This is a genomic window from Aeromonas sp. s1(2024), from assembly GCF_040908005.1.
Classification (GTDB): Bacteria; Pseudomonadota; Gammaproteobacteria; order Enterobacterales; family Aeromonadaceae; genus Aeromonas; species Aeromonas caviae.
The window spans coordinates 114888-172558 of the sequence record NZ_JBFOCW010000083.1 but is presented as its reverse complement, the minus strand read 5'-3'; the positions used below and the strand labels follow the sequence as shown (position 1 = coordinate 172558).

At 63.6% G+C, this 57671-nt stretch carries 50 protein-coding genes (2 of these 50 cut by a window edge); 38 read left to right on the top strand and 12 right to left on the bottom strand.

Features of this window, described 5'->3' with window-relative positions; translation table 11 throughout:
- From ftsY to hutH, 10 genes are all read left to right on the top strand, one after another.
- Positions 1-1118, top strand: the 3' portion of a protein-coding gene (ftsY, locus tag AB5Y70_RS20200; RefSeq protein ID WP_368176118.1) for a signal recognition particle-docking protein FtsY. It extends 517 nt beyond the left edge of the window; 1118 of the gene's 1635 nt are visible here — the last part of the coding sequence; its start codon lies beyond the left edge, outside the window; its stop codon occupies positions 1116-1118.
- Positions 1119-1340: 222 nt separating this feature from the next.
- A complete protein-coding gene (gene ftsE / locus AB5Y70_RS20195; protein ID WP_010672603.1) occupies positions 1341-2009 on the top strand; it encodes a cell division ATP-binding protein FtsE in 669 nt (222 codons plus the stop codon).
- Complete coding sequence (gene ftsX, locus AB5Y70_RS20190) at positions 2009-2962, top strand: permease-like cell division protein FtsX (RefSeq protein WP_161469762.1); 954 nt, start codon at positions 2009-2011, stop codon at positions 2960-2962. Before ftsE ends, ftsX begins: the two co-directional genes overlap by 1 nt.
- Before the next feature lie 452 nt (positions 2963-3414).
- A complete protein-coding gene (rpoH, locus tag AB5Y70_RS20185) occupies positions 3415-4269 on the top strand; it encodes an RNA polymerase sigma factor RpoH (protein ID WP_029313526.1) in 855 nt (284 codons plus the stop codon).
- Between the two features lie 127 nt (positions 4270-4396).
- Complete coding sequence (gene can / locus AB5Y70_RS20180) at positions 4397-5056, top strand: carbonate dehydratase (RefSeq protein ID WP_010672606.1); 660 nt, start codon at positions 4397-4399, stop codon at positions 5054-5056.
- Positions 5057-5066: 10 nt separating this feature from the next.
- A complete protein-coding gene (gene hutC, locus AB5Y70_RS20175; RefSeq protein WP_041212197.1) occupies positions 5067-5771 on the top strand; it encodes a histidine utilization repressor in 705 nt (234 codons plus the stop codon).
- A gap of 156 nt (positions 5772-5927) precedes the next feature.
- A complete protein-coding gene (gene hutI, locus AB5Y70_RS20170; RefSeq protein WP_161469764.1) occupies positions 5928-7163 on the top strand; it encodes an imidazolonepropionase in 1236 nt (411 codons plus the stop codon).
- Positions 7156-8094 carry a formimidoylglutamase gene (hutG, locus tag AB5Y70_RS20165; protein ID WP_128296309.1) on the top strand — a complete coding sequence of 313 codons (939 nt, stop codon included), beginning with the start codon at positions 7156-7158 and terminating at the stop codon, positions 8092-8094. The genes hutI and hutG overlap by 8 nt, the downstream gene beginning before the upstream one ends.
- 45 nt (positions 8095-8139) lie before the next feature.
- Entirely contained in the window at positions 8140-9843 is a 1704-nt protein-coding gene (gene hutU / locus AB5Y70_RS20160; protein ID WP_104455120.1) for a urocanate hydratase, read from the top strand.
- A gap of 1 nt (position 9844) precedes the next feature.
- Positions 9845-11377 carry a histidine ammonia-lyase gene (hutH, locus tag AB5Y70_RS20155; protein ID WP_010672611.1) on the top strand — a complete coding sequence of 511 codons (1533 nt, stop codon included), beginning with the start codon at positions 9845-9847 and terminating at the stop codon, positions 11375-11377.
- 194 nt (positions 11378-11571) lie between these two features.
- On the opposite strand, the gene AB5Y70_RS20150 is transcribed toward hutH, so the two are convergent.
- A complete protein-coding gene (locus AB5Y70_RS20150) occupies positions 11572-12669 on the bottom strand; it encodes a calcium:proton antiporter (RefSeq protein WP_010672612.1) in 1098 nt (365 codons plus the stop codon).
- A 151-nt stretch (positions 12670-12820) separates the two neighbouring features.
- Positions 12821-14356, bottom strand: coding sequence for an EAL domain-containing protein (locus AB5Y70_RS20145; RefSeq protein WP_161469766.1), 1536 nt, complete (start codon positions 14354-14356; stop codon positions 12821-12823).
- Between the two features lie 513 nt (positions 14357-14869).
- Here AB5Y70_RS20145 and AB5Y70_RS20140 point away from each other — a divergent pair.
- Positions 14870-16789: an EAL domain-containing protein gene (locus AB5Y70_RS20140; RefSeq protein ID WP_043154407.1), complete on the top strand. Its 1920-nt coding sequence runs from the start codon at positions 14870-14872 to the stop codon at positions 16787-16789.
- Here the strand turns inward: AB5Y70_RS20140 and AB5Y70_RS20135 are convergent.
- Positions 16786-17700, bottom strand: coding sequence for a 1-aminocyclopropane-1-carboxylate deaminase/D-cysteine desulfhydrase (locus AB5Y70_RS20135; protein ID WP_050485207.1), 915 nt, complete (start codon positions 17698-17700; stop codon positions 16786-16788). The genes AB5Y70_RS20140 and AB5Y70_RS20135 overlap by 4 nt on opposite strands.
- A 120-nt stretch (positions 17701-17820) precedes the next feature.
- Between AB5Y70_RS20135 and AB5Y70_RS20130 the strand changes: the two genes are divergently transcribed.
- The 26 genes from AB5Y70_RS20130 to AB5Y70_RS20005 all read left to right on the top strand — a co-directional run bounded on the left by AB5Y70_RS20130 (position 17821) and on the right by AB5Y70_RS20005 (position 47384).
- Positions 17821-18684: a hypothetical protein gene (locus tag AB5Y70_RS20130; RefSeq protein WP_043154403.1), complete on the top strand. Its 864-nt coding sequence runs from the start codon at positions 17821-17823 to the stop codon at positions 18682-18684.
- Positions 18684-19277 carry a PilN domain-containing protein gene (locus tag AB5Y70_RS20125; protein ID WP_368176117.1) on the top strand — a complete coding sequence of 198 codons (594 nt, stop codon included), beginning with the start codon at positions 18684-18686 and terminating at the stop codon, positions 19275-19277. The genes AB5Y70_RS20130 and AB5Y70_RS20125 overlap by 1 nt, the downstream gene beginning before the upstream one ends.
- Positions 19277-19924: an MSHA biogenesis protein MshJ gene (locus tag AB5Y70_RS20120; RefSeq protein WP_043154397.1), complete on the top strand. Its 648-nt coding sequence runs from the start codon at positions 19277-19279 to the stop codon at positions 19922-19924. The genes AB5Y70_RS20125 and AB5Y70_RS20120 overlap by 1 nt, the downstream gene beginning before the upstream one ends.
- Before the next feature lie 28 nt (positions 19925-19952).
- A complete protein-coding gene (locus AB5Y70_RS20115; RefSeq protein ID WP_199767382.1) occupies positions 19953-20282 on the top strand; it encodes an MSHA biogenesis protein MshK in 330 nt (109 codons plus the stop codon).
- A 70-nt stretch (positions 20283-20352) separates the two neighbouring features.
- Entirely contained in the window at positions 20353-22029 is a 1677-nt protein-coding gene (mshL, locus tag AB5Y70_RS20110) for a pilus (MSHA type) biogenesis protein MshL (protein WP_043154394.1), read from the top strand.
- A gap of 151 nt (positions 22030-22180) precedes the next feature.
- Entirely contained in the window at positions 22181-23071 is an 891-nt protein-coding gene (locus AB5Y70_RS20105) for an ExeA family protein (protein ID WP_161646822.1), read from the top strand.
- Positions 23068-24204, top strand: a complete 1137-nt coding sequence (locus AB5Y70_RS20100) for a tetratricopeptide repeat protein (RefSeq protein ID WP_109421905.1) — start codon at positions 23068-23070, stop codon at positions 24202-24204. Before AB5Y70_RS20105 ends, AB5Y70_RS20100 begins: the two co-directional genes overlap by 4 nt.
- Before the next feature lie 74 nt (positions 24205-24278).
- Positions 24279-25991 carry an MSHA fimbrial ATPase MshE gene (gene mshE, locus AB5Y70_RS20095; RefSeq protein ID WP_109421906.1) on the top strand — a complete coding sequence of 571 codons (1713 nt, stop codon included), beginning with the start codon at positions 24279-24281 and terminating at the stop codon, positions 25989-25991.
- Positions 25992-26038: 47 nt separating this feature from the next.
- A complete protein-coding gene (locus AB5Y70_RS20090) occupies positions 26039-27259 on the top strand; it encodes a type II secretion system F family protein (protein ID WP_109421907.1) in 1221 nt (406 codons plus the stop codon).
- A gap of 128 nt (positions 27260-27387) precedes the next feature.
- The gene (locus tag AB5Y70_RS20085; RefSeq protein ID WP_109421908.1) at positions 27388-27846 is read left to right on the top strand and encodes a hypothetical protein; all 459 of its coding nucleotides are present in this window, start codon (positions 27388-27390) and stop codon (positions 27844-27846) included.
- A 76-nt stretch (positions 27847-27922) separates the two neighbouring features.
- A complete protein-coding gene (locus AB5Y70_RS20080) occupies positions 27923-28582 on the top strand; it encodes a type II secretion system protein (RefSeq protein WP_041214308.1) in 660 nt (219 codons plus the stop codon).
- Between the two features lie 19 nt (positions 28583-28601).
- Positions 28602-29069 (top strand): prepilin-type N-terminal cleavage/methylation domain-containing protein, encoded by a 468-nt coding sequence (locus AB5Y70_RS20075; protein ID WP_109421909.1) that lies wholly within the window; start codon positions 28602-28604, stop codon positions 29067-29069.
- 64 nt (positions 29070-29133) lie between these two features.
- Positions 29134-29622 carry a Tfp pilus assembly protein FimT/FimU gene (locus AB5Y70_RS20070; protein ID WP_102949028.1) on the top strand — a complete coding sequence of 163 codons (489 nt, stop codon included), beginning with the start codon at positions 29134-29136 and terminating at the stop codon, positions 29620-29622.
- Complete coding sequence (locus tag AB5Y70_RS20065; RefSeq protein ID WP_102949029.1) at positions 29609-30181, top strand: prepilin-type N-terminal cleavage/methylation domain-containing protein; 573 nt, start codon at positions 29609-29611, stop codon at positions 30179-30181. The genes AB5Y70_RS20070 and AB5Y70_RS20065 overlap by 14 nt, the downstream gene beginning before the upstream one ends.
- Positions 30181-31026, top strand: a complete 846-nt coding sequence (locus AB5Y70_RS20060) for a PilW family protein (RefSeq protein ID WP_081000882.1) — start codon at positions 30181-30183, stop codon at positions 31024-31026. The genes AB5Y70_RS20065 and AB5Y70_RS20060 overlap by 1 nt, the downstream gene beginning before the upstream one ends.
- The gene (locus AB5Y70_RS20055) at positions 31016-31480 is read left to right on the top strand and encodes a hypothetical protein (protein WP_053288078.1); all 465 of its coding nucleotides are present in this window, start codon (positions 31016-31018) and stop codon (positions 31478-31480) included. Before AB5Y70_RS20060 ends, AB5Y70_RS20055 begins: the two co-directional genes overlap by 11 nt.
- Positions 31481-31680: 200 nt before the next feature.
- Complete coding sequence (locus AB5Y70_RS20050; protein ID WP_274449917.1) at positions 31681-35280, top strand: DUF6701 domain-containing protein; 3600 nt, start codon at positions 31681-31683, stop codon at positions 35278-35280.
- Between the two features lie 216 nt (positions 35281-35496).
- Positions 35497-36537 (top strand): rod shape-determining protein, encoded by a 1041-nt coding sequence (locus tag AB5Y70_RS20045; protein ID WP_005308111.1) that lies wholly within the window; start codon positions 35497-35499, stop codon positions 36535-36537.
- 41 nt (positions 36538-36578) lie between these two features.
- Entirely contained in the window at positions 36579-37487 is a 909-nt protein-coding gene (gene mreC / locus AB5Y70_RS20040) for a rod shape-determining protein MreC (RefSeq protein ID WP_029313545.1), read from the top strand.
- Positions 37487-37972: a rod shape-determining protein MreD gene (mreD, locus tag AB5Y70_RS20035; protein WP_010672635.1), complete on the top strand. Its 486-nt coding sequence runs from the start codon at positions 37487-37489 to the stop codon at positions 37970-37972. The genes mreC and mreD overlap by 1 nt, the downstream gene beginning before the upstream one ends.
- 52 nt (positions 37973-38024) lie before the next feature.
- Positions 38025-38612 carry a nucleoside triphosphate pyrophosphatase gene (locus tag AB5Y70_RS20030; protein WP_010672636.1) on the top strand — a complete coding sequence of 196 codons (588 nt, stop codon included), beginning with the start codon at positions 38025-38027 and terminating at the stop codon, positions 38610-38612.
- A 79-nt stretch (positions 38613-38691) separates the two neighbouring features.
- Positions 38692-40161 (top strand): ribonuclease G, encoded by a 1470-nt coding sequence (gene rng, locus AB5Y70_RS20025; RefSeq protein ID WP_010672637.1) that lies wholly within the window; start codon positions 38692-38694, stop codon positions 40159-40161.
- Complete coding sequence (locus AB5Y70_RS20020) at positions 40162-44061, top strand: YhdP family protein (RefSeq protein WP_368176116.1); 3900 nt, start codon at positions 40162-40164, stop codon at positions 44059-44061.
- 117 nt (positions 44062-44178) lie between these two features.
- Positions 44179-44985, top strand: a complete 807-nt coding sequence (locus tag AB5Y70_RS20015) for a carbon-nitrogen hydrolase family protein (protein WP_043154366.1) — start codon at positions 44179-44181, stop codon at positions 44983-44985.
- A 57-nt stretch (positions 44986-45042) separates the two neighbouring features.
- Positions 45043-46491, top strand: coding sequence for a metalloprotease TldD (tldD, locus tag AB5Y70_RS20010; protein ID WP_041212218.1), 1449 nt, complete (start codon positions 45043-45045; stop codon positions 46489-46491).
- Positions 46492-46523: 32 nt separating this feature from the next.
- Entirely contained in the window at positions 46524-47384 is an 861-nt protein-coding gene (locus AB5Y70_RS20005; RefSeq protein WP_103244116.1) for an SIS domain-containing protein, read from the top strand.
- Positions 47385-47471: 87 nt separating this feature from the next.
- Here the strand turns inward: AB5Y70_RS20005 and AB5Y70_RS20000 are convergent, their stop codons facing one another.
- The 7 genes from AB5Y70_RS20000 to AB5Y70_RS19970 form a co-directional block, all read right to left on the bottom strand.
- On the bottom strand, positions 47472-48077 hold the full coding sequence (locus AB5Y70_RS20000) for a DUF2057 domain-containing protein (RefSeq protein ID WP_103244117.1): 606 nt from the start codon (positions 48075-48077) through the stop codon (positions 47472-47474).
- 49 nt (positions 48078-48126) lie between these two features.
- The gene (locus AB5Y70_RS19995; protein WP_103244118.1) at positions 48127-49200 is read right to left on the bottom strand and encodes a porin; all 1074 of its coding nucleotides are present in this window, start codon (positions 49198-49200) and stop codon (positions 48127-48129) included.
- Between the two features lie 102 nt (positions 49201-49302).
- Entirely contained in the window at positions 49303-50757 is a 1455-nt protein-coding gene (gene murP, locus AB5Y70_RS19990; protein WP_103244119.1) for a PTS N-acetylmuramic acid transporter subunit IIBC, read from the bottom strand.
- A gap of 98 nt (positions 50758-50855) precedes the next feature.
- Positions 50856-51752 carry an N-acetylmuramic acid 6-phosphate etherase gene (gene murQ / locus AB5Y70_RS19985; protein ID WP_103244120.1) on the bottom strand — a complete coding sequence of 299 codons (897 nt, stop codon included), beginning with the start codon at positions 51750-51752 and terminating at the stop codon, positions 50856-50858.
- A 266-nt stretch (positions 51753-52018) separates the two neighbouring features.
- Positions 52019-52222 (bottom strand): hypothetical protein, encoded by a 204-nt coding sequence (locus AB5Y70_RS19980; RefSeq protein WP_041212219.1) that lies wholly within the window; start codon positions 52220-52222, stop codon positions 52019-52021.
- A 159-nt stretch (positions 52223-52381) separates the two neighbouring features.
- Positions 52382-53104 (bottom strand): MarC family NAAT transporter, encoded by a 723-nt coding sequence (locus tag AB5Y70_RS19975; RefSeq protein WP_043154359.1) that lies wholly within the window; start codon positions 53102-53104, stop codon positions 52382-52384.
- Between the two features lie 120 nt (positions 53105-53224).
- Positions 53225-54541 carry an MFS transporter gene (locus tag AB5Y70_RS19970; protein ID WP_039040437.1) on the bottom strand — a complete coding sequence of 439 codons (1317 nt, stop codon included), beginning with the start codon at positions 54539-54541 and terminating at the stop codon, positions 53225-53227.
- A gap of 154 nt (positions 54542-54695) precedes the next feature.
- Between AB5Y70_RS19970 and AB5Y70_RS19965 the strand changes: the two genes are divergently transcribed.
- Positions 54696-55370, top strand: coding sequence for an ATP-binding protein (locus tag AB5Y70_RS19965; protein WP_103244121.1), 675 nt, complete (start codon positions 54696-54698; stop codon positions 55368-55370).
- Here AB5Y70_RS19965 and AB5Y70_RS19960 read toward each other — a convergent pair.
- Both AB5Y70_RS19960 and AB5Y70_RS19955 read right to left on the bottom strand, forming a co-directional pair.
- Positions 55367-56497 (bottom strand): HD-GYP domain-containing protein, encoded by a 1131-nt coding sequence (locus tag AB5Y70_RS19960; RefSeq protein ID WP_043154351.1) that lies wholly within the window; start codon positions 56495-56497, stop codon positions 55367-55369. The genes AB5Y70_RS19965 and AB5Y70_RS19960 overlap by 4 nt on opposite strands.
- A 9-nt stretch (positions 56498-56506) precedes the next feature.
- Positions 56507-57671 carry the 3' portion of a response regulator gene (locus AB5Y70_RS19955; RefSeq protein ID WP_103244122.1) on the bottom strand. It continues 1502 nt past the right edge of the window, so 1165 of the gene's 2667 nt are visible here — the last part of the coding sequence; its start codon lies off the right edge, out of view — the gene reads right to left on this strand; the stop codon is at positions 56507-56509.

Genomic DNA, 57671 nt, shown 5'->3' with positions numbered 1-57671 from the left:
CCGCCGAAGCTCGCGCTGCAGAAGAGGCCCGTGTTGCCGCCGAAGCTCAGGCTGCCGAGGAAGCTCGTGTCGCCAAAGAGGCCCAGCGTGCGGAAGATTTGCGTCTGGTCGCCGCGATGGAGGCTGAGGCCGCCGCTCTGGCCGCTCTGCCACTGGCCGCCAAGGTGGACGACGACACTCAGGAGAAGCCGCAGCGGGAGGGCTTCTTTGCCCGCCTCAAGCGCAGCCTGGTGCGTACCAGGGAGAATATCGGTTCCGGTTTCTTCGGCCTGTTCAGCGGCAAGAAGATCGATGACGATCTGTTCGAAGAGCTGGAGACTCAGCTGCTGACCGCCGATCTTGGCGTCGACACCACCACCCGCATCATCGAGGGGCTGGTACAGCACGCGGACCGCAAGCAGCTCAAGGATGCCGAGGCGCTCTACGGTCTGCTCAAACAGGACATGGGCGAGATGCTGGCCAAGGTCGAGCAGCCCCTGGTGATCGACACCAGCAAGAAGCCTTACGTCATCCTGATGGTCGGTGTGAACGGCGTCGGCAAGACCACCACCATCGGCAAGCTGGCCAAACAGTTCCAGGCCGAGGGCAAGAGCGTAATGCTGGCCGCTGGCGATACCTTCCGTGCCGCTGCGGTCGAGCAGCTGCAGGTGTGGGGTCAGCGCAACAACATTCCGGTGATTGCCCAGCACACCGGTGCCGACTCCGCCTCCGTCATCTATGACGCCATCGAGGCTGCCCGCTCCCGCGGGGCTGACGTGCTGATCGCCGATACCGCCGGCCGCCTGCAGAACAAGAGCAACCTGATGGAGGAGCTCAAGAAGGTGGTGCGGGTGATGAAGAAGCTGGACGATGCGGCGCCCCACGAGATCATGCTTACCCTGGACGCAGGCACCGGCCAGAACGCATTGAGCCAGGCCAAGCTGTTCAGCGAGGCGGTGGGCCTGACCGGCATCACCCTCACCAAGCTGGACGGCACTGCCAAGGGTGGTGTCATCTTCGCGGTGGCCGACAAGTTCCAGATCCCGATCCGCTACATCGGGGTGGGCGAGGGGATCGACGATCTGCGCCCGTTCGTCGCCAACGATTTTATCGAGGCGCTCTTCAGCCGCGAAGAATAAATCCGGCTGACATGAGTCGGCCCGGCCGTGACAAGCACGTGTTCCATACCCCGACTCCGGTCGGGGTATGTCACTATGAGGGCGCAGGCATGGCTCATCCGGGCAAGGATGACACGCGGCATGGTTGTGACCGGTGTTGTCATCCAGGTGTTGTGCCGGTACGGGCGAGTGAGCGCCCCATGCTTTATCCCGGTCGGGGTTTGTCAATCTCAGGGAACCGTTATGATTCGTTTTGACAAGGTCAGCAAGGTCTACAGTGGCGGTCATCAAGCGCTGCAAAAGGTCAGTTTTCACCTGCGCAAGGGGGAGATGGCCTTCCTGACCGGCCATTCGGGGGCGGGCAAGAGTACCCTCCTCAAGCTCATCAGCGTGATGGAACGACCGACCGACGGCCGCGTCTTCTTCCACGGTGATGACGTCAGCCACATCCAGCGCAGTCAGATCCCCTACGTGCGCCGCCAGATCGGCATGATCTTCCAGGATCACCGTCTGTTGATGGATCGTACCGTGTTCGACAACGTCGCCCTGCCCCTGGTGATCGATGGCTACAGCCATGGGGACATCAACAAGCGGGTGGCGGCGGCGCTGGATAAGGTCGGGCTGCTCGGCAAGGAGCGCTACCAGCCGCGCATGCTCTCCGGCGGTGAGCAGCAGCGGGTCGGCATCGCCCGCGCCATCGTCAACAAGCCGCCCCTGCTGCTGGCTGATGAGCCGACCGGCAATCTGGATCCCCAGCTTTCCATGGACATCATGCGCCTGTTCGAGGAGTTCAACCGCTTCGGCGTCTCCGTGCTGATTGCCACTCACGATCTGGGGCTGATCGCCCGGATGCGCTACCGCACCCTGACCCTCAAGGCGGGTCGCATGTATTCGTCCGGGGAGGATCGCTGATGGCTATTGTTCGTCATAAACAGCCGCCGTTGCGTCGTTTGATGATGTATGGGGTGGATCATGTGCGTCAGGCCTTTGCCAGCCTGGGTGAGCTGTGGCGCAACCCGCTCGCCTCCCTGATGACCCTGGCGGTGCTTGGCGTGAGTCTGGCGCTGCCTTCCTGTTTCCACGTATTGCTGAAGAATGCCGAAGTGGTAGAGGGGAGCTGGCAGACCAGCTCCCAGATCTCCCTCTATCTGCGCAAGGATCTGCCGGAGCAGAGCATCCTGGACATGAAGCAGCGGATTCTGCTCTATCCGGAGGTGGAGTCCGTCACTTATATGAACCGTGACGAGGCGCTCAGGGAATTTCGGGAGATCTCCGGTTTCGGTGATGCCCTGGATTATCTGGACAGCAACCCGCTGCCGCCGGTGCTGAGCGTGATCCCGGATCCTCGGTGGCAGAATCCGGAAGGGGCCGCCGAGCTGCTCGCCAAGCTGGAGAACGAGCCCGGTATCGAGCAGGGCAAGCTGGATCTGCAGTGGTTGACCCGGTTGCAGGGGATCATGAAGCTGCTGCGCCACACCATTACAGGTATCGCGGTGTTGCTGCTCTCCGCCGTGTTGCTGATCGTGGGCAACACCCTGCGCCTGAATATCCTGAACCAGCGTTCCGAGATTGAAGTACTCAAGCTGGTGGGCGCGACCGATGCCTTCATCCACCGTCCCTTCCTCTATACGGGCATCTGGTTCGGGGTCATCGGCGGCATGCTGGCCTGGTGGCTGACCGAGGTGATGGTGATCTGGAGCGAGGGGGTGGTGAAGGAGCTGGCGGGGCTCTACAACAGCAACTTTCGTCTGGTGGGGATGGGGGCGTTCGACGGCTTCAATCTCATACTGCTGGGCGCCCTGCTGGGGTTGATCGCCTCCTGGTTCTCGGTGCACAGGCACATTCGCGACATAGAACCGTCCTGATTGATTTATCAGCATTTTAAAGCGCTGGATTTTGCGAACTGGATCAAGTAAAAGAGTGGCCCGTTTCTGGCACGGGCCACTTTCTCAGAGTAATCTGAATGGTGTCTGCGCCGAGGATCATATGTGGATCCTCTGAACCTTTTGATTTATCAATGGTCTATTGACTGCAACAGAATGAATACGGGTATGGCCCCTATGCCTTGCTCGTCTGACTTGGCAAGCATGTGAAGGTTGCGAGCTCCGCAACAATGGACTTAGCATGCTACTTTTCAGGGGTCCTTTACTGTGACCCCTTTTTTTTGACTGTTCATTTATGATTCATGCCGTCAGCCTAAGATAGGCCGGGTTCATGCTGGGGTGATGTATGATGCAGCACGCAGAATGATACCTGGTCAGTAGACACGTCTTCTCAGGGTGTTAGACTGATTCGATTGAAAAGTAAGAGGTAGAACATGGGAACTTCATTGCAACGCACTATGGCTCTGATTCCGCAAGGTAGTCTGGAAGGCTATATCCAGGCCGTCAACTCGATTCCTGTGCTGAGCGCAGAGGAAGAGCGCGAACTGGCGATGCGTCTGCAGCAGGATGGCGATCTCGAAGCTGCACGCCAGCTCGTTATGTCGCACCTGCGTTTTGTCGTTCACGTGGCCAAGAGCTACTCCGGCTATGGCCTGCCTCAGGCCGATCTGGTGCAGGAAGGCAACATCGGCCTGATGAAAGCCGTCAAACGCTTCGACCCGAGCGTGGGCGTGCGTCTGGTCTCCTTCGCCGTGCACTGGATCAAGGCCGAAATCCACGAATATGTGTTGCGCAACTGGCGCATGGTCAAGGTGGCGACCACCAAGGCCCAGCGCAAGCTGTTCTTCAACCTGCGCAAGTCCAAGAAGCGTCTGGGCTGGCTGAACCACGAAGAAGTGCAGGCCGTGGCTGCCGACCTCGGGGTATCCGCTGCCGACGTCACCGAGATGGAAGCGCGCATGAGCAATTACGATCAGGCTTTCGATCTGGTCGGTGACGATGAAGACGAGGGTGGCTTCGCGCCGGTGCACTATCTGGAAGACAAATCTTCCGATCTCGCCGCGAACATCGAGAACGACAACTGGGACAGCCATGCCACCCGTCGTCTGAGTGCGGCCATGGCGACCCTGGACGAGCGCAGCCAGCACATCATTCGTGCCCGCTGGCTCGATGACGAGAGCAAGACCACCCTGCAGGAGCTGGCCGATACTTACGGCGTCTCGGCCGAGCGGGTGCGCCAGCTTGAGAAAAACGCGCTCAAGAAGCTGAAAGATGCCATGGATGCCTGACGGCCTCCTCCGGTAAGAAGCAGGGCCTGATGGCCCTGTTTTTGTTTTGCGGGGATCTGGTCGGCCTTGCCTTGGTTACCCTTGTGTATGGTATGTTGCCGCCACTGCCACAGTAGGGAGAGCAGAAGTGAAACTGTTGAACGACTTGTTTACCAACAACCGCGAGTGGGCGGAACGGATCAAGGCCGAGGATCCCAATTTCTTCGCTACCCTGTCCGCCCAGCAGGCACCCGAGTACCTCTGGATCGGCTGTTCCGACAGCCGGGTTCCAGCCAACCAGCTGATGGGGCTCTTGCCGGGGGACGTCTTTGTCCACCGCAACGTCGCCAACCTGGTGGTGCACACCGACTTCAACTGCCTCTCGGTGCTGCAATACGCGGTGGAGGTGCTCAAGGTGAAGCACATCATCGTCTGCGGCCACTATGGCTGCGGTGGCGTCAAGGCTGCGATGCAGAACCAGGAGCTGGGTCTCATCGACAACTGGCTGCGAAACATCAAGGACGTCTACTTCAAATACGGCGAACAGCTCGAAGCCATCGAGGATGAGCACGAGCGCTTCGACTACCTGTGCGAGCTGAACGTGGCCGAGCAGGTCGCCAACGTCTGCCACACCACCATCATCCAGAATGCCTGGCGCAAGGGGCAGGAGCTGGCGGTGCACGGCTGGATCTACGGCATCAAGGATGGCCTGCTGCATGATCTCGATCTCTGCATCAGCGGCCCTGACCAGATCCCGGACGTCTATCGCGCCTGGCCGGACATGCGTCCGCCCCACCGTCGCCGCTGAGGGCCATCCGGTGGCTCCTGCGCTCTACCTTCAGATAAAGCAGCACATCCTGGACGGGATCCGCGAACGCCACTATCAGGCGGGCGACCGGATCCCGACCGAGGCCGCCCTGTGCGAGCAGTTTGCCGTGAGCCGCATGACGGTGAACAAGGCGCTGCGTGAGCTGGTGGCCGAAGGCTGGCTGGTGCGCACCGCCGGATCCGGCAGTTTCGTGGCCGACAGGCGTACCGAGTCGCCGCTCCTGGCGATTCGCAATATTGCAGACGAGATCGCCGAGCGGGGCAGCGAGTACAGCGCGCGGGTGATCCGGCTGCAACGTCAGGCCGCCGACGAGAAAGTAGCGGTACGTCTGGGCCTGCGGGTCGGGGCGCCCACCTTTCACAGCCTCATCGTCCATCAGGCCGATGGGGAGCCGCTGCAACTGGAGGAGCGCTTCGTCGATGCCGAGCGACTGCCCGGTTATGGCGAGCAGGATTTCACCCAGCAGACGCCAAACAGCTATCTGATGGAGATCTGCCCCCTCTCCGAGATGGAGCACGTGGTAGAAGCCGTGTTGCCGAGTGCTGGTGAAGCCGGACTGCTGCAAGTGAGGGTCGACACCCCCTGCCTGCTGCTGCACCGGCGCACCTGGTCAGACGGCTGTCTGGTCTCCTATGCCAGATTGTTGTCGCCGGGTTCCCGCTACAAGCTGAGCTCCAAGACGCGTCTCGCATAATTGTATATACAAATTAAGCATTTAAAAGCCCACCTCTCGGTGGGCTTTTTTGTGCTTACACTCTAATAAAGCCGCTGTTATCAAGATGTGAACTTGATCCTTCCTTTCTTTTCAGAGATCGGCTATAAATTATTGTATATACATTTAGAGGTCGGTATGAACAAGGAACTGTTGAACTGCGAGCGGGTCTGGCTCAACGTGACACCCGCCACCCTGCGCCCCGATCTGGCGGACTACGGCCTGCTGGAGCCCCATGCCCTTGGCGTGCAGGATGGCAAGATCCACGCTCTGGTCCCCATGCAGGATCTCAAGGGCCCCTATGCCGCCTCCTGGCAGGACATGAAGGGGAAGCTGGTCACCCCCGGTCTTATCGATTGTCACACCCACCTCATCTTCGCTGGCAGCCGCGCCGAAGAGTTCGAACTTCGCCAGAAGGGAGTCCCCTATGCGGAGATTGCCCGCAAGGGGGGCGGTATCATCAGCACGGTGCGCGCCACCCGGGCAGCCAGCGAGGAGCGGCTCTATGAGCTGGCGTTGCCGCGGATCAAGTCCCTGATCCGGGAAGGGGTCACCACAGTCGAAATCAAGTCCGGCTACGGCCTCACCCTGGAAGACGAGCTCAAGATGTTGCGGGTGGCCCGTCGTCTGGGAGAGACGCAGCCCATCCGGGTCAAGACCACGCTGCTGGCGGCCCATGCGGTGCCGCCGGAGTATCGCGACGATCCCGACTCCTGGGTCGAGACCATCTGCCAGGAGATCATCCCGGCAGCGGCCGAGGCAGGTCTCGCGGATGCGGTGGATGTCTTCTGCGAGCACATCGGCTTCTCCCTTGCCCAGACCGAGCAGGTCTATCTGGCGGCGGATCAGTACAACCTCGCGGTGAAAGGGCACATGGATCAGCTCTCCAACCTGGGGGGCAGCACGCTTGCCGCCCACTTCGGCGCCCTCTCGGTGGATCATCTGGAATATCTGGATCAGGACGGGATCCAGGCGCTGGCCCACCGTGGCGTGGTCGCCACCCTGCTGCCCACCGCTTTCTATTTCCTCAAGGAGACCAAGCTGCCCCCGGTCGCCGCTTTGCGCAAGGCGGGGGTACCCATGGCTGTCTCCTCCGACATCAACCCGGGCACGGCCCCCATCGTCTCCCTGCGCATGGCCATGAACATGGCCTGCACCCTGTTCGGCCTGACCCCGGTGGAGGCCATGGCCGGGGTGACCCGCCACGCCGCCAGGGCGCTTGGCGAGCAGGAACGGCTGGGGCAGCTCAAGGTCGGCATGCTGGCGGATTTCCTTGTCTGGAACTGCGGCCATCCGGCCGAGCTCAGCTACTTCATCGGTGTCGATCAGCTGGTGAGCCGTGTGGTCAACGGGGAGGAAACCCTTCATGGATAAGTTCAACGGGATCGACATGTCGGTCTGGCAGGGGCGTCAGGATCCCGAAGACGGCGAGCTGGCCCTGCGCTGGCACGATAGGGTGCAACCCTGGCAGGGGAATCGCGAACCCGGCGTGGTGCTGCTCGGCTTTGCCTGTGACGAAGGGGTGCGCCGCAACAAGGGGCGGGTCGGTGCGGCCGGTGCACCGCTGGCGGTGCGCAAGCTGCTGGCCAACACGGCCTGGCATCTGGGCGCCCCCGTCTATGACGGCGGGGATCTGGCCTGTGAGGACGGCGATCTCGATGCCGCCCACGGGCGCTTGGCCGAACGGGTCGCGAGTGCGCTGGATCAGGGACACTTCCCTCTGGTGCTGGGAGGCGGCCATGAGGTGGCGTTCGGCAGCTGGAGCGGCCTGAACCGTCATCTTGGCGGCGAAGGGCGGGTCGGGATCATCAATTTCGACGCCCACTTCGATCTACGCATGAAACAGGAGCAGGCGAGCTCGGGCACCCCCTTCTTCCAGATTGCCGAGCAGTGCGCTGCCCAGGGCACCCCCTTTCACTATGCCTGTCTCGGGGTGGCTGAAACCGCCAATACCGCGGCGCTCTTTGCCCGCGCCGAGGCGCTGGGAGTCTGGCACGTGCTGGACGAAGCGATGACGCCGACCGAGCTGCCAGCCTTGCTCAGCGGGCTGGATGCCTTCATCGCCCGTTGCGACCACCTCTATCTCACCATCGATCTCGACGTGCTGCCGGCGGCGGTGATGCCGGGAGTGAGCGCTCCCGCCGCTCGCGGCGTGGAGCTGGCGGTCATCGAACCGCTTATCGCCCATATCCGGGCCAGCGGCAAGCTCAGGCTCGCCGATCTGGCCGAGTACAACCCGAACCTGGATCAGGACAACCGCAGTGCCCGCGTGGCTGCGCGCCTGGTTCACCAGTTGACCAAGTAGTGGCGCACCGCGCCGCCTGACTGCATCGCTAAACAAGGAGTGTCTATGTCTGTACAACACCAGGATCCCCGCCACGATCCGAGCCGCGTGATCCGTGCTCCCCACGGCACCCAGCTGACCGCCAAGAGCTGGCTCACCGAAGCGCCACTGCGGATGCTGATGAACAACCTGGATCCGGATGTTGCCGAGCATCCCCAGTCCCTGGTGGTGTACGGCGGCATCGGCCGCGCCGCCCGAAACTGGGCCTGCTATGACAAGATCGTCGAGGTACTGACCCGGCTCGAGGACGATCAGACCCTGCTGGTGCAATCCGGCAAGCCGGTCGGGGTGTTCCAGACCCACAAGGATGCGCCGCGGGTGCTCATCGCCAACTCCAACCTGGTGCCCCACTGGGCCAACTGGGAGCACTTCAACGAGCTCGATAAAAAGGGTTTGATGATGTACGGCCAGATGACCGCTGGCTCCTGGATCTACATCGGCACCCAGGGCATCGTGCAGGGCACCTACGAGACCTTCTTCGCGGTGGCGAACCAGCACTTCAACGGCGAGCCCAAAGGCCGCTGGATCCTGACCGGGGGCCTGGGTGGCATGGGCGGTGCCCAGCCCCTTGCCGCCACCATGGCCGGTTTCTCCATGATCGCCGTGGAGTGCGACGAGACCCGTATCGATTTTCGTCTGCGTACCCGCTACGTCGACAAGAAGGCCCACAGCCTGGATGAGGCGCTGGCCATGGTCGAGGAGGCCAAACGCAGCGGTACCGCCGTCTCCGTCGGCCTGCTCGGCAACGCCGCCGACGTCTTCGCCGAGCTGGTGGCTCGCGGCATCACGCCGGACGTGGTGACCGACCAGACCTCCGCCCATGACCCGGTACACGGCTACCTGCCCCAGGGCTGGAGCGTGGCCCAATGGCGCGATCTGCAAAAGAGCGCACCGGACGAGGTCAACGTGGCGGCTCGCCGCTCCATGGCCCGTCAGGTCGAAGCCATGCTGACCCTGCAATCCCGCGGCGCCGCCACGCTCGATTATGGCAACAACATCCGCCAGATGGCGCTGGAAGAGGGGGTCAAGAATGCCTTCGACTTCCCGGGCTTCGTGCCGGCCTACATCCGCCCGCTGTTCTGCGAGGGCATTGGCCCGTTCCGCTGGGTGGCCCTCTCCGGTGATCCGGAAGACATCTACAAGACCGACCAGAAGGTAAAAGAGCTGATCCCGGACGATCCCCACCTGCACAACTGGCTCGACATGGCCCGCGAGCGCATCGCCTTCCAGGGCCTGCCGGCGCGGATCTGCTGGGTTGGCGTCAAGGATCGGGTGCGCCTGGGCCTGGCCTTCAATGAGATGGTGAAGAATGGCGAGCTGAAGGCTCCGGTCGTCATCGGCCGTGACCACCTTGACTCCGGCTCGGTGGCGAGCCCGAACCGCGAGACCGAATCCATGATGGATGGTTCCGACGCCGTTTCTGACTGGCCGCTGCTCAACGCCCTGCTCAACACCGCCGGCGGCGCGACCTGGGTTTCCCTGCACCACGGTGGCGGTGTGGGCATGGGCTTCTCCCAGCACTCCGGCGTGGTGATCGTCTGTGACGGCACCGACGATGCCGCCAAGCGGGTCGGCCGCGTGCTGCGCAACGACCCGGCCACCGGGGTGATGCGTCACGCCGACGCCGGCTACGAGATTGCCATCAACTGTGCCCATGAGGCGAAACTGGATCTGCCGATGATCGACGCCACCGGCAAAGGGGTGAAATAAGATGTTCGAACTCAATCTGCAACCGGGCAAACTCTGCCTCGCCACCCTGCGCCGTGTCAGCCGTGAGCCGGTACACGTCAGCCTGGATCCGGCTGCCCTGGCGGGGATCCACGCCTCCGCCGCCGTGGTCACCAAGGTGATCGAGCAAAACCGGGTGGTCTATGGCATCAACACCGGCTTTGGCCTGCTGGCCAATACCCGGATCCCGGTGGAGCAGCTGGACGAGCTGCAGCGTTCCATCGTGCTCTCCCATGCGGCAGGGATTGGCGAGTACATGGATGATGCCACCGTGCGGTTGATGATGGTGCTCAAGGTCAACTCGCTCGCCCGTGGCTTCTCCGGCATCCGGCTGACGGTGCTCGAGGCCCTGATGACCCTCATCAACGCCGAGGTCTACCCCGTGGTGCCGAAGAAGGGCTCCGTCGGCGCTTCCGGCGATCTGGCGCCCCTGGCCCACATGAGCTGCCTGCTGATCGGTGAAGGCAAGGCCCGTCACAAGGGCGAGCTGATCGACGCCGCCACTGCCCTGAAGATTGCCGGGCTGGAGCCCATCGCCCTGGCGCCGAAAGAGGGGCTGGCCCTGCTCAACGGCACCCAGGCGAGCACCGCCTTCGCGCTGGAAGGGCTGTTCCATGCCGAGGATCTCTACGCCGGCGCCATCACTATAGGGGCCATGAGCGTTGAAGCGGCGCTGGGCAGCCGCCGGCCGTTCGATGCCCGCATCCACGAGGTGCGCGGTCAGCGCGGCCAGATCGATGCGGCCGCCTGCTACCGCCACTTGCTGGTGGACGGCAGCGAGATCGGCATGTCCCACCACAACTGCGAGAAGGTGCAGGATCCTTACTCCCTGCGCTGCCAGCCCCAGGTGATGGGTGCCTGCCTGACCCAGATCCGTCAGGCCGCCGAGGTGCTGGTGTGCGAGGCGAACGCGGTCTCCGACAACCCCCTGGTGTTTGCCGAGGATGAGGAGATCATCTCCGGCGGCAACTTCCACGCAGAACCCGTGGCCTTTGCCGCCGACAACCTGGCCCTGGCCATCGCCGAGATCGGGTCGCTGTCCGAGCGGCGCATGGCGCTGCTCATCGACTCGCGCATGTCCGGCCTGCCGGCCTTCCTGGTGAACAACGGCGGGGTGAACTCCGGTTTCATGATCGCCCAGGTCACTTCGGCGGCCCTGGCCTCCGAGAACAAGACCCTGGCCCACCCGGCCTCGGTGGACAGCCTGCCCACCTCGGCCAACCAGGAGGACCACGTCTCCATGGCCACCTTCGCCGGTCGCCGGCTGGCGGACATGGCCGAGAACACCCGTGGCATCCTGGCGGTGGAACTGCTGGCAGCGGCCCAGGGGCTCGACTTCCGCGCTCCCCTGCGCTCCACCGAGCTCATCGAGCTGGCCAAGGGCCGTCTGCGGGAAGAGGTCAGCTTCTATGACAAGGACAGGTACTTTGCACCGGACATCGAGGCGGCCGCCGCCCTGCTGGGCCGTGCCAGCTACAACGACCTGATCCCGGCCGGGACCCTGCCCAGCCTCTGAATTGGAGCCTGAGCAAACCATAAATAAGACCGCCCATGGGGCGGTCTTTTCATTTCCGTCTCCCGCGCCTCGCGTCGGGGCCATCGGAAGCGCGCTGCGCAGAGCGGCAGCAGGCAGGTGGTGGCGGCCTTATCCGTGTTCAAACATCCGGAACAGATAAACCACGAACAGCACTGGGGTGAGTGCTGGCAGCCTTATCCGTGTTCAAACATCAGGAACAGGTAAACGACAAACAGCACAAGATGGGTGGCGCCGTGCAGGGCGTGGGTGCGGCCGCTGCTGAAGGTCACTTTACAGACCATGAGGGTGGTGATGAGCAGCACCATGTCGGCAGGGGAGAGGCCCAGGCGCACTTCCTGCCCCATCAGGGAGCCGATGAAGAGCACGGAGGGTACCGTGAGGGCGATGGTGGCCAGTACGGAGCCGAAGTAGAGATTCATGGCCCGCTGCAACTGGTTGTTGAAGGCCGCCTTGATGGCGCCGACCGCTTCGGGGGCCAGTACGATACAGGCGACGATGAAGCCACCCAGTGCCATCGGGGCTTCCATCACGTGCACCCCGTAGTTGATGGGGATGGCCAGGGTCTTGGCCAGCAGGATCACCACCACCAGGTAGGCGAGCAGCAAGAGGGTGTGATAGACGTTGCTCTGCAGCGGGCCGTGGTGATCCTCGAGATCCTCGTGATCGCTGTCGACGAAGAAGTGGCTGTGGCTGCGGGTCTGGATCAGCAGGAAGACACCATAGAGCAGGATGGAGATGATGATCAGCATCCATGACATGGCCTTGGAGAGGCTGCCCAGAGTGCCGCCCTGGGTGAAGTTCGGCAGGACCAGACAGAGCAGAGCCAGGGGAATGATGGCCACCAGATAGGATTTGACCCCGTCCAGGTTGAAGTTCTGGGTGTGATAGCGCCAGCCGCCAAACAGCAAGGTGAAGCCCACCAGACCGTTGGTGACCAGCATCACCACCGCGAACATGGTGTCACGGGCCATGGTGGGATTGGGATCGCCGGTCAGCATGACGGAGGAGATCATCACCACTTCCAGGGAGATGACCGAGAGGGTCAGGATCAAGGTACCGAAGGGTTCCCCGAGCTTGATGGCGAGGGCGTCAGAGTGACGCACGACGGAGAAGATGGCCCAGGTCACGATGGCAAGCAGGGCCAGCGACACCGGCAGGTAGACCGCAAGGGGGGTTGTCTCTGCCAGCAGGTCGCTCCCCAGGGTTTTGAAGAAGAGCAGGGTCAGCAGACCGGCAGGCAGAGCAATCTCTTGTCGGATAAAAGACTTCATAGGCAGTGGTTCTCATCTCGGGGCGGCCTCGGCCGACGGGGTATGGAGCGACTTGGTGCACCCAAGGTGCACAGACCCATGATAAGGGGAGATGCTCCTCATGCGGAGCATCATTTTGTTGCAGAGGGTGAGAGGCGGGGCAGATACCGCCTCAGTGCGGGTCGGAGGGGCTGGTTGTCTCGCCCTCTTGCCATGCCATCAGCCAGATCTTCAGTTTGCTCAGGGGCATGGGCTTGGCATAGACGTAGCCCTGGATCAGGTGGACTCCGTGGCGATGCAGATAATCCACCTGCTCCTGGGTTTCGACCCCTTCGGCGATCATCTCCATGCCCGATTTGAGGCCGAAAGCGATGGTGGCATCCAGCACGCTGCGCTTGAGGTCGTCCGTGCCTATGGTATCCACGAACATCTTGTCGATCTTGATCTGGCGAATGCCGAGCCGTTGCAGGTAGGCAAAGCCGCCATAGCCGGTGCCGAAGTCATCCAGCTTGAAGTGATAGCCCCTCTCCTGCAGGGCTGCGATCTCCGCCATGGCCCCCTTGATGTGCTTGATGGGATCCCGCTCGGTGAGTTCGAAGGTGAGGCGGGCCGGCGAGGGCCAGCCATGGCGCTGCAACTGGGTGCGCAGACGAGGCTGCTCGATATGGCCCGCCACCAGATTGACGCTGACCCACTGGTGCGGGGCCAGGACGGGGAGATCCGCCAGGATGCGCTCCAGCAGTTGATCCGTCATCGGCAGGATCAGCCCCTGCTCCTCCGCATAGGCGATGAAGGTGCCTGGCGACACCAGATCCCGTCCTCGCTGCCAGCGCAGCAAGGCCTCGAATCCCACCACCCTTCGGTTTCTGCTGTCCACTATGGGCTGATAGAAGGGGATGAACTCCCGCCGAGCCAGCCCTCTTTGCAGCAATCCTTTGAGGGAGCGCCGGTAGTTTCTAAGGCCCCAGTAGAGGGCCGCCAGCAGCGCCCCCAGCGCCCCGGCCGACCAGAGGCCATCGCGGTGTATCTGTGAGCGTGCGTAGCGTTTCAGTGCCTCGCCAGCCCAGAGGGTCTGCTCCACCTGATGCTGGGGGTCGAAACTGAGCAGCCGTATCGGGTGTGCCTCTTCTCGAATGTGCTTGTTGCCACGGGGGAAAAAGAGCCCGGACTGGGTCGGGTGCTTGTGGTTGAACTCCAGATAGAAACAGTCGTTGCAGGGGGTGCGGAGCAGCTCATGGCTCCAGCTGCTGTCGAGCACCCAATAGGCCAGATTGCCGTTGCGTCTCGCATAGACCAGGGTTTCGCGTTCGGTATCGAACATGGGGGCCGTGCTGGATATATGAAAGTCGGGGGAGGCCGGTATGCCGGCGTCGGCAAGCTGGGGCAGGGCGGGGCCCAGGGTGGAGCAGCCGCTCCCGTTGGCAAGCTGCAGGCCGGCCAGGCGAATATGGCGGTTGTAATACTGGGGTGAGCGCAACAGCGCCATGTCTGTGGGGCCGCAATCGAAGGCAAAGTGGGCGAGTTGAGCGGGGACATCGTGATCCAGGAGCTGGTTGCGCTCCTGCAGGTAGTCGAGCAGAGCCCTTTCCTTTGTCTGCAGCAGGTGGTGAGCCAGCTTGTCGCTCAACAGGGGGGTGAGCAACAGCATCAGCAGCGGGGGCAAACAGAAGAGGCCCAGAGGAATCCATAACGGAGATCGTGCAGACATGGTGGGCCCCCTTCTTCCCTGAAATGAAACAACCCGATTGAGACTCAAGCATCATAGCATTAGCTGCATCGATTTGAGCCAAGTTGGTCACACTTGGAACAAAAACGATAATTAATTGATAAATAAAGGATATGGCTACACACCTGAACAAGATTCAATCGCTGACCTGTCATAAATGACAATTGTCCAGCTTATCTGAAGTGGCTAAAGTAGCGGTGCGGTTTGACTCACCGTGTGTTCAATACTCCTGTATCTATTTTTGTCAGTAGCACAGAGTGTTAGTTTTGATATGAGTGTTTCTTTTGGTCCCCGCTGTGGGACCATTTTTCTGTCCGCTCCTCAGCCTGTGTCCCCTCGTTCTCTCCCTTGATGCCTCTTTTGCGGCCCGCACAACGGCGCCGCATGACGCATCCGCCCGCTTATTTGCAGAAGCGGGATCTTCATCCATAGGCGGCGTTTGGTCTGGGCTGATACCATGATGCCCTATGGATGCTGTCGGCTACGGAAAGGCACATGAAACTGACCACTCAACTCGTCTCTTTTATTACGCTGTGCGTGATCTCGGCCATGGCCATGGTGATGCTCGGCGGGGTCTTCAGTTTTCGCCAGATGGGAATGGAGCTGCAGCAGAACCGTGTCGACTCCCTGGTGGAGATCATCGACAAGCAACTGGGGGTGACCGATGACCAGCAAGCCCTTGCCCGCTGGCTGCCCTCCCTGTTGCGGGCCTCCCATGTGGTGGAGCTGGAGATCCGTCAGGACAAGCAGCGGGTCTACTGGTTTCGCGATGTGCAGCAGCAGACGGACGAGAGCCTGCTGATCGCCTACAGCGAGGCGATCCCCAATCAGGCCGGGATGCGGGCCGACTTCAAGCTGGACAGGCCGTTCAAGGAGTTCGAGTACTCCATGAAGGCGATGTTCGGCATCTCTCTGGGTATCTTCATCGTGGTGTTCGGGCTCTGGTACTCCATCCGCTGGCTGCGTCTGCAGTTGCGCGGTGCCGAGCTGCTGGCGGAGCGTGCCCAGCTGATCCTGGATGGCAAGCTGACCAAGCTGGCCCATGACCCTGCCGAAGAGTGGCCTGTTTCGGCCAGTCAGGCCCTCACCCATCTGCTGACCGAGCTGGCCGACGCCCGCAAGGAGCGCAGCCGCTTTGACAACTTCATCCGCAGCAACGCCTTCGTTGACAAGACAACGGGCATCGGCAACCGCCTCTTCTTCGACAACCGGCTGGAGAGCGCCATCATGGAAGCAAGCGTGATCAGCGGCGGTGTGCTGCTGATCGAGCTGGCCGGTCTGGAGGAGCTGGATCCCGAGCTGAGCGGGCGCCCGAGCCAGGAACTCCTGATGGAGGCGAGCGCCACCATCGGCGCCTTCGTGCGCAAGCACAGCGGAGCCCTGCAGGCGCGCTATGCCGGTCAGGTCTTTGCCGTGCTGCTGCCGAACATGTCTGAGAGCGAGATGGTCGACGGCGCCAGCCAGTTGCTCAAGAGTCTGCAACGACTGCACTGGCCCGAAGCGGTCAATGCCGACACCGCCGTCTATCTCGGTGCGGTCTGCTATCAGGCACAGGATTCCCTGCTCAAGGTGCAGGAAGAGGCGGAGCTGGCGCTCAAGAGCGCGCGCCTGCAAGGACACAGCGGCTGGTTCCTGTTCGAGAAATCCCTCAACGAGGAGGCGAGCAGCAAGGGAACGGTGCGCTGGCGCACCCTGATCAGCCGTCGCATCGAGGAGCAGGGCATCGACTTCTACGTCCAGCCTGTGCAGCAGGAGCGGGATCAGGTGGTGTTGCAGCAGGAGCTGCTCATCCGCCTTCACGACGAGCAGGGCCGGGAGCTGCAGGCGGGGGTCTTCATGCCCATGGCGGAGAAGGCCGGTCTGCTGCTGCCGCTGGACAGGCTGGTGGTGGCCCGAGCCTTGCGACTGCTGCGCCAGCGACCGGCATCGAGCTGCCCCATCAGCCTCTCTCTGTGCGCCCAGAACCTGCTCACCCGCGAGTTCCAGCGCGAGCTCTTCTTCGAGCTGTTCCAGTTGCCGCGCAGTACCAACGAGGGGTTGATCCTGCAGTTGTCGGAGTCCCAGGTGACCCGCCACTACGAAGCCCTCAAGCGGCCGCTTCGGGCGATGCGCATGCTGGGGTGCAGGCTGGCCATCGATCATGCGGGCCAGGACGTGGTGAGCACCCAGTACATCAAGGAGTTCGAGATCCACTTCCTCAAGCTGCACCCCAGCCTGGTGCGGGAGATCCACCTGCGCCAGGTCAACCAGATGGCGGTACGCAGTCTGGTGGGGGGCTGTGCCAATACCCAGACCCGGGTCATCGCGGTGGGGGTGGAGAGTGGCGACGAGTGGAAGATGTTGCGACACCTGGGCGTGCATGCCGGTCAAGGTCCCTGGTTTGCCGACCCCGAGCCCCTCAACCTGCCTGACTAGCGCCCCGGCCGGGGTGACAGGCGGCCCTGCTCCTGCAGGCCCGCCAGCCCCTGCAAGCCACCGGTGTGGATGAAGATGATCTTGCTGCCGCGCGCAATGCGGCCTGCCGCCAGTTCGCGAAACAGCCCCCACATCGCCTTGCCACTGTAGATGGGTTCCAGCGGCAAGCCGGTTTCGGCACTGAATGCCTGCACCCATTGCCAGAGTGCCGGACTGAACCTGGCATAGCCGCCGTCGTGGTGATCCAGCGCGATGCGCCAGCCCGGGGTGGTGGCCGCCGCCGGATGCAACCGGCATACCTCGCCGGTGATGAAGTCGGCCCCCTTGAGCACCGCGATGGCCAGGATCTGCTCCTGCGCCCGCTTGCCCGCGATGAGTCCCGCCAGGGTACCGCCGCTGGCGCAGGGCAGCACCCAGAGATCCGGCGAGAAGGGCACCTCGTCGACCAGCTCGGCCACCCCGGGGATGGCCAGCGGGCTGCTGCCTCCTTCCGGTACCAGCAGGGTGTCGTCATCCTCGAACCGGGCAAGCCATTCGGGATCCTGGCGCCGGCGATAGTCCTGGCGGTCGACAAAAACGAGATCCATGCCCCAGCCTTTGGCCGCTTTCAGGGTGGGATTGCTGACGGTATCCCCTTCACCGCGTATGATGCCCGTGGTGCGCAGTCCCAGTCTGAGTCCTGCTGCGGCCAGGGCGTGGATGTTATTGGAGTAGGCGCCGCCAAAGGAGAGGATGTGGCCCTTGCCCAGCATCTGTGCCTGTTGCAGATGGTATTTGAGCTTTCGCCACTTGTTGCCGGAGAGGGTCGGGTGGATTAGATCGTCCCGCTTGCACCAGAGCGTGACGTCATGGGCTGCCAGCAGAGGATGCCGGATCCGGTGCAGGGGGGAGGGGAGCTGAAGGGGGGCCATGGGATCGTCTCCCGTGGGTGCCAGCGTGGTCGTCGATGCGTCGTTTGTCATAAAGTTGGAGGCTAATAGCCTGTTTATGTTAAGGTTTAGTCCGTTTTACGCGGCCAGGTGAAGATCCAGATGAAGTCACTGTTCAGGCGTTCTCCCTCCAGCCATCAGGTCGGGATCCTGCTGGCCAGCGATCGCATTCTGCTGGCCTGCGTGGACCCCGTTCCCGTGTTTGCCAGCCAGCCTGTCAACGGCCCCCACGACTGGTCCAAGGCCCTGGCCGAGCTGTTTTCCCGGCACGGTCTGGCCAAGTCTAAGGTGCGGGTGGCCCTCGCGGCCAGCCTTTATCAGCAGATCCAGATCGACAAGCCCGCCGTCCCCGATGCCGAGATGGCGGGGGCCCTGCCTTGGGCCATCAAGGATTTCGTCAACGAGCCGGTGTTGCAGCTCGCCATGGATTATGTGGACCTGCCGACGCCCCCTGCCGGGCGTCCGCGCATCAACGTTGTCTGCATGCCCAAGAGCCGGGTGCAGCAGGTGGCGGATGCGGTCAACGGCGCGGCGACCCTGGAGGCCATCGTCAGTGACGAGCTGGCCATGACGGCCCTCTACGAGGCGGACCAGATGGTGCGCATGCTGCTCTGGCAACCCCGGGGGCAGGAGCTGCAACTGCTGGTCTTCCATCGGGGCGGACTCTGTTTCTCCCGCCAGTTGCGCGGATTTGCGAGCCTCACCGGCAGCCATGAGCCAGATGCCGACCAGCTCGACGCGCTGGCGCTGGAGATCCAGCGATCCATCGATTATCTGGCTGGCCATCTCAAGCTGCCCGAGCCCGGCCAGTTGCAACTGGCCATCGCCTCCTCCGCCATGGGGGTACTGGTGCGTCATCTGGAACAGACGTTCGGTTTCCCGGTGTCGGCCATGGCAAACAAGGCGGTACTGGCAGGAGTCGAATACCTCAGTGCCTATAGCGCCGCCCTGGGCAGGAGCGACTGATGAAACACCAAATCAACCTCTATGGCGCCGAATTCCGGCCAAGACGCCTGTGGGCCAGCCTGCCCCAGATGGCGTTGGTCTGGGGCGGCGTCCTGGTGCTGCTGCTGGGGGCCACCCTCTTCTATGGCTGGCAACAGCAGGGCCTCGATCGTGAATTGGCTGGCGTACGGGCACAGCTCGACGTGCAGCGCGGCGAGGCCAGGCGTCTCGATGCGGAGCTGGCGCGCCATCTGGCGAATGCAGACTTGCAGCGGCAACTGGCCGACAAGCGGGAAGAGCTGGGGGCCAAACAGGCGCTGATGCAGCAGCTTGGCCACCTCTCCCTGCAAAAATCCCAGGGCTATGCGGGGGTGATGGCGGACCTGGCCCACCTGCGGGATCCCCGTCTCTCCCTGCAACGGATCGAGATAAGCGACGGGCGCATCAACCTCGCGGGTGTGGCCGAACGCAGTCAGGACGTGCCCGCCTGGGTGAACCGCTTCAAGCAGACCCCCTCCCTGGCGGGCAAGCAGTTTGGCGAGCTCACCCTGAGTCGGGACAAGGAGGGCCAGCTTGCCTTCCAGCTCAGTGGCATAGCGCGGGAGACTCCCTGATGGACATGAAGGCACAATGGCAGGGATGGGCGCAGCAGATCGCAGCCCTCAGCCTGCGCGAGCGGATCCTCATTCTGTTGACCGGGGTCGTGCTGCTCGGGGCCATGGGCATCTACGGCTGGCTGGATGACGCCGACACCCGGCTGGGCCAGGATCGGCAGGCCCTGGCTGCGGCGCAGCGGGATCTGGAGATCCTGACCCTGGAAAACCAGGGCAAGCAGGCCAGGCTGGGGCGGGATCCCGATGCCCAGGTACGCGATCAGCTCGCCGGTGTCGAGACGTCTCTGCGCAAGATGGATGCTGAGCTGCTGGCTCAGACGGTGGATCTGATCCCCGCCCACGAAATGCCCGCGGTGCTGGAGGCCCTGTTGTCCCGCTCCGCCAACCTGCATATGCTGGCGCTCACCTCCCTCAAGCCCGAGCCGCTGATGGCCGGGGAGCAGAAGGTGAACCTGTTCAGGCACGGCATCCGGCTTCAGCTGGAGGGCGGCTATTTCGATGTCTACCAGTACCTGAAAGCGCTCGAAGCCCTGCCTCGCCACTTCTACTGGAAGGGCTTTGACTACCGGGTGGTCGAGCATCCCAAGGCGGCGGTAGCGATGGAGATCTACACCCTCAGCACCAGCAAGGAGTTCATCCGTGGTTAAGCGGCATGTCGGCGGGACGGGATCCCGCATTTTTGCCTTCCCATCCTGGCGCTGGCTGGCCCTGTGGGGGAGCCTGCTCGCGCTGCAGGCCCAGGCCGAGGTGCTGCAGGATCCCACCTTGCCCCTGGCGGGATCCGGCTCGGCGGCGAGTGTCGCCAAGGAGGCCGGTCTGCCCAGGTTGCAGAGCGTCATCCTGGGGAGCGGGCCCGCCCTGGCGGTGCTCGACGGTCAAAGCTACCGGGTCGGCCAGCAGGTCAACGGATTCCGGCTGGTGGGGATCAGCGCCGACAGCGTGGTGCTGGAAAAAGCGGGCAAACGCCAGACACTGTCCCTGTTTGGCAGCAAGATCCGGATGTGAAGTGGGTGTCGCACGGGATGGTGCGGGCCAGGTTTGTCGAGTTTCATAGCGAGTCAGGTGCACGAATAACATGAAAAAACCCCCTTTTTGTCTGCTTCCCCTCGCGCTGGCGGTGGCGGGTTGCACTACCTATCGTCACCCCGAGCCGGTACAGGCCAAAGATGCACTCAAGCAGGCGATGAGCGAGCAGAGCCCGACCGCCCCCCTGACTTCCCTGCCCCCCTCGGTGCAGAGCGAGCTGTTGCAGCTCAATCGTCCCCAGCAGCCGATGACCATTCCCGAGAAGCGGATGCGCATCGCGGCCCATGACGTGGACGCGGTGGAGTTCTTCGGCTCCCTGTTCAAGGGCTCCCGCTACAGCGTGGCGGTCCATCCCGGTGTGGCGGGCGTCATTTCGGTAGAGCTCAAGGATGTGACCCTGCAGGAGGCGCTGGCGACCGTCGGCGACATGTACGGCTTCGACGTACAGCGCAAGGGCAACGTGTTCCACGTCTATCCCGCCGGTCTGCGCACCGAGACCATTCCGGTCAACTACCTGATGATGGCCCGGCGCGGTCTCTCCCGTACCTCGGTGAGCACAGGCGGGGTGACGGCCAACGACAACAACAATGGCAATAACAACAACTTCGACAACGGCCTGAACAACAGCGGCAACAACAACAGCCAGGGCAACACCGCCAACGGTGACAACAACACCAACAGCAACGGCACCCGCATCGAGACGGACAGCAACAACGACTACTGGACCGATCTGCGGGATGCCTTGCAGACCCTGATCGGCACAGGGGAAGGGCGGGCCGTCATCACCAGTCCCCAGGCGGGCCTGGTCACGGTGCGTGCCTATCCCAAGGAGCTCAAGGCGGTGCGCGAGTTCCTGGACCAGTCCGGCGAACACCTCAAGCGCCAGGTGGTGCTGGAGGCGCGGATCCTGGAAGTGTCCCTCAACGAGGGTTATGAGCAGGGGGTGGACTGGAGCGGCCTCTCCGCGAGTTGGGACGGAGGCAAGGGCATCACGGGGGGCGGCTCCCTCATGGACAGCCCCATCGCTTCGACCCCCAACCAGATCTTCCGGGCTCTGGGGGGGGGCGCCGGTTTCACCATCTCCGATGGCAACTTCAACGTCGCGGTCAGCCTGCTCAAGACCCAGGGGGACGTGAACACCCTCTCCAGCCCGCGCGTGACGGCCACCAACAACCAGAAAGCGGTGATCAAGGTGGGGACGGACGAATACTTCGTCACCAACGCCTCGACCACCACCACCACCTCGGGGACTTCGGCCCCCATCGTCACCCCGAACGTGGAGCTGACCCCCTTCTTCTCGGGGATAGCCCTGGACGTGACGCCCCAGATCGACGAGCAGGGCAAGGTATTGCTGCATATCCACCCCTCCGTCATCGACACCGAGGAGCAGAGCAAGACCATCAGCGTCGGCACCGCCGATCCCCTGGTGTTGCCGCTGGCCAAGAGCTCGATCCGCGAGTCGGATACCGTGGTGCAGGCCAATAACGGTGACATTATCGTCATCGGCGGTTTGATGAAGACCGACAAGCAGGAGATCGTCAGCAAGGTGCCGCTACTGGGGGATATTCCCTGGCTGGGCGAAGCCTTTACCAACCGCCGCGAGAGCACCAAGAAGGTGGAGTTGGTGATCATGCTCAAACCGACCGTGGTGGAGAAAGATACCTGGCAAAACGAGCTGCAACGCTCCTCCGAGCTGCTCGACAAATGGTATCCCCCCAAGGGCTGATCCGGGATGACGCGCCTGTTGAGCACTCCTTCTCCCATGTGGCGGCGCCTCCCGGCTGCAGCCAGTCTGCCCTGCCCGACGGCGGAGGCGCCATGTCGCTGATCCGGGGCTGTCTGCGGCTGCGCGCCCGGGACTCTGGCCGGGAGGGTGCATGTATCTGAGCCACTTCGGACTGCGGGAAGCCCCCTTCGGCCTGACCCCGAACACCGGTTTCTATTACGGCCTGCCCCCCCACGAGGAGGCCATGCAGGTGCTCAACTGGGCGCTGGGGCAGGGGGAGGGCTTCATCAAGGTGACCGGCGAGGTGGGCACCGGCAAGACCCTGCTCTGTCGCAAGCTGCTGAGCGAGCTCGGCTCCGAGGCCTGCCCGGTGCGTCTGGCCTGGCTGCCCAACCCCCATCTCACTCCGGGGGAGCTGCGCACGGCCCTGGCCCTGGAGCTGGGGCTGACGCTGGCGGGGGAGAGCGAGCTGGATCTCACGGATCGCATCCATCGCCATCTCATCGCCCTGCACAGGCAGGGGAGCCGGGTGGTGGTGCTCATCGACGAGGCACAGGCCCTGCCCGACGAGACCCTGGAGGCGATCCGGCTGTTTGGCAACCTGGAGACCGAATCCAGCAAGCTGCTGCAGATCGTGCTGTTCGGCCAGCCGGAGCTGGATAACCGACTCGGCAAACCCCGTCTGCGCCAGCTGCGCCAGCGCATCGGTTTTTCCTACCGCCTGCGGCCGCTGCGGCTCGACGAGACCCGGGCCTATCTGGAGTACCGGCTGCAGGTGTCCGGCTATCGCGGGGCCGCCCTGTTCGATGGCCGCGCCCTGCGCAGGCTGTGGCGCGCATCCCGCGGCATTCCCCGCCTCATCAACATACTGGCGCAGAAGTGCCTGATGCTGGCCTATGGTCGCGGTGTGCGGCGGATCGACAGCGCCCTGGTCCGGCTCGCCATCCGGGATACCGATGATGCCCGCCGTGGCCGTCTCACCCTCTGGTGGCCCCTGTTGTTGTTGTTGGGCACCGCCCTGGCGTATGGAGTCTGGTCATGAGCGTGATCAATCAGATGCTGAAAGATCTGGATAGGCGTCAGCAAGAGGCCGAGGGAGCCGCCGTCTATGTGGCGCCGGTGCGCCAGCAAGGCTGGTGGATGCTGGTGCTGACCCTGCTGTGTACCCTGGCCCTGGGGATCCTCGGCTGGCGCACCTGGATCTTCTGGCAGCAGAGCCTGCGAGCCTCCCTGCCAGCGGCGCAGGTCGAGGCCCCCCGCACCGCCCCTGCGGTGGCGCCATCCGCGCCCCTGGCGGTGGTGGCCACCACGCAGGCGGTCTCCTCTGCCGCGCCAGTGGCAAAGGTGCCCGCCGCCAGTGCCGAGTCGACCGCCACGAGAGTGGCCCCCTCCGCAGCCGAGCAGGCTCCGGCCGATGAGGCCGTGCTCGCCGATGAGGGTAATCCGCAGGAAGCGCTGGGGGACGAGACGATCCCGAGCGACGAGGAGCTGCAGCCGGACCTCTATGCCGAGCTGGCCGCGGAGCAGAGCGCCGAAGAGGCGCCTGCACCCGCCGCGCCGCGCAAACCCGGGATCCTGAAGATCGAGACGGTGGAACTCTCCGACGCCGAGCTGGCCACCCTGGCCGAGCGCAAGGCGACCACGGCCATGGCCAAGGGACGGATGCAGGAGGCGCAGGATGGCTACTACGAGGTGCTGGCCCACGATCCCCACAACCAGGGGGCGCGGGAACAGCTGGCGGGCCTGCTCTATGGCGCCGGACGGCTGACCGAGGCCGCCCAGGTGCTGGAAGAGGGGCTGAGGCTGGATCCCGCGCAGGCGGACCTGCGTCTGCTGCTGGCCCGTGTGGCCATCAGCGGAGGGGATCGGCAGAAGGCGCTGGATTGGCTCACCGGCTATCAGCCCGATATTGCCAGCAATCTGGATTATTACGCCACCTGGGCCGGCCTTGCCCAGGAGCTGGGGCAGCCTGTCCAGGCGTCCGAGATGTACGTCAGGCTGCTGCGCCAGCAGCCGGATCAGGGGCGCTGGTGGCTGGGACTGGGGGTGGCGGAGGATGGTCAGGGACACCGTCAGCGGGCACTGGATGCCTATCGCAATGCCCAGTTGCACGGCAATCTGGGGGAGGCCTCCACCCAATGGCTCGAACAACGAATTGGCCAACTGACCCATTGATTAAAGCGGCAGTTCGATGAGCCCATGCCATCGGACAAGGCAGCGGGCGTGAAGCAACAGAGATCGGAGCAACAATGGCACAACCCAGACTGAAAATGCGCCTAGGCGACCTGCTGGTACAGGAACAGATCATCTCGGATGATCAGCTGCAGCTCGCCCTGCAGCAGCAGCGCCAGATCGGCCGCAAGCTGGGGACCACCCTCATCGATCTCGGCTTCATCAGCGAGGTGCAACTGCTGACCTTCCTCGCCCGTCAGCTGGATGTGCCCTTCTTCGATCTCAACAACCTCACCATCGACGTCTCGGCCGTGGCGCTGTTGCCCGAGGTGCAGGCGCGCCGCTACCGGGCGCTGGCCGTCAACCTGAGCGACGACAAGGTCACCGTGGTGATGTCGGATCCGGCGGATCTGAGCGCCCTCGACGCCATCGCTGCCCTGCTCAGCCCGCGGGAGCTGGTGCTGGCCGTGGCCCGTGAAGGCCAGCTGCTGGAGTATTTCGACCGCCTCTATCGCCGCACCCGGGAGATAGAGAACTTCGCGGTGCAACTGCACGAAGAGCACCAGGAGACCGGCTTCGAGCTGGGGGCCGGCAGCCTCAATGCCGCAACCGATGAGGGGGAGGCGACGGTGGCCAAGCTGCTGCGCTCCCTGTTCGAGGACGCGGTACAGGTGGGGGCCTCCGACATCCATATCGAACCGGACGAGAAGGTGCTGCGCATTCGCCAGCGTATCGACGGCGTGCTGCACGAGAACATCCTCAACGAGGTGCGCATTGCCCAGGCGCTGGTGCTGCGCCTCAAGCTGGTGGCCGGGCTCGACATCTCGGAGAAGCGTCTGCCCCAGGATGGCCGTTTCAACATGAAGGTGCGCGGCCGCGACGTGGATGTGCGGATGTCCACCATGCCGGTGCAATATGGCGAGTCCGTGGTGATGCGGCTGCTGGATCAATCCTCCGGCATCTTGTCGCTCGCCGAGACCGGGATGCCGCCCGCCATCCTGACCCGCTTTCGTCGTCAGCTCAAACGCCCTCACGGCATGATCCTGGTGACGGGCCCGACCGGCAGCGGCAAGACCACGACGCTCTACGGTGCCCTCTCCGAGCTCAACCAGGCCAGCCACAAGATCATCACGGTGGAAGACCCGGTGGAGTACCGCCTGCCCCGCATCAGCCAGGTGCAGGTCAATCCCAAGATAGGGCTCACGTTCTCCCAGGTACTGCGCTCCACCCTGCGCCAGGATCCGGACATCCTGCTGGTGGGGGAGATGCGGGACAACGAGACGGTGGAGATCGGCCTGCGCGGCGCCATCACGGGTCACCTGGTGCTGACCACCTTGCACACCAACGACGCCGTGACCAGTGCTCTGCGTCTCATCGACATGGGGGCGCCCGGCTATCTGGTGGCGAGCGCCCTGCGGGCCGTGGTGGCCCAGCGCCTGGTGCGGCGGGTGTGTGAACACTGCGCCTGCGAGACGGCGCCGGACGAGGGGCAGGCCACCTGGCTCTCGGTGCTCTCCGGTGAAGCGCCGGGCCAGCATCGCTATCGCAAGGGGCGGGGCTGCCAGAGCTGCAACTTCACCGGCTATGCGGGCCGGATCGGGGTCTACGAGCTGCTGGAGCTGGATCAATCCATGATGGATGCCCTGCGCCGCAACGATGCCGAGGGGTTTGCCCGGGCGGCACGGGCGCACGAGCACTACCGCCCCCTGGCCCTGACGGCGCTCGACTATGCCCGCGAGGGGATCACCTCGGTGGACGAGGTGCTTCGGCTGGCCGAGGACCTGGGGTAACGCATGAGGCATCTGGATCGTACTGAATCACTCTGCCGGGGTCGCCCATGAACCGTTTTGCCTACAAGGGGCGTGACAGCCAGGGCCAGGCCGTCAGCGGTGTGGTGGAAGCGGTGAGCGAGCTGGCCGCCGCCGAGCAGCTGATGCGCCGCGGGGTGATGCCCACCGAGCTGAAGGCCGGCAAGGCCAGGTCTGCCAGCATCGACTGGTCGCTGCTGCTGGAAGGGAGCGTCAAGCTGGAGGAGCTGGTGGTCTTCAGCCGCCAGATGTATGCCCTGACCCGGGCAGGCATCCCTATCCTGCGCGCCATCGCGGGGCTGGAGGAGAGCGCCCACAGCAAGCCCCTCAAGCGGGCGCTTCACGCCCTGGGGGAGGATCTGGCCAACGGCCGGCCGCTGTCGAGCGCGATGCAGTCGCACCCGAAGGTGTTCAGCAGCCTCTTCGTGGCCATCATCCACGTGGGGGAGAACACGGGTCAGCTGGAGGAGGCCTTCCTGCAGCTCGCCAACTATTTCGATCTGGAGCTGGAGACCCGCAAGCGGATCAAGACCGCCATGCGCTACCCCACCTTCGTGCTGATTGCCATCGCCGTCGCCATGGTGATCCTCAACATCATGGTGATCCCCGTCTTTGCCGGGATGTTTGCCAAGTTCGGGGTGGAGCTGCCGCTGGCGACCCGTATCCTGCTGGCCACCTCCCACTTCTTCGTTCACTACTGGTGGCTGCTGCTCGCCATCCTGGTGGGCGCCGCCGTCGGCTGGCGACGCTGGGTTGCCACCACCAAAGGCAGGCTGACCTGGCACAGATGGCAGCTGCGGCTGCCCATCGTCGGCTCCATCATAGAGCGCTCCCTGCTTGCCCGTTTTGCCCGCAGCTTCTCCATGATGCTCAAGGCCGGCGTGCCGCTCAACACGGCGCTGACCCTGGTGGCCGATGCGGTGGACAATGCCTGGATGGCGGGGCAGATCCGCGACATGCGGGGCGGCATCGAGCGGGGGGAGAGCCTGCTGCGCACCGCCGGCGCCAGCGGCCTGTTCACCCCTCTGGTGATGCAGATGATCGCGGTGGGGGAGGAGACCGGCCAGGTGGACGAGCTGCTGCACGAAGCGGCCGAGTATTACGAGCGTGAGGTGGATTATGACCTCAAGAGCCTCACCGCCCGCATCGAACCCATCCTCATCGGCATAGTGGCGGTCATGGTACTGGTGCTGGCGCTGGGTATCTTCACTCCCATGTGGGACATGATGAGAGCTGTTCGCGGCCAGTGACAGGGTTCAGCATCTTCACTCCTCTGATGGTGGGAGATGATGAGAGCGGTGCGCGGGCAGTAGGCAGTATCTTCACGGTTATCCGGATGCCGCCCGTGCCGGGCACAGAGAACAAGGTATGAAAGAGCATGAGCAGAGAGTCCGAGCAGGATGAGCACTGGCTGGGGGGATATCGGCGGATCGTCGTCTTTATCCTGCTGGCGGTTATCGTCACGACCCTGGTCATGAGCTATCGCAATCACAGGGAAGAGGCGCTGGCCATCAGCGCCAGCCTGCTCGGTGAGCAGTTTGCACAGCGGGCCCAGCGCCTGCACGGACGCTGGCTCGACGAGCGGCGTCCGTCGGTGCTCCATGCCGAGGGCACAGCCTGGCAGTTCGATGAGCGGGGCTGGCCTCTGGCGGTGTTGCCGCGCCAGTCGCCATCGGCCGATTGCCGTCAGCTCTGGCTCGCCCTGCTGGGGCACGATGAGGGGCTTTCGTCCTGGCAGGCCCTTGCCAGCGAAGGGGGCGGCGGGTGTGAATTCGGCCAGGAAGGGCACTGGCTGCACTACAGCTTCACCGATGGCCGGGTGGTGGCCCTCCCCTGATTGGGTGCTTCAAGTATTTCATTGACATGATTTTTTTCTATCCGCATGAAATAATGCGGACCATTACGGAGGCAGCATGGCAGCAAAGAGAGTGAGACCCGTTCGGGCGCTTGGCCGGATGGCCGGTTTTTCCCTGATTGAGCTGGTGATCGTCATCGTGATCCTGGGGATCCTGGCCGTCACCGCCTTGCCCCGTTTTCTCGATGTGACCGACGAGGCGAAGAAGGCGAGCGTGGAAGGGGTGTCCGGCGGTTTTGCCACCGGGGTGTCCCTGGTGCGGGCCCAGTGGGAGGCCGAAGGACGTGCCAGGCAGGATGGGCTCAACACCGTGCTCTATGACGGCTCGCGTTTCTATCTGACCACGCCGACCGACAGTCAGGTCAGCAATGGCGAGCTCTCTCCCGGGTATCCCATGGACACGGCAGCAAGTGGCACGCCCGATGTGGATCCGGCCAGCCTGACGGCGGCCCGCTGCCTCAATATTTGGGAGGGGTTGTTGCAGAATCCTCCCAAGGCTACTGCCCGCTTTGACGAGGTGCGCGGTAGCGGCAATGACCTGAAGTTCTATGCCACGGTGAGCAACAATGGACTGGATTCGGTCTGCCGTTACTATCTGGTCAACAGCCTGAGCAAGGGAAGTGATGGACGTTATCAGGACCCGCAAGGGAGCACGGATGCGTTCATGAGTTTCAGTTATCGCCCGGCCTCCGGCCAGGTGACCACCAATATCAATTGATAAACCGAGGAAAGACGTAATGAAGAAGCAATCGGGTTTCACCCTGATCGAACTGGTTATCGTGATCATCATCCTGGGCATTCTGGCGGTCACCGCCGCACCCAAGTTCCTGAATCTGCAGGATGATGCGCGCACTTCTACCCTGAAGGGTGTTGAGGGCTCACTGAATTCTGCAGGCGCCATGGTTTACAGCAAGGCGGTTCTCAAAGGAAAAGATAAAGAAAGTACTGCATACGATTTGGATTTGGGTAACGGCAAACAGGTTTCGACCCTGTTTGGCTACCCGGTTGCGACCTCCGCAGCGTTGACCGCTGTGGTTGAGTTGAATGTAAATGACTGGGTGTTTGCTGCACCGAAAGGCTCCAACCCAGCATACATTCAGATCTTCCCAAATGGTGTATCTACCGGCTCGGACACCTGCTATGTAACCTATACCGAAGCCACTTCTACCGCTGTTCCAGTAGTAGAAACCAAAGCTTGTAATTAAGAACTATCTAAAGAAGCAGGGAGATATTCTCTCTGCTTCTTTTTTAGAAATGGGTAAATGTGGCATGCGAAAAGAACGGATTAACAGACATGGCTTTACCCTGATTGAACTGGTGATCGTGATCCTGTTGCTCGGGATTCTGGCCGCCTTTGCCGTGCCCAAGTGGCTGGGCAAAGGCGGCTTTGAAACCCATACCCTGCGTGACGAGCTGGTGGCCCGGCTGCGGCTGGTGCAGACCATGAACATGCAGGAAGGGGACGCGCGCTGCACCCAGCTAGTGCTGGAGGCGGGGCGTTTTGGCCATCTGACCGGGGCGAGCTGTGCGCCTGCCCCCATTTCGGGCTGGCGTGGGGATGAGCAGAGTCGCGGGCGCCTGGTGCAGGCGTCCGGCAACCTGCAATTCTCTCCTCAGGGGGCATTCCATTTCGACAAGCGCAGCGGCAGGCCCCTGTGGCCAGGCTGCATCAACGGCTGCGAACTGGCGGTCAGCAGCGGCCAGGAGAGTGCCCGGCTGCGCATCGAGTCGGAAGGCTATATCCATGCGATCCCCTAAGATCCGCCGCGGCTTCACCCTGGTCGAGTTCGTGGTCGGCATCGTGCTGCTGGCCGTCGCCCTGACCGGCATCCTGGGGCTGCTTATCAATCAGGCTCCCCAGGCGGTGGATCCGGTGCAGCAGGTACGCGCCGCCCAGCTCGCCCAGCGCATCCTCGGCGAGATGCTGGAGAAGTCTTTCGACGAGCATTCCGATCACAACGGCGGCCGTTTTCGCTGCGGCGAGACGGCAGGAAGCCCGGCGGTGGCCTACCCGGCCTGCACCGACAGCGCCAGCTATGGCCCGGACAGCGGCGAGACCCGCCCCTACACGTTCAACGACGTGGACGATTTCGACACGTCAGGCCGCTGGGTGGACGCCAGCTACTTTACCCAGGCCTCGGCCGCGAGCAGCGAAGAGGAGTATCGGCGCTACCAGGTGAAGATCGCGGTGGTGCCGGATACCCTCTTTGGCAGCGCGGGGGAGGGGGCCGAGTCCATCGGCAAGCGCATCACCCTGACCGTGCGCCTGCCGGACGGGAGTGAGCTGGTCTTCGGCCTCTATCGAGGGAACTACTGATGGGCAAGCCACATTCCCGTGATGCCGCGTGGGAATACCCATGCGCCAGACTCGCCCGTGACCGCGTCCGACTCGGGCGTGAGGGGGGCTTCACCCTGGTGGAGCTGGTGATGGTGATCCTGCTGCTCGGAGTGATGGCGACATTTTCCAGCCAGTTTATCGGCATCGGCACCCAGATTTACGGGGATGCCAGCCGCCGCGAGCAGCTGATGAGCGATGCCCGTTTCGCCCTGGAGCGGCTCAACCGCGAGGTGCGCGACGCGGTCCCCGGCTCGGTGCGGGTCGAGGACGAAGGGGGAGGCGCCCTGGAGCAGGGGGCCTGTCTGCGCTTCTGGCCCATCGCCACCGCCAGTCGCTATTTGGGCTCTGTGGCCAGCACCGGGCTCAGCATAGTCACGCCATCCGTGCTCCCCAAGAAAAATGAGGATCTTGCCATTGTGTATCCCCTCGCGAGCACGGGCCTCCTGAATCAGGGTTGCCTGCAGGGAAGCTGTACCGCCCGCGTCACCGATGTGGGCAGCGACGTATCGGGCGCACTGCCCTTGACTCTCAGTAACGGTTTCGTCAAGGACTCGCCGGGGCAGCGCATCTATTTTGCGAACCAGCAGGTGCTCTATTGCGTGAGAGGGGGCAGCCTCTGGCGCATGGCCAGGCCCCTGGACGACACCCTGAGCAGCAGCGAGACCACCCGGTTGATGGCGGAGCATATTCGTCCCGCCGCCTATTACTTCTATCGGGAACCCGCCGCCTTCAACCAGAGCGAGGTGGGGCTGCGGCTGGAGTTCGAGCAGCGCGACGAGCGCGTCGTCTTCCACCACAAGCTGGAGACCCTCAATGCGCCCTGACACTCCCTCCATGGTGAGGTCTCAGCGGGGCAGCGCCATCCTGATCGCCCTCTTCGTCATCGTCATCATGGCCCTGCTGGCGGCGGCCATGGGGCGTTTCCTGGTGGACAGCGCTGAGAAGCACACGGTGGAGGTACGCGGCGTGCGTGCCCTGATGGCAGCCCAGAGCGGGCTGGAAATTGCCCTCTATCGACTCTATCCCAATGGCCAGTGGCAAGGGCAGCAATGCGCCGCCAGCACCAGTCTCAGTTTCACCGATGCAGGACTGACGGGCTGTCAGGCCATCGTCACCTGCAACAAGGTGTCGGTGAGTGCCGCTGGCGCCACCCAGACCGCCTATGACTTCAGCAGCGAGGGGCGCTGCGGCGACCCGGAAACCAACAGCGGCCCGAATCCGGACTTTGCCGTCAGCCGCACTCTGGTGGCACAAGCCTTCGATGGAGTGAACCCATGATCCGCCGCCTCTGTGCTGCCCTTGTCTTGTTGTTGGTTGGTTTGCCTGCCCATGCTGCACTGGACTGCAACAGCATCTTCCCTGGCCCCATCCAGAGTCACGACTCGGCAGGTACGCTTTATATGCAGTCCGGCGCCAGGGTGGAGGGCTACAACGGTCTAGATGTCTGCTTTAAACAGGTTACTGGTTATGACTATGAAATGAGTTCGCAAGCCTGTGGTGCGGGAAAGTGCCAGATAACCGGTATCGCCAGTCTGAAGCAAGCTCGTCCTAACTTCCCCGGCAGCACGGACTCCGCCAACTATACGGTCGCCCACTGGACGACCCCTACCGTTATCCTCGGAACTACGCCCAACTACGGCAAGGAGGCGAACAGTAGCCGCTGGGATCTGGGTAGCTTGACCATAGATGGTTCGGTCAATGCAAACGGGTATGGCAATGTCCGTTTCTCCGACAAATACAGCACCTATGTGATCAAGAGCCTGACCATGCAAAATGGCGGCTTGATGACGTTGACAGCTGGCAAGACCTACATCATCGAGGGGGATCTGACTCTGACCGAAGGTAGCCTCATTAAACTGGTCGGCAGCGGCTCGACTTCGTTTTACGTCAAAGGCAATATGAATGCTCATAACGACTCACAGCTGCAGACGGGATCTGCTTTCAAAGCCTATGTAGTTGGTAGCATAACCCTGACCGGCAGCGATCAACTGGCCGGTAGCTATTATGCGGAAGGTGACGCTACTTTGGAGAATCAGGTGGTGCTGCGGGGCCAACTGAGCGCCAAGAACGTTAATCTGAAGGGCAACAGCAAGGTCATTTATGACAGCGGTGAGCCCTTGCTCGCCTGCTTCAGCGACGACTTCTCCGCCAGCACCCTCAGCAGCGACTGGGTGGCGGCCCGCAGCAGCGGCGACTTTACCCCCGCCATCGTCAATGGCCGACTTGGCATGACCCAGGCCAGCCCCAAGCAATCCACCTCTGCGACTTACCAGCGGCTCTTCCCCGCCGCCAACAACCTGGTCACCATCGAATTCGACCACTATGCCCACGGTGGCAACGGGGCGGACGGCATGGCGGTGGTGCTCTCCGACGCCAGAGTGACCCCCCAGCCCGGCGCCTTCGGCGGGCCCCTCGGGTATGGCTTCAAGCCAGAAGCTAATGGCTTTGCCGGCGGCTGGCTTGGGGTAGGAATAGATGAGTACGGCAACTTCTCCGGCGAAGGTGGCAGTGTCAACAAGGGGCGGCGCAAGCAGTCCGTAGCGGTACGGGGATCGGGTTCCGGTACCAGCGGCTACAACTACCTCAAGGGCACCTGCAACAACGGCGCCGACAACGCCAACGGCAACTGCCTGTCGCCGACCGTGGACAGCGGCTCGGACAGCAATCGCCCCCACCGTTATCGACTGACCATAGACTCGCGCATCACCGGCCAGTCCTTGGTCAAGGTGGAGCGCAATACCGGAGGGGTTTACAGCACTCTGATCGACAGCTTCAATGCTGCCGCCCAGAGTGGCCAGGCAGCCATTCCCGAGAATCTGCTGTTGTCCCTAACGGGTTCCACAGGGGATGCGACCAACGCCCACCAGATCGACAACGTCCGGATCTGCGCCCTCAAATCCAATCCGGTGGGGACCCAGATCGATCACTTCGAGTTCGATCACTCCGGTCAGGCCCTGACCTGCAACCCGGAGACCCTCGTCATACGGGCCTGCGCCAACGCCAGTTGCAGCCAACTGTTCACGGACCCGGTGAGCGCCATCCTGACCCCCCTGAAGAATGGCAGCAACGGCTGGATAGCCGACAGCCAGGTGAGCTACAACGGCAACACCGCCACCGTCAATTTCAGCAACGGCACCGCCAAATTGCAGCTGCGCAACAATCTGGCGACGGCCATCACAGTGGGAGTGAGCGGCTCGACGCCGTCCACCAAACCCCTGAGCACCACCCTGTGCCGCGCCGGCAGTGGTGCCCTGAGCGCCGCCGCCTGTACCTTGAGCTTTGCCGACAGCGGCTTCCTGTTCAATGTGCCGGATACCCTGGCGAACAGGCCGCAGCAGGTGGTGATGAAGGCAGTCAAGAAAGACGATGCCAGCCAGCAGTGCGTGCCGAGCTTTGCCGGTGTGAGCAAACCTGTTCGTTTCTGGAGCGACTATGTGAGCCCGGCGAGCAACACCTTCGGCAGCAAGGTGACGGTCAACGGCAATGCCATCGCTACGTCGCAGGGGGCGTCCACCACCAGCAACCTGAGCTTCGATAGCAAAGGGGAGACTACCCTGACGGTGAGCTACCCGGATGCGGGCCAGATGCGGCTCAATGCCCGCCACGATGGCAGCGGTGATACCGCGGGACTGGTGATAACAGGGTCGGATCTCTTCGTCAGCCGCCCGGTCGGGCTCTGCATCACGCCCATCCAGGGGACCTGTTCGGCAGGGGATATCACCTGCCCTGTGTTCAAGAGGACGGGAGACAGCTTCTCGCTCAATATCCAGGCCATGGCGTGGCAGAGCGACAGCGATGGGGATATCTGCACCGGCAATGGCACCACCCCCAACTTCGTGTTGTCCGACATCGCCCTGACCAGCGAGCTGGTGGCCCCTCAGGGTGGTGTGGCCGCCCAGGTCACCCCGACCAGGTACAGCCATGTTGCAGCCAGTGCCAGCCTCAATACACCCGCCCTCAGCCTCAATGAGGTCGGGGTCTTCAGGATCAAGGCAACGCCACCGGTGGCAACGTCGCCAGAGGGAAGCACTGTATCAACGGGCTATTTCGGTTACTCCATCCCTCCCGCCACCAGCGTGCCGCTGGGGCGCTTCGTACCCTGGGACTTCAACATGACGAGCGGTACCGTCACCCCGGCCTGCGGTGGTTTCAGCTATATGAGCCAGCCATTCGGGGTACAGACCGTGGTGGAGGCGCGCAACAAGGAAGGGAGTGTCACGAGGAACTACCGTGATGCCTTTGCCAGAGGGGCCCTCACCCTGGTGGCCGCCAACAATCAGGACGGGGTGGACAGATCCAATCGGCTGGCACCTCTGGCCGCCAGCTGGACCGAAGGAACAGGCAAGCAGTCAGGTCAAACCCGCTTTATGCGGCTGCGCGAACTGACCCCTAGCCTGACCGCACCGGAAGAGCCCTTGCCGCACCTGCGACTAGGGCTCAGAGTGACGGACGGTGAGACTCCTGAGACCAGCTTCCTCAGCGGTCGGAACATGAATCCGGCCGTCAGCGGCAACTGCCAGAGCGGGGTGAACTGCACCGCCAGGCAGCTCTCTATTTTGCAAGGGGAGAACAACACCATGATCGCCTATTACGGCCGCCTGCTGGCCAGCACTCGTCAGGGGGCGGCCAGCGCCCCGCTGGCGCTGCCCCTGCAGGTGCAATATTTCGAAGGGGGCCTGTGGCGAGCCAATTCGCAAGATAGGCGAGCCAATTCGCAAGATATCTGTACCCAGATCTCCCTGGCAGGAGGTGGTATCGTCTTTACCGATGCGGAGCAACGCTATGACTCCGCGACGGGGGATCTGATCCTCAAAGACGGTACCCGCATTCGCCTTGGTCTCGGCAATGTGGCTCCGGGCGGTACTCAGGTCGGTTTCGACGCAGGCGAGACCCGGTTCCATTTCGCCGCGCCGAACCAGAGTGTGCGCATTCCCTACGAGATCCTGCTGGACAAACAGCCATCCCAACCCGTCTGGTTGGCGGATCCGGCCACGGCGGATCACCTGCTGGGGGAGGCGATTTTTGGTCGGGATCGGGGTAATGACAGAATTATTTATCGCCGCGAAGTGATGCCCTGACACCCGGGCTGACACGAGGAGATAGACGCATTGCTGTACAGTGGCGTCTTATCTCCTTGTTTCGTAGTGTTTGTCGGCCTGAGCGGGTGAGTGATGACTCGCATTTTTGTCGCGCCTGATTGATTGGCGACAGTTTGAGCGCTTGCCCATTGGGGTGGGCATTGGTAAAGTTAGCCGGTTTTCTGCACCTCCAAATTCTTAGGATTTCCCGTAGCCATGTTCAAAAAGCTCAGAGGCGTCTTTTCCAACGATCTGTCGATCGACTTGGGAACTGCCAACACCCTGATCTATGTAAAAGATCAAGGGATCGTCCTTAACGAACCCTCAGTTGTCGCCATTCGCCAAGAGCGCGGGAACGCCAAATCGGTCGCTGCTGTCGGTCATGCCGCCAAGCAGATGCTGGGTCGTACCCCGGGTAACATCTCCGCCATTCGCCCGATGAAAGACGGCGTGATCGCCGATTTCTACGTGACCGAGAAGATGCTGCAGCACTTCATCAAACAGGTTCACGACAACAACTATTTCCGCCCCAGCCCGCGCGTGCTGGTGTGCGTGCCCTGCGGCTCCACCCAGGTGGAACGTCGCGCCATCAAGGAATCCGCTCTGGGCGCCGGCGCCCGCGAGGTTTACCTGATCGATGAACCCATGGCTGCAGCCATCGGTGCCGGCCTGCCGGTCTCCGAAGCGACCGGTTCCATGGTGGTGGACATCGGTGGCGGTACCACCGAAGTGGCCATCATCTCCCTGAACGGCGTGGTCTACTCCCAGTCCGTGCGCATCGGTGGCGACAAGTTTGACGAAGCCATCATCAGCTACGTGCGTCGCAACTACGGCAGCCTGATCGGGGAAGCCACCGCCGAGCGCATCAAGCACGAGATCGGCTCCGCCTACCCGGGCGAAGAGGTGCGCGAGATCGAGGTACGTGGTCGCAACCTGGCCGAGGGTGTGCCCCGCAGCTTCACCCTGAACTCCAACGAGATCCTGGAAGCGCTGCAAGAGCCGCTGTCCGGCATCGTCTCCGCTGTCATGGTGGCGCTGGAACAGTCCCCGCCCGAGCTGGCGTCCGACATCTCCGAGCGCGGCATGGTGCTGACCGGTGGTGGTGCCCTGCTCAAGGACATCGACCGTCTGCTGATGGAAGAGACCGGCATCCCGGTCGTCGTGGCTGAAGATCCCCTCACCTGTGTCGCCCGTGGCGGTGGCAAGGCGCTGGAGCTGATCGATATGCACGGTGGCGATCTGTTCCACTACGAATAAGACCCAAAGCCGGCCGAGCGCCGGCTCTTTTTTGACGACTCATGAAACCCATCTTCGGTAGAGGCCCTTCGCTTCAGTTACGGTTGTTTCTCGCCGTCATCATCTCCGTCGCTGCCATCGTCGCGGATTCCCGCTTCGGTGTGTTCAGCCATGTCCGCGTTTATCTGAGCTCCCTGGTGAGCCCGCTGCAATACATCGCCAACGCCCCCGGCACCCTGCTCGACACCATGTCGACCCAGGTGCAGACCCGCGCCGATCTCATCGAGCAGACCAAGCAGCAGGAGCAGCAACTGTTCACCCTGCGCTCGCGCCTGCTCAAGATGGATCAGCTGGAGCACGAGAACCAGCGTCTGCGCGAGCTGCTGGGGTCGCCGGTACACAAGGAGTCCCGCAAGATGGTGGCCGAGCTGCTGTCGGTGGATTCCGACCCCTTCAGCCATCAGGTGCTGATCAACAAGGGGGCGCTGGATGGCGTCTACAACGGCCAGCCGGTGATCAACGATCAGGGGGTGGTCGGTCAGGTGCTCCACGTGGGCTCCACCACCAGTCGCGTCCTGCTCATCACCGACTCCAGCCACGGTATCCCGGTGCGGGTGCTGCGCAACGACTTGCGCGCCATCGCCTCCGGCAGCGGCGAGCTGGACAAGCTGGAGCTGCGCAACCTGCCCCGCAACACCGACGTCCAGGTCGGCGATCTGCTGGTCACCTCGGGCCTGGGCGGCCGCTTCCCGGAAGGTTATCCGGTGGCGACCGTGACCCGCTCCGACTACGTGGAGGGCAAGCCCTTCGCCCAGATCGAGGCCAAGCCGCTGGTGGCGCTGGACCGTCTGCGCTACCTGCTGCTGCTGTGGACCGACAAGAAACCGGAAGTACACGACAAGGATGCCCTTGAGCCTGCGGCGAGCGCCTCGGCGGCCACGGCAACCTCGGCGGCGGGGGCGACGCGCTGATGCTGCAACCCGCCAGCGGCAGGATCTGGATCTGGTGTTCGATCCTGCTGGCCCTGTGCCTCTCCATCCTGCCGCTTCCCTTTCAATTCGAACCCTTCCGTCCGGACTGGCTCGCCATGGTGCTCATCTACTGGGCGCTGGCGCTGCCGCACCGGACCAACGTCGGCACCGCCTGGGTGGCGGGCCTGCTGCTGGACGTGCTGCTCGGCAGCACCCTCGGCGTGCGGGCCATGGCCATGGCCATCACCACCTACCTGGCGGCCTTCCAGTTCCAGAAGATCCGCAACTTCTCCCTCTGGCAGCAGGCGCTGATCATCGGTCTGCTCTCCCTGGTGGGGAAGATCACCGTGTTCTGGGCGGAGCATCTGTTCAGCCGGGCCAGCCTCAACTTCGCCTACTTTTGGTCGACGTTGACGACGATGTTAATATGGCCCTGGATTTTTATGGTCTTGCGCAAGGTGCGGCGTCGCTTCAATATCAAGTGAATGTGAATAAAAACAACGCATTGTAACTGCGCATCGTCTCATTGAGTGAAGTATGAACAAGCACAACGAACTGCAACTCTATCTCGCCTCGGGCTCCCCCCGCCGGCACGAGCTTCTGACCCGCCTGGGCTACCGTTTCGAGGTCCTCAAGCTGGATGTGCCGGAGCTGCGCAACGACGGTGAGAAGCCCCAGGATTACGTCTGCCGGCTGGCCCGCGACAAGGCCATGGCCGGTGTGGCCGCGGCGCCCACGGCGCTGCCGGTGCTGGGGGCCGATACCATAGTGGTGCTGGGGGAGCGGGTGCTGGAGAAACCCTCCGACCTGCTGGACGCCAAGGACATGCTGGAAGCCCTCTCCGGGCGGGTACACCAGGTGATGACGGCGGTGGCCCTGGCCACCCCGGAGCGGTGCGATGTGCGACTGGTCACCACCAACGTGGCGTTTCGCAAGCTGGACGAGGCCGAGATCGAAGCCTACTGGCGCACCGGCGAGCCGTGCGACAAGGCGGGCGCTTATGCTATCCAGGGCATTGCCGGCAAATTCGTCAGTCGCCTCGAGGGGAGCTACAGTGCCGTGGTCGGCCTGCCCCTGCTGGAGACGGACCTGTTGATCAAGCAGCACCTCGAGCAGACCCGGTAATCCTCTCGTCAGCAGTGCGCTGCTGAGTTACCCGTTGTTCGTCGTGCCAGAATTCAAAACTAGAAAGGCAAGGTAACTTATGTCGGTAGAACTGCTGGTAAACGTCACCCCCTCCGAAACCCGGGTCGCCCTGGTCGAGAACGGTCTGCTGCAGGAAGTGCATGTGGAGCGTCAGGCCAAGCGCGGCATCGTGGGCAACATCTACAAGGGCAAGATCAGCCGCGTGCTGCCCGGCATGCAGGCCGCCTTCGTCGACATCGGCATGGACAAGGCCGCCTTCCTGCACGCCTCCGACATCGTCCCCCATACCGAGTGCGTGGCGATCAAGGAGAAGGAGCAGTTCCAGGCCGGCAACATCGCCGAACTGGTGCGCCAGGGGCAGGACATCATGGTACAGGTGGTCAAAGACCCGCTCGGTACCAAGGGGGCTCGCCTCACCACCGACATCACCCTGCCATCCCGTTATCTGGTCTTCATGCCGGGCAGTGCCCACGTGGGGGTCTCCCAGCGCATCGAATCCGAGGCGGAGCGCGAGCGCCTCAAGCGCACCGTGGCCGGCTATGTGGACGAACTGGGCGGCTACATCATCCGCACCGCCGCCGAAGGGGTGGGGGAGCAGGAGCTGGAGCAGGACGCCGCCTTCTTGAAGCGCCTGTGGCGCAAGATCCTCGAGCGCAAGCAGAAGTATCCCCCCTGCAAGATCCTCTACGAGGATCCCAGCCTGGCGTTCAGGGTGGTGCGTGACTTCGTCGGTGCCGAGCTCGACAAGATCCGGGTCGACTCGCGCCAGAGCTTCGATCAGCTCAAGCGCTTCACCGAGGAGTACGTGCCCGAGCTGGCCAACAAGCTGGAGTACTACACCGGCGAGTCGCCGATCTTCGATCTCTACGACGTGGAGAACGAGATCCAGCGGGCCCTGGAGCGCAAGGTGGAGCTGAAATCCGGCGGCTACCTCATCATCGACCAGACCGAAGCCATGACCACGGTGGACATCAACACCGGGGCCTTCGTCGGCCATCGCAATCTGGAAGAGACCATCTTCAACACCAACGTCGAGGCCACTGCCGCCATCGCCCGTCACCTGCGGCTGCGCAACCTCGGCGGCATCATCATCATCGACTTCATCGACATGCAGTCCGAGGATCACCGTCGCCGGGTGCTGCACAGCCTGGAGCTGGCGCTGGCCAAGGACAGGGCCAAGACCAACGTCAACGGTTTCTCCCAGCTCGGGCTGGTGGAGATGACCCGCAAGCGCACCCGGGAGAGCCTGGAGCACGTGCTCTGCGCCGAGTGCCCCGAGTGCAAGGGGCGCGGCCGGGTCAAGACGGTGGAGTCGGTCTGCTTCGAGATCCTGCGGGAGATCATCCGGGTCAACCGCGCCTACGACGCGGATCAGTTCACCGTCTATGCGGCCCCCTCGGTGGCCGATTACCTGCGGGGGGAGGAGTCCCACAGTCTGGCGGAGCTTGAAGTCTTCATCGGCAAGCAGGTCAGGGTGGTCTCCGAGCCGCTCTGTGGGCAGGAACAGTTCGATGTGGTGATGATGTAATTGGTCTATCGCTGGCTGAGTCGGGGCTGGTTGGCCCTCGGAGTCTTCTTCGTGCTGCTGGCCGTTCTGGTCAGCGTGGTACGACTGGGCGGCCCCTTGCTCAACCAGCACCGGGCGGCCGTGATAGGGACCCTGCTCGGGGAGAGTCAGCTCGAGGTGAGCGTGGATCACGTCGGGCTGGAGTGGACTCCCCGCGGTCCGGCAATCGGGCTGGAAGGACTGGCCATCGCCCCCGATTCGGGGCGTTTCTCCCTGCGCCTTGGCAAGGTGTGGGCCCACCTCGACTTCTGGCGCTCCCTCAACGAACTCAGACCGGTGTTTGGCCAGTTGATCCTGAGCGACGGCAACATCGCGCTGGACATGACCCAGCCCGCCACCCCCGTCAGCGGGAAGAGCGCGAACCAGCAGGAGGCCCTGCTGCGCTTCCTGCTGACCCAGCTCTCCACCTTCGACATTCACGACACTCGCCTGAGCCTCACCACGGCACTGGGGGAGGTGCGCGCCCTCGACATCGCCCAGTTGCGCTGGCAGAACCGCGGCAAGCGGCATCAGGGGGTCGGCAAGGCCTATCTCATCAACGGGGTGGGGGAGAGCACCCTGGACCTCATCATCGATGTGGATGCCCCCGAGGTGCGGCTCGACCGCCTCAAGGGCCAGCTCTATCTGGGGGCCAGAGAGCTGGACATCAGCCCCATGCTGGCCAGGATCCACGCCGGCGCGCCGCCGGTGAGCGGCCAGCTCGACTTCCAGCTCTGGAGCGAGTTCGAGAAGGGCAGGCTCGGCAACTCCCTGCTGGCCTTTGGCAACAACCACCTGATCTGGAAAGACGAGATCAAGGGGGAGCCGCACCGCCTCGACCTGCAGGGGGGCAAGATCCAGCTGCGCCGGGACGGCGAGGCGTGGCAGCTCGCCAGCCACGACGTCACCTTCAAGCTCGATGGCGCCACCTGGCTGCACAGCCGCCTGCAGCTCGAGCGCATCGGCTCGCGCATCCAGGGCTATGTGCCCGCCATCGATCTCGACCAGATTGCCAACCTGAGCCAGCTGGTCTCCGGCCTCTATCCCGAGCTGACTGAGACCCTCAAGCGCACCCGGCCAAGGGGCCAGTTGCAGGAGCTGGTCCTGCAAGCCGACGGGGACTGGCAGGGGCTCTCTTTGCAGGGGCAACTGCGCGGCTTCGGGACCCGGGCCTGGCACGATGTGCCCGGTCTGCAAAAGCTGGACGGCGACTTCTGGCTGACCCCGAACGGGGGGCGTGCCCGCCTGACCCTGGGCAAGGGCAAGGTGGATCCGGCCCGCCACTTCAAGGAACCCATCCCGGTGGACAGCCTGAGTGCGGCCCTCGACTGGTGGCGGGCGCCGCAAGGCTGGGTGCTCTATGGCCAGGACATTGCCCTGGAGAACCCGGATCTGCGCCTCGCCAGCCGGTTTCGCCTCGAGCTGTTCGAGCACCCCTTCCTCGCCCTGACCGGGCGCATCGACGTCAAGAACGCGGCCCATGCGGATCGCTACTACCCCCTGGCGGTGATGGATGAGGGGCTGGTGAGCTACCTGAGCGGCGCCATCAAGGGGGGCAAGGCCAAGGGGGCCGACCTGCTCTGGTACGGCGAATTCCGTGACTTCCCCTACGACAACGGCAAGGGCGTCTTCCAGGTGGCGGTGCCGCTGCAACAGGCCACCTACGAGTTTTTCCCGGGCTGGCAGCCGCTGACCGACCTGCAGATCGATCTGCTGTTCCAGAACGCCAGCCTCGACATGAACAGCCGCGCCACCCAGCTCGGCAAGGCCAGCTCCGACTCGGTGCACGCCTGGATCCCGGACCTCTATCCGGGGGCCCACCTCTACGTGGATGCCAAGGTTGAGGGCGAGGGCAAGGCCATCAGCGACTATTTGCAGGACTCACCGCTGGGGGGATCCGTCGGTCAGGCGCTGCGGGAGGTGGAGATCCGCGGCCCCATGAAGGGTACGGTGAAGCTCGACATACCGCTGGATGGCGAGGGGGAGGTCAAGGCCAGCGGGGAAGCCAGCTTCAAGGACAACAAGGTGAGGATCGCCTCCCTGGATCTGCCCCTCGACGGGGTCGCAGGGACGCTCGAGTATGACAACGAGCAGACGCGCATTCACAACCTCAAGGCCAGCCTGTGGAACCAGCCGCTGACCCTGGATTATCAGGGGCGGCAACTGCCCCACGGCTATCAGGCCGACCTCAAGTTCCAGGGGCAGTGGGACAGCCGCCGCCAGCGCCGGGACATACCGGCCCTCGAGATGCTCCAGGGGCGCAGCAACTGGTCGGGTACCCTGGGGCTGACCCTGCCCGAGAACAAGGCGTTCAGCTTCCAGCTGGCGCTGGACTCCAACCTGCAGGGCATGGGGCTGGATCTGCCCGTGCCCCTGACCAAGGCGGCGGGTACCCGGCTGCCCCTCAAGGTGACGGCCCGTGGGCGGGATGGCAGCGCCGACATCCGCGCCGTGCTGGGGGCGGACATCGACATGCAGAGCCGCCTGGTGTACGGCGACGGCGTCCCCTACCTCAGCCGGGTGCGGGTCAACATCGGCCAGCCCGGGGCGCGGGTGATGCAGGACAAGCCCATGCTGCTCGCCATCAACCAGCAGCAGGCGGACGTGGCCGGCTGGCTGGCTCGTCTCAAGCAGTGGCTGCCGGCCGGTTCGGCGCCGAGTGACAATGCGGTGGTGGGCCCCTCTTTCTTGCCCCAGGAGTGGTGGGTAGATGGCCAGCTGGCCCGTGCCGACATCGGCAGTGCCAGCCTCAAGGCGGTGCACTTCACCCTGGGGCCGGTGAACCAGGCCACCGAGGTGATGATCGACAGCCCCGACGTGATGGGGGTGGTGCGGGTGCCGGTGGCCGATGGGCGCCCCATCGATGCCAAGTTTGCCCGCATCTACTGGTCCGGCAAGGGGACCGATCTCAGCCCGGATCCCGATGAGCGCCAGGACAGGGCCATCATGAATGCCATTCCCTGGCTCACCTTCAGTTGCGTGGATTGCCGCTTCGGCGAGCTGCCCCTGGGTGAGGTGAAGGGGGAGCTGCTGCCCGGGGCCAACCGGCTGGATCTCAAGGGACTGGAGATGCGCCTGGCGGGCAGCACCCTGCGCGGCAGCGCCGAGTGGCTGGCCCGTGGCAGCCAGATGCAGACCCGTGCCAGGGTGAACCTCGAGACCCGCAACAGCGAGCTCCTGCTCAAGCGGCTCGGCTACACCTCGCCCATCGGGGATGCCCCGGGCAAGCTGGCGCTGGATCTGAACTGGCGTGACGTGCCCTACCGCCTGAGCCTGCCGACTCTGGCGGGCAGTGCCGACTACCAGCTGGAGGGAGGCACCCTGCGGGAGGTCAACGACAAGGGGGCCCGGCTGCTCTCCCTGCTGAGCCTCGACTCCCTGATGCGCAAGCTGCGCCTCGATTTTCGCGACGTCTTCGACAAGGGCTTCTATTTCGAGTCCATGTCCGCCTCCGCCAAGGTCAATCAGGGGGTGGTGGAGAACAACGACTTCTACATGAAGGGCGCCGCGGGCAACCTGCGGGGCAAGGGCATCGCGGATCTGGTGCGCTGGCGGCTCGACTTTGATCTGAGCTTCTCCCCCAACCTGGGGGGCACCCTGCCCGTGGTGGCGGCCTTCTCCCTGACCCCCATCACCGGGCTCTATGTGCTGGCCCTCTCCAAGCTGCTGGAGCCCGTGGTGGACGTGGTGACCCGCATCGATTTTCGGGTCTCCGGCCCGCTGGACGCCCCCAGGCTGGTGGAGGCGGGGCGGGATCGCGCCCGCATCAAGCTCAACCAGCACCAGAAGGATGCGGTGGATGCGGTGGCGCCCGGCCTGCCCGCCAAGGAGGTCACCCCCTTCCTGCTCGATCCCAAGCACCAGGGCTCGGGTCAGCGCTGAGGGCATACACCGGGCTGGGGGACTTTCCCCCGGCCGCCAAACCCCTCATAGTGCGGATATTGCCCGCGAGCCGAGAAGGCCTTGTGTCACCGGCTCGCCCAACAGAAGGAGCGCGTCATGTGGCTAGCCGCCATGCAGTTGATTTCGGGTCGTACCTGGCAGGATAACCGGGAGCGGATCGCCGCCGAGCTGGCGAGTCTGCCCGGGGAGCGCCCCTTGCTGGTGCTGCTGCCGGAAAACTTCGCCCTCTTTGGCGAGCGGCAGGGGTATCTGGACGGGGCAGAGCCGTTGGGAAATGGCCCAATCCAGCAGCAACTCTCTGATTGGGCCAAATCCCACGGCATCTGGCTGGTGGCCGGGGCCATGCCCACCGCCATCGCCGGTGCCGACCACATCCACACCAGTACCCTGGTGTTCGATCCCGACGGCGAGCTCAAGGGGCACTACCACAAGATCCACCTGTTCGACGTGGACGTGGCGGACAATCACGGCCGCTACCGGGAGTCGGAGACCTTCAGCCCGGGTGATCAGCCTGTGTTGGTGGACTCCCCCTTTGGTCCCCTCGGCCTTTCTATCTGTTATGATCTGCGCTTTCCCGAGCTGTACCGCCAGTTGGCCCGGGCCGGTGCCCGGGTGCTGCTGGTGCCTGCCGCCTTTACCGCCGTCACCGGCGAGGCGCACTGGGAGCCCCTGCTGCGGGCCCGTGCCATCGAGAACCAGTGCTACGTGGTGGCCGCCAACCAGGGGGGCACCCACGAGACAGGGCGTCAGACCTGGGGCCACAGCATGGTGATCGACCCCTGGGGCCGGGTGCTGGCCTGTCGGGCGTCGGGGCAGGGCACTGTGCTGGCGCCGCTGGATGGGGCCCTGGTCGATGAATTGAAACGCACCATGCCGGTGCTGCAACACGCCCGCCTGCTGTGAGCCCGCGGCCGTGGATTTAACCGTTACGACATCTCGCATGAGAGTGGAGAGAAAGATTTGAGTCTATTGAGCCAGGTTAGTGCCTCCCTGTTGGCCCCGAACGATCTCGACGAAGGGCGGCTGCAACAGCTGCTCGGCAGCCTGATGAGCCATCAGGTGGAGTTCGGCGACCTCTATTTCCAGCGCAGCTGGCACGAGTCCTGGATGCTGGAGGACGGCATCGTCAAGGATGGCAGCTACAACATCGATCAGGGGGTGGGGGTGCGCGCCGTCAGCGGCGAGAAGACCGGTTTCGCCTACTCGGACGAGCTGAGCCTGCTGGCGCTGCAACAGTCGGTGACTGCCGCTCGCGGCATCGCCGCCGCCGGTGCGCAGGGCAAGGTAAAAGCATGGGCTCGCACCGAAGCAAACCTGCTCTACCCGGCGCTGGATCCCCTGCAGACCCTCGACAAGCAGCAGAAAATTGCCCTGCTGGAGCAGATGGACAAGTTCGCCAGAAGTCTGGATCCCGCCATCAATCAGGTGATGGCCTCCATCAGCGGGGTCTATGAAGAGATCCTGGTGGCCGCCACCGATGGCACCCTGGCCGCTGACGTGCGCCCCCTGGTGCGGCTGTCTGTGACCGTCATCGCCGAGAAGGGGGATCGCCGTGAGCGCGGCAGCGCGGGGGGCGGTGGCCGCTTCGGTTACGACCATTTCCTCGAGCTGGACGGGCTCGAGAGCCGGGCGTTTGGCTATGTGCGCGAAGCGGTGCGCCAGGCCCTGGTCAACCTGGAGGCCATCGACGCCCCGGCCGGCACCATGCCGGTGGTGCTCGGTGCCGGCTGGCCCGGTGTGCTGCTGCACGAGGCGGTGGGTCACGGTCTGGAAGGGGACTTCAACCGCAAGGGCTCCTCCGCCTTTGCCGGGCGCATCGGCGAGCAGGTGGCTTCCAAACACTGCACCATCGTCGATGACGGCACCCTGCCGGGTCGGCGCGGCTCCGTCTCCATCGACGACGAGGGGACGCCGGGGGGCTACAACGTGCTGATCGAGAACGGCATTCTCAAGGGTTACCTGCAGGACAAGCAGAACGCCCGTCTGATGGGCGTGCCGCTCACCGGCAATGGCCGCCGTGAATCCTACGCCGCCCTGCCGATGCCGCGCATGACCAACACCTACATGCTGGCGGGTCAGTATGATCCGGCGGAGATCATCGCCTCGGTGAAGAAGGGCATTTACGCCCCCAACTTCGGTGGCGGCCAGGTGGACATCACCTCCGGCAAGTTCGTCTTCTCCGCCTCCGAGGCCTACCTCATCGAGGATGGCAGGATCACCGCGCCCATCAAGGGGGCGACTCTGATCGGCAACGGCCCCGAGGCGATGAGCCAGGTTTCCATGGTGGGCCGTGATCTCGCGCTGGATCGCGGGGTCGGGGTCTGCGGCAAGGAGGGGCAGAGCGTGCCGGTCGGCGTCGGCCAGCCCACCCTCAAGCTGGATCAGCTCACCGTGGGCGGCACCCAGTAAGGGCGCCGCAGAACAAGCAGCAGAGAGAACCCATGCTTACCCTGTCGAAAATTTCCAATATCCGCAGTCAGCTCTCCCCCAGCGAGCTCAAGATCGCCGATTACATCCTGGCTTGCCCGGAGCAGGTGACCCACTTCTCCTCCCAGGAGTTGGCCCAGCAGGCTGACGTCAGCCAGTCGAGCATAGTGAAGTTCACCCAGAAGATCGGGTTCAAGGGCTTCACCGCCTTCAAGCTGGCGGTGAGCGAGGATCTGGGGCGCAAGCACGCCATCAAGACCGACAACGTGGGGGATCTCTACAACGGCATCGGCCGGGACGACGATCTGGAGACCATGGCCAAGAAGCTGGCCCAGGAGAAGATCAACTCCATCGTGGAGACCACCCAGGCGCTCGACAATGCCACCCTGGCGCAGGTGCTGGATGCCATCAACCAGGCTGGCCGGGTCCAGCTGGTGGGGATCGGCGGCTCGGCGCTGACCGCCAAGGATCTCTGGTACAAGCTGCTCAAGATCGGGGTCACCACCCTGTTCGCCCAGGACAGCCACGTACAGATCTCCATCGCCCAGACTCTGGGGCCGGGGGATGTCCAGCTGGTGGTTTCCTATTCCGGCGCCAGCCGGGATGTGCTGGCGGCTGCCGAGCTGGCCAAGCGCAACGGCGCCACCCTGATCGCGGTCACCTCGTTTCGCAACACCCCTCTGCGGCAGATGGCCGACATGGTGCTGGACACAGTGGCCGACGAGAACGAGCTGCGCATCTCCTCCATCTCGTCGCGTACCGCCCAGAACACCATCACCGACATCCTGTTCCTCGGCCTGGTGCAGCGCCGTGACGAGGCCTGGGCGCTGATCGACGGCACCCGTGGCGCTATCGACCGACTCAACAAGGAGTGAAGCGGCCCGGCTGCAACAGACGCCGAGACCTGCCGAGAGAGAAAAACCACCCGCCTGCGGGTGGTTTTTTTATGGGCCAGTGCCGGCTCAGAGGGCAAGGGCCCAGCGCAGGAAGGCCTTGCGCTGGGCCTCGTCGGCGGCGAGGTAGCGCCGTTGCAGTTCGGGGTCGACGGGCACGGCGCCCGGGGTGGCTGCGGGCAGCACGGGCGTGACGGCTGGCAGGGCGGTGGCTGCGCTGGCTGACCCGTCGTAACGGGCCAGCAGCGCCTGATAGTCGGTCAGCAGACTGTCCTGGCTGCGGGGGAGGGTGGTTGCCGACAGGGGGTGGCTACCCTCGGGGGTCTCAAGCCGCAGGTTGGGGTGGGTGGCAAAGTGGCGAATGGCCCGGGAGTCGGCCAGCGGCGGAGTGGTCAGTTTCAGGGTGCCGCTGGCGGGCAGGGTCAGGGTCAGCAGCTGCGGGGCGGAGCGGACGCGCCCCTGGCTCTCGTTGGTGGAGCCGGGATCGAGCGGGCTGTCGAAGCGTACCAGCAGCCGGGTTTCACCGGCGGGCAGCGTGAGGGCGCGCTCGAAGGGAGAGGTCTTGCCCCGGGATGAGGCCAGCAGGACGAGGGTGTCTGCCAGCTCCAGCCGGGCGGCCTGGGTCGGCAAGGCCAGCAACAGCAGCAGGGTGGTGAGCAGTGGGAAGCGGATCATGGGGTGCTCCAGCAGAAAGCAAAAAGCCGGCCGACTGGCCGGCAGGGGATCAGAACTCGTAGCGCAGGCCGAGGTGATAGAAGCTCTCGCTGTTGCTGCTGCCGCCAAAGCTGGTGATGGTGTTGTCAGCCAGACCATCCTCGCCATCACGGAACACGTAGGCGCTGTAGAGGGAAGAGCGCGGAGTGAGCTTGTACTGCAGCTCCAGGGTGGTGTCGCGCAGGCTCATGCCGTCCCCCCCGTCGTTGTCGAGGTGGCGGTAGCCGGCGCGGGTTGCCCACTTCTGGCTGATGTCGTAGACGGCGGTCAGTTCCCATACCTTGTCTTCACTTTCTGCCCGGCCGTTGCGATAGCTCACCTGATCCTTCGCGTAGAGGGCGCCCAGCATCAGCGAACCCAGGGTGTAGCGGGCGCCGATGCCGCTGAAGCGGTACTGGTCGGCGTCGGGATCCACCTTGCTGGCACCGGTCTGGGCCGCCTTGCTCTGCTGGTAGGCGATGACTGGTGCCAGCTTGCCCGCCGCACCGAGATCGAAGGTGTAGCGCAGGGCGCCGTTGTAGCCGTAGTCGAGATCCGAGGTGCCGTTGCCGAGGATGTAGGCCAGCGACAAGTCCAGATTACCGAGGGTGTTCTGGTATTGCAGGGTGCCGTCCTGACGGAACACCTGTACCGCGGTGGAGTCCACTTTGCTGGCCTGGCGCGCCATGGCGACGTCGGAGGCGGCAAACACGTCGCCGATGTCGGTGAACATGATGAGTCCGGAGGAGACCCGGCCACCGGTCACCTTGCCCCACAGGCCGCCATCGAGCCCGGCCCAGACGTAACGGGCGGTGAGGTCGCTGCTGTTCTTCTGCACGTTGTTGGCGTATTCGGCGGCATTGACCTGATACTGGGCCATGCCGATCACGGCCACCTGCTCGTTGACGGTCTGGCGGGCGGTAAAGCCGATGCGACCGTCGAAGTCCCCCTGGCTGTTGCCGTTTTTCTTGTCCGAGACGTTGAAGCCGATGCGACCGTAGAGATCGACGTTGGAGCCGTCATCGGCCTGGTAGATGACGGCGGCCTGCGCCGTACCGGCGGCAAACAGGGCAGGAATGGCCAGGGCAAGCATGGACTGTTTCATTGTTGTCTTTCCTGTGTGGGCTCTTGTGCCAGAGCCGGGGTGAGTGAAGCCGTGACCCCGATTGCTCGGGGCCAGATAGCCAGCTGGATAGAGGGGAGAGGGTTAGCTCAGATCGACGTTCTTGCAGCCGAAGAGCAGGGTGAAGAGGTAACCGCCGAAGTAGGCAACCGCCAGACCGAGGCCATAGACCATCATGCCGGGGAAGATCCCCTGGGCCGAGGTCATCAGCGGCAGCGCGACGATGCCGGAGGGGCCGAACACGGTGTTGAGGCCGACCGGCAGGCCCATCCAGGAGATGAGACCGACCACGAACCCCCCCAGCGATCCGCCGCAGCAGGCGGTGATGAAGGGTTTGACCCGCGGCAAGGTGACGCCGTAGATGAGCGGCTCACCGACCCCGAGCAGGCCGGGGATGATGGTGCCCTTGACCTGGGTGCGCAGCAGGGAGTCCTTGGCTGCGCGACTGTAAAGCGCCAGGGCGGCGCCGACCTGGCCGGCCCCTGCCAGCGCGAGGATGGGGAACAGGGAGTTGAAGCCCTGGGCATCCATCAGTGCGAAGTAAACGGGCACGAACCCCTGGTGAATGCCGAACATCACCGAGATGAGGAACAGACCGGCCAGGATGGCGGTACCGAACGGGTTGCCGTTGAGGTGGATGAAGAGCCAGGACATGCCGTTGTAGAGCTGCACCCCCAGGGGCATGATCAGGACGAAGGTGACGGCCCCCATGATCAGCAGGGTGATGCAGGAGGTGAGTATCATGTCGAGGCTGTCCGGCATGAAGCGACGCACCTGGCGTTCCACCGAGGCGCCGATGATGCAGGCGATCAGCACCCCGATGATGTTGCCACGGGGATCAATGTGGTGGCCGAAGAAATCGGTGATGCCTGAGTAGATGCCGCTGGTGGCTTGGGGGTCATAGCCCATCACAAACAGGGAGGCCAGAATGGCACCGTTGACCCCGGAGCCGCCGAACGCTTTCTGGGCGTTGTAGCCGATGAGAATGCTGAGGAAGCTGAACAATCCCTTGCTGAACAGTTTCATGTAACCGACCAGCTCCACCAGCATGCCGCCGGTAGCTGCGCCGTCCTGCAGCAGGGTCTGTTCGATCAGGGTGGCAAAGCCGAGCAGCAGCCCCGCGGCGATAAAGCCGGGGATCAGTGGTGTAAAAATGGTGGCAAACTTGGCCAGAAAGCGGTGGGCCGCACTGCTCTGTTTCTGCTTGAGTGCCTGCTTGTTGGCCGAGGCGATGTCGCCAAGCTCGGTGGGGGCCGCAGCCGGAGCCTCCAGCGCCCCCAGTCCTGCGCTCAGCATGCCGTTCATCAGCTCGCAGGCGGTCTGAGCCTTGCCCGGCCCCAGCACGATCTGGAACTGGTTGTCGCTCTCAATCACCCCCATGACGCCGGCGATGCCCTTGATGGTATCGCGATCCGCATGCAGGCTGTCCGCCAGGCTCAGTCTCAATCGGGTCATGCAGTGGCCGCAGTGGGTGATGTTGTCCCGGCCGCCGATGGCCTGGATGATCTGGCCGATCATGGTGTCAGTTATTTTTGCCATAAAGAACCCAGTCAGTCTGTGGTGTCAGCAGGGTGCCTGGCACCCCGTTCTCGTTATGTGATGGTCATCCCTGGCCTGGCCAATGTGCGGTTGGCCGATCAGTGGGTGCATTGGCTGATGAAGCCGTTGCTGCTCTGCAGACGGGTGCGGGCTTCGTCGGCCGTGAGTCCAGCCAGGATCATCACGATGGCGGTCTTGCAGTGGTTGTCCGCCTGCGCCAGCGCCCGCTCCGCCACGGCGCGCTCGCAGTCGGTGGCCTCCATCACGATGCGTTTTTGCCGCTCTACCAGCTTGGCGTTGGTGGCTTCCACGTCCACCATCAGGTTGCCGTAGACCTTGCCGGTGCGGATCATGGCGCCGGTAGAGAGCATGTTGAGGATGAGCTTCTGCGCCGTGCCCGCCTTCATGCGGGAGGAGCCGGTGACGATCTCGGGGCCGACCACCGCCACCATGCTGATGTCGGCGGCCCGGGCCAGCGGGCTGCCGGGGTTGCAGCTGATGCTGCAGACCGTGGCACCCACCGCGCTGGCGTGGGCCATGGCGCCCAGTACGTAGGGGGTTCTGCCGCTGGCGGCGATGCCCACCAGCACATCGTTGGCGCAGAACTGGATGTTCTTCAGATCCCGGGCACCCAGCTCTGCGTCATCCTCGGCGTTCTCGACCGCCTGCAAGATGGCCTTGTGGCCGCCAGCAATCAGGCCTATCACCTGCTCGGCAGAGACGCCATAGGTGGGCGGGCATTCACTGGCATCCAGGATGCCGAGCCGGCCCGAGGTGCCGGCGCCGATATAGACCAGGCGCCCACCCTTGCCAAAGGCTGCCGCGATGGCATCGACCGCCCGGGCGATTTCGGGCAGCAGTTGGCCCACCGCCAGCGCCACCTGCTGATCCTCCTGATTGATGACGCGCAGCATCTCCAGGGTCGACAGCTGGTCGATTTCGACGCTGGCCGGGTTGCGGGTCTCGGTAATCATGCTTGATAGGTCAATGGTCATCGTTTCCTCTGCTTAAGGTCATCGCCACTCCCGGCGTAAAACATCCCTCTCGATGATGAACATGATCATCGATTTTTGATTTCGATGATGAGATCAATGTCGCATAATTAATTATTCCATTAATTTCTAATTATTAGCTGTGAAAATTCCTGCACGGAGAGGGTTGGGTGGGACCGGGGTGATGCCGATGGCACTAGAGGGGGGAGAGGCTGAAGGAGAGCCAATAAAAAGCCCCGGCAGGCGCCGGGGCTGGGAAAGGGCTCGGGTCAGTTGACCGAAATGGCGCGGGCGTCGATGAAGAAGCGGGCGTGGCCGTGGTCATCCACCCTTATCTGGGCGAGCAGGCGATCCTTTCGCTTGAACTCCCATCCTGTCTTGATCCGGGTCAGCGCGGGGCTGGCGGCACCGACCACGTTCAGATACTCATGAAACAGGCTGTAGCTTCCAATCTCGGTCAGCATCTTTTCCATTTGCATATCTCCTCAAGTGATGGGGTCAGCACATGCCACGCTAGCGGCAACCTCCTGAACCCTGCCTGTACAAAAACCAGACTACCCCATCAAGATGAAGGCAATATGATCAGGCGCAAGATCAGGAGGGATTTGCACGAAAAATGACACCGTTTTCAATCAGGGCTGGCGCGGCACGGCGAGATGATCGAGGGCGGTGGATCCGGCATGGGACGGCAAGGCGGCAGCGGGTTGTTCCATCACCTGACCATGGAAGACGGGATCCTGCGCCACCTCCTTGACACCGTTGATGCAGAACTGCATACCCATGCACACCAGCAGGAAACCCATGATGCGTGTCATGGCGTCGATGCCGGTGGCACCCAGGATCTTGCACACGGGATCTGCCAGCTTGAGCACACCCCAGCTGATCAGGCTCATCAGGGCGAAGGCGGTGACCATGGCGGCATAGATGACGACGCGATCGGCCTCGGCCGGCAGCTCGGCGATCTGGGCCGCGCCGCTGATCACCAGCGCCATGGTGCCGGGTCCGCACATGCTGGGCATGGTCAGGGGCACGAAGGCGATATTCTGGTTGGCCTCGACCCCGGCAGACTGGTTTGGCGAGGGGAACAGCATGCGAAAGCCGATGAAGGCGATGATGAGGCCACCGGCCAGGCGCAGGCCGGGAATGGAGATCCCGAACAGATCCAGGATGGAGGATCCGATGAAGAAGCTGACGCACAGGGTGGCGAACAGATAGAGGGCGGCCATGTTGATCTGGCGGCGAATGTGCTCGCGGGACATGCCCTTGCTCAGCCCCAGCAGCAGGGTGGCCGTGGTGGGCGGGTTGACCATGGGCAGCAGGGCCAGCAAGGCGAGAAAGATGACCTGGAAGAACATAGTGGACCTCGGGCAGGTGGACGGATTGGGGTGAGCTGGCAGGTCCGCAGCGGACCGCCACCCGGTCGATGATATCCGCAAAGAACAAGCCCCGACAGTGCGGGGCTTGCTTGGGAAGGATCAGGCGGCCTGCGGGGTGGCCTGGCGTTGGCCGCGCTGGCGCAGCCAGAGCCAGATGCCGAGCACGAAACCGAGGGCGGCCAGGCTGACCACATAGTGGGAGGGGGCCAGCACGTCCTCCTTCATCCAGAGGGTGACCAGCATGGGGGTGAGGCCGCCGAAGATGGCGTAGGCCACGTTGTAGGAGAACGACAGCCCGGAGAAGCGCACCACCGGCGGGAAGGCATTGACCATGACGTAGGGCACGGCGCCGACGATCCCCACCGCAAAGCCCGCCAGCATGTAGAGGGGCACCAGCTGATCCGTGCCGGCCGCCAGGCTGTGGTAGAAGGTATAAGTGGCGCCGGCCAGCAGCAGGGAGCCCAGGATGAAGGTAGGACCGCTGCCGATGGCATCGATCAGGCGACCATAGACGATGCAGCCCAGGGTGAGGGCGACGATGGCCAGGGAGTTGGCGGTCAGGGCATCGGCCGGGCTGATGCCGTGCACCTTCTGCAGATAGGTCGGGGTCATCAGGATCACCACTACTATGCCGGCGGAGAGCAGCCAGGTCAGCAGCATGGAAACGACGACGCTGCCCTTGTGTTCACGCAGCACCGTCTTGAGGGGCAGCTCCTCGGCCAGGGACTTGTTGGCCTGCATCTCGGCGAAGACCGGGGTCTCGTGCAGCCAGCGGCGCAGGTACATGGCGACGATGCCGAACACGCCGCCGAGCACGAAGGCCAGACGCCAGCCCCAGTCGCTCACATCCCCCGGGCTCATGCCACGGTTGATGGCGGTCGCCACCAGGGAGCCGAGCAGGATGCCGGCGGTCAGCCCCGCGGTGAGGGTGCCGCAGGCGACACCGACCCGGCGGGCGGGCACGTGTTCGGCCACGAAGACCCAGGCACCGGGGACCTCCCCGCCGATGGCGGCCCCTTGCAGGATCCGCAGCAGCAGCAACAGCAGGGGGGCGGCGATGCCGAGCACGGCGTAGGTGGGCAGCAGGCCGATCAGCAAGGTCGGCAAGGCCATCAGGATGATGCTGAGGGTGAACATCCGCTTGCGGCCGATGAGATCGCCAAAGTGGGCCATGATGATGCCCCCCAGGGGACGAGCCAGGTAGCCGGCGGCGAAGATGCCGAAGGTCTGGAACTGGCGCAGCCACTCGGGAATGTCGGCCGGGAAGAAGAGCTCGCCGATGACCACGGCGAAGAAGACGAAGATGATGAAGTCGTAGAATTCGAGGGCGCCGCCCAGCGCCGCCAGGCTCAGGGTTTTGTAATCCTGTCGATTGAGGGGGCGACCGTGGTCGTGCGATGTGCTGACTTTACTCATATCCTTATGTTTCCCATCGTTTTTTTAGTTATTCTCCCCGGTGTGCTGCGGGGATACGCTCACCCACGAGGGTATGCTTTTGTGTCCCGCAATGTAAATCGCACAATTCGCAACACTGTCTTGCAGCACGGTGCGGCAAGTAGCTGGAGAGATCATGACGAAGAAAAAGGTACTGCTCTCCTGGAGCAGCGGAAAAGACAGCGCCTGGGCCTTGCATCGCCTGCGCCAGGATCCGGCCATCGAGGTGGTGGGGCTGTTCACCACCCTCAACCAGGCGTTCGAGCGGGTGGCCATGCACGGGGTGCGCAAGCAGTTGCTGCTGGCACAGGCTGAGTGCGTGGGCTTGCCGCTGACCACCATCGACCTGCCCTGGCCCTGCAGCAATGAGGAGTATGGGCGCATCATGACGGGCTTCATCGCCGATGTGCAGGCCAAGGGCATTCACCACATGGCGTTCGGGGATCTCTTTCTTGAGGATGTGCGCGCCTATCGGGAGCGGCAACTGGCGGGGACCGGCATCACGCCGCTCTTCCCGCTCTGGGGCAGCGACACGACCGAGCTGGCGCAGGCGATGATCGACGCCGGGCTCAAGGCCAGGGTCTGCACCCTGGATCCGGGCAAGCTGGACGCCGGGTTAGGTGGTCATGAATTCGGTCCGGCCTTGCTGGCTGCCCTGCCCGCCGGGGTGGATCCCTGCGGCGAGAACGGGGAATTTCACACCCTGGCCTGGGACGGCCCCATGTTCCTGCATCCCTTGCCCATCCGGGTGGGGGAGACGGTGCTGCGGGACGGCTTCGTCTTCACCGATCTGCTGCCCGCCACCGCCTAGTCGCGATTGGACTCCCGCTCGCCCTTGTCGTCGTTGTAACGCAGGGCGATCTCGTGGAACTGCTGGTGGATGCGGGCAAAGGCGTCCGTGATGTCGGGGTCGAAGTGATTGCCTCGTCCCGCCAGTATGATCGGCACCACCTCCTGGTGGGACATGGCAGCCTTGTAGCAGCGCTTGCTGATGAGGGCGTCGTACACATCGGCCAGCGCCATCAAGCGGGCCGAGAGCGGGATCTCGTCACCGTGCAGGCCATAGGGATAGCCGGTGCCGTCCCACTTTTCGTGGTGGTAGCAGGCGATCTCCTTGGCCAGTCGCAGAAATTCCACCTCTACCCCCAGCGCCTCCTCGGCATGGACGATGGCCTCCTTGCCGAGAATGGAGTGGTGCTTCATCTGGGCAAACTCGTCCGCATCCAGCTTGCCAGGCTTGAGCAGGATCCGGTCTGGCACGCCGACCTTGCCGATGTCGTGCAGCGGGGCCGATTTGAACAGCAGATCGATGGTCTTGGGGGTCAGCTCTGCACGAAAGCGGGCATGCTCGCAGAGGGTCTCCGCCAGCAGCCGCACATAGTGCTGGGTGCGCAGGATATGGTTGCCGGTCTCGTTGTCGCGGGTTTCGGCAAGAGAGGCGAGGGAGTGGATGGTGATGTTCTGGATCAGTTCGTTCTCCCGGGTGCGCCGCTCCACCTCCTGCTCCAGAAAGGCGTTCTGGTCGTGCAGCAGATCCCGCGCCGCTTTCAGCTCCAGGTGGTTTCTGACCCGGGCCAGCACGATGGCGGGGGTGATCGGCTTGTGGATGTAGTCGACGGCCCCCAGCGCCAGGCCGTGCGCCTCCGCACTCTCCTCCACCTTGGCGGTCAGGAAGATCACCGGGATCTCCCGCACCTGCGGCATCTCCTGCAGCGCCTGCATCACCTGATAGCCGTCCATCTGGGGCATCACCACGTCGAGCAGGATCAGATCCACCCGGGTGCCGGCCGAGAGGATCTCCAGCGCCCGCTGGCCGCTGATGGCGACCTTGACCCGGTAGTGGGGGCTGAGCAGGGCGCTGAGCAGGGAGAGGTTCTCCGGTGTGTCATCGACCACCAGCAGGGTGGGTTTGGTATCGGGATCCAGCAAGTTGAGCATGATGGCGCCTCACTCTTGGTTGAACAGATCGGGTCTGAGGGCCCGGACTTGTTGCAGATATGCCAGGGCATCGGCGAAGCGAAAACGGGTCATGGCATCGTGCATGGCCGGTGCTGCCTCGCCCAGCAGGGGAGCGAGCCTGGCCTGATTGCGCTGGAACAGGATGAAGGCTTCCGCATCGTCTTCCAGCAGCAGCCCGGTCAGCTGGTGCAGCAGGGGGGCCAGCTCGGCGGGGGTAGCCTCCGGCAAGCCGGGGGTGGCAGGGGCCGGCAGCAGTGTCAGCAGGCTGGCGGCCAGTTGCTGCTGCTGTTGCAGCCCCAGCTCGGCCAGCGGCAGCAGGCTGGTGGCATCGTCTCCCCGGGCGAGGGCGCTCTCCAGCCGGGCCGAGACATCCTGCAGCGACCCGGCCCCCAGCGTTGCGGCTATGCCCTTGAGGGTATGGGCCTGTCGATGCGCTTCTTCCCGGTCATTCGCCTGCAGGGCGGCCAGCAGGGTTTCCATCGGCTGACTCCCCTGGCGGGCGAAACGTTGCAGCAGATCCCGATACCACTCCCAGTTGTGCATCAATCGTTGCAGGGCTGGCTCGGCGTTGAGCCCGATCGCCTGCAACTGTGGCAGCAAGGCGGTGGCGGGTGATGCGTGTGAGGCCGTGAGCGTGCTGTTGACCTCGCGGCTGAAGGAGGTTGCCCAGCGCTGCAGGGCCGCATACAGCCTGTCGGGGTCGATGGGCTTGGCAATGTGATCGTCCATCCCGGCAGCGAGGCAGCGTTCGCGGTCACCGGCCATGACGTTGGCCGTCATCGCCAGGATCGGGGTGTGTTGCCCGATGTCTTCCCGCTCGCGCAACAGCCGGGTGGCGGCCAGGCCATCCATCACCGGCATCTGCATGTCCATCAGGATCAGGTCGTAGTGGGTCTGGGCCACCATCTCCAGCGCGATGGCACCATTGCCGGCGATGCTGACATCGGCACCGACCGCCCGCAGCAGCTCCAGCGCGACTTGCTGATTGAGCTCGTTGTCTTCCGCCAGCAGGATCCTGAGTCCGTCGAAGCGGTAGCGATGGGCCACCTGCGGTGGTTTGAAGGTGAGTGAACTGGTTTGCTGGCCAAACAGGCCGATGACGGTATCGAACAGCACGGAGGCGCATACGGGCTTGACCAGCACCCGATCAAAG

What these genes read in the sequence shown, in the direction of transcription:
- hutH (WP_010672611.1), top strand. Translation starts at nt 9,845, where the DNA reads ATGTTCGAACTCAATCTGCAACCGGGCAAACTCTGCCTCGCCACCCTG.
- AB5Y70_RS20015 (WP_043154366.1), top strand. Translation starts at nt 44,179, where the DNA reads ATGTGGCTAGCCGCCATGCAGTTGATTTCGGGTCGTACCTGGCAGGAT.
- rng (WP_010672637.1), top strand. Translation starts at nt 38,692, where the DNA reads ATGTCGGTAGAACTGCTGGTAAACGTCACCCCCTCCGAAACCCGGGTC.
- ftsX (WP_161469762.1), top strand. Translation starts at nt 2,009, where the DNA reads ATGGCTATTGTTCGTCATAAACAGCCGCCGTTGCGTCGTTTGATGATG.
- mshE (WP_109421906.1), top strand. Translation starts at nt 24,279, where the DNA reads ATGGCACAACCCAGACTGAAAATGCGCCTAGGCGACCTGCTGGTACAG.
- AB5Y70_RS20005 (WP_103244116.1), top strand. Translation starts at nt 46,524, where the DNA reads ATGCTTACCCTGTCGAAAATTTCCAATATCCGCAGTCAGCTCTCCCCC.
- AB5Y70_RS20090 (WP_109421907.1), top strand. Translation starts at nt 26,039, where the DNA reads ATGAACCGTTTTGCCTACAAGGGGCGTGACAGCCAGGGCCAGGCCGTC.
- AB5Y70_RS20100 (WP_109421905.1), top strand. Translation starts at nt 23,068, where the DNA reads ATGAGCGTGATCAATCAGATGCTGAAAGATCTGGATAGGCGTCAGCAA.
- mreD (WP_010672635.1), top strand. Translation starts at nt 37,487, where the DNA reads ATGCTGCAACCCGCCAGCGGCAGGATCTGGATCTGGTGTTCGATCCTG.
- AB5Y70_RS20125 (WP_368176117.1), top strand. Translation starts at nt 18,684, where the DNA reads ATGAAACACCAAATCAACCTCTATGGCGCCGAATTCCGGCCAAGACGC.
- AB5Y70_RS20060 (WP_081000882.1), top strand. Translation starts at nt 30,181, where the DNA reads ATGGGCAAGCCACATTCCCGTGATGCCGCGTGGGAATACCCATGCGCC.
- murQ (WP_103244120.1), bottom strand. Translation starts at nt 51,752, where the DNA reads ATGACCATTGACCTATCAAGCATGATTACCGAGACCCGCAACCCGGCC.
- AB5Y70_RS20075 (WP_109421909.1), top strand. Translation starts at nt 28,602, where the DNA reads ATGAAGAAGCAATCGGGTTTCACCCTGATCGAACTGGTTATCGTGATC.
- AB5Y70_RS20030 (WP_010672636.1), top strand. Translation starts at nt 38,025, where the DNA reads ATGAACAAGCACAACGAACTGCAACTCTATCTCGCCTCGGGCTCCCCC.
- AB5Y70_RS19975 (WP_043154359.1), bottom strand. Translation starts at nt 53,104, where the DNA reads ATGTTCTTCCAGGTCATCTTTCTCGCCTTGCTGGCCCTGCTGCCCATG.
- AB5Y70_RS20000 (WP_103244117.1), bottom strand. Translation starts at nt 48,077, where the DNA reads ATGATCCGCTTCCCACTGCTCACCACCCTGCTGCTGTTGCTGGCCTTG.
- mshL (WP_043154394.1), top strand. Translation starts at nt 20,353, where the DNA reads ATGAAAAAACCCCCTTTTTGTCTGCTTCCCCTCGCGCTGGCGGTGGCG.
- mreC (WP_029313545.1), top strand. Translation starts at nt 36,579, where the DNA reads ATGAAACCCATCTTCGGTAGAGGCCCTTCGCTTCAGTTACGGTTGTTT.
- AB5Y70_RS20130 (WP_043154403.1), top strand. Translation starts at nt 17,821, where the DNA reads ATGAAGTCACTGTTCAGGCGTTCTCCCTCCAGCCATCAGGTCGGGATC.
- hutI (WP_161469764.1), top strand. Translation starts at nt 5,928, where the DNA reads ATGAACAAGGAACTGTTGAACTGCGAGCGGGTCTGGCTCAACGTGACA.
- AB5Y70_RS19980 (WP_041212219.1), bottom strand. Translation starts at nt 52,222, where the DNA reads ATGGAAAAGATGCTGACCGAGATTGGAAGCTACAGCCTGTTTCATGAG.
- murP (WP_103244119.1), bottom strand. Translation starts at nt 50,757, where the DNA reads ATGGCAAAAATAACTGACACCATGATCGGCCAGATCATCCAGGCCATC.
- AB5Y70_RS20145 (WP_161469766.1), bottom strand. Translation starts at nt 14,356, where the DNA reads ATGTCTGCACGATCTCCGTTATGGATTCCTCTGGGCCTCTTCTGTTTG.
- AB5Y70_RS20140 (WP_043154407.1), top strand. Translation starts at nt 14,870, where the DNA reads ATGAAACTGACCACTCAACTCGTCTCTTTTATTACGCTGTGCGTGATC.
- rpoH (WP_029313526.1), top strand. Translation starts at nt 3,415, where the DNA reads ATGGGAACTTCATTGCAACGCACTATGGCTCTGATTCCGCAAGGTAGT.
- ftsE (WP_010672603.1), top strand. Translation starts at nt 1,341, where the DNA reads ATGATTCGTTTTGACAAGGTCAGCAAGGTCTACAGTGGCGGTCATCAA.
- AB5Y70_RS19960 (WP_043154351.1), bottom strand. Translation starts at nt 56,497, where the DNA reads ATGCTCAACTTGCTGGATCCCGATACCAAACCCACCCTGCTGGTGGTC.
- hutU (WP_104455120.1), top strand. Translation starts at nt 8,140, where the DNA reads ATGTCTGTACAACACCAGGATCCCCGCCACGATCCGAGCCGCGTGATC.
- AB5Y70_RS20050 (WP_274449917.1), top strand. Translation starts at nt 31,681, where the DNA reads ATGAGTTCGCAAGCCTGTGGTGCGGGAAAGTGCCAGATAACCGGTATC.
- hutG (WP_128296309.1), top strand. Translation starts at nt 7,156, where the DNA reads ATGGATAAGTTCAACGGGATCGACATGTCGGTCTGGCAGGGGCGTCAG.
- AB5Y70_RS20055 (WP_053288078.1), top strand. Translation starts at nt 31,016, where the DNA reads ATGCGCCCTGACACTCCCTCCATGGTGAGGTCTCAGCGGGGCAGCGCC.
- AB5Y70_RS20065 (WP_102949029.1), top strand. Translation starts at nt 29,609, where the DNA reads ATGCGATCCCCTAAGATCCGCCGCGGCTTCACCCTGGTCGAGTTCGTG.
- AB5Y70_RS20135 (WP_050485207.1), bottom strand. Translation starts at nt 17,700, where the DNA reads ATGGCCCCCCTTCAGCTCCCCTCCCCCCTGCACCGGATCCGGCATCCT.
- AB5Y70_RS20150 (WP_010672612.1), bottom strand. Translation starts at nt 12,669, where the DNA reads ATGAAGTCTTTTATCCGACAAGAGATTGCTCTGCCTGCCGGTCTGCTG.
- AB5Y70_RS20045 (WP_005308111.1), top strand. Translation starts at nt 35,497, where the DNA reads ATGTTCAAAAAGCTCAGAGGCGTCTTTTCCAACGATCTGTCGATCGAC.
- AB5Y70_RS20070 (WP_102949028.1), top strand. Translation starts at nt 29,134, where the DNA reads ATGCGAAAAGAACGGATTAACAGACATGGCTTTACCCTGATTGAACTG.
- AB5Y70_RS19970 (WP_039040437.1), bottom strand. Translation starts at nt 54,541, where the DNA reads ATGAGTAAAGTCAGCACATCGCACGACCACGGTCGCCCCCTCAATCGA.
- AB5Y70_RS20120 (WP_043154397.1), top strand. Translation starts at nt 19,277, where the DNA reads ATGGACATGAAGGCACAATGGCAGGGATGGGCGCAGCAGATCGCAGCC.
- AB5Y70_RS20080 (WP_041214308.1), top strand. Translation starts at nt 27,923, where the DNA reads ATGGCAGCAAAGAGAGTGAGACCCGTTCGGGCGCTTGGCCGGATGGCC.
- AB5Y70_RS20105 (WP_161646822.1), top strand. Translation starts at nt 22,181, where the DNA reads ATGTATCTGAGCCACTTCGGACTGCGGGAAGCCCCCTTCGGCCTGACC.
- AB5Y70_RS19995 (WP_103244118.1), bottom strand. Translation starts at nt 49,200, where the DNA reads ATGAAACAGTCCATGCTTGCCCTGGCCATTCCTGCCCTGTTTGCCGCC.
- AB5Y70_RS20085 (WP_109421908.1), top strand. Translation starts at nt 27,388, where the DNA reads ATGAGCAGAGAGTCCGAGCAGGATGAGCACTGGCTGGGGGGATATCGG.
- AB5Y70_RS19965 (WP_103244121.1), top strand. Translation starts at nt 54,696, where the DNA reads ATGACGAAGAAAAAGGTACTGCTCTCCTGGAGCAGCGGAAAAGACAGC.